Origin of the sequence: Gluconacetobacter entanii (assembly GCF_013155425.1) — a bacterium.
Classification (GTDB): Bacteria; Pseudomonadota; Alphaproteobacteria; order Acetobacterales; family Acetobacteraceae; genus Novacetimonas; species Novacetimonas entanii.
This window is the reverse complement of the sequence record NZ_JABJWD010000042.1, coordinates 1-57,671: the sequence shown is the minus strand read 5'-3', so window position 1 is coordinate 57,671 and position 57,671 is coordinate 1. Positions and strand designations below refer to the sequence as shown.

Annotated in this window: 49 protein-coding genes and 1 pseudogene (1 of these 50 running past the window's edge); 18 read left to right on the top strand and 32 right to left on the bottom strand. The window is 64.8% G+C overall.

From position 1 onward, the window contains the following. From HNH97_RS07735 to HNH97_RS07705, 7 genes are all read right to left on the bottom strand, one after another. Nucleotides 1–440: the 5' portion of a response regulator gene (locus tag HNH97_RS07735; protein ID WP_171790496.1), read on the bottom strand. Its footprint begins 337 nt before the window's first position; only the first 440 of its 777 coding nucleotides appear in the window; its start codon is at nt 438–440; the stop codon falls past the left edge of the window. Between the two features lie 317 nt (nt 441–757). Further along, entirely contained in the window at nt 758–1,972 is a 1,215-nt protein-coding gene (locus tag HNH97_RS07730; RefSeq protein WP_244949359.1) for a tetratricopeptide repeat protein, read from the bottom strand. A 267-nt stretch (nt 1,973–2,239) separates the two neighbouring features. Beyond that, entirely contained in the window at nt 2,240–3,007 is a 768-nt protein-coding gene (locus HNH97_RS07725; RefSeq protein ID WP_171790494.1) for a MotA/TolQ/ExbB proton channel family protein, read from the bottom strand. Between the two features lie 103 nt (nt 3,008–3,110). Beyond that, nucleotides 3,111–3,425, bottom strand: a complete 315-nt coding sequence (locus HNH97_RS07720; RefSeq protein WP_171790493.1) for a hypothetical protein — start codon at nt 3,423–3,425, stop codon at nt 3,111–3,113. A gap of 284 nt (nt 3,426–3,709) precedes the next feature. After that, a protein-coding gene (gene prfB / locus HNH97_RS07715) for a peptide chain release factor 2 (RefSeq protein ID WP_110913089.1) occupies nt 3,710–4,841 on the bottom strand; the annotation gives its coding sequence in 2 pieces (ribosomal slippage) (nt 3,710–4,771 and nt 4,773–4,841; 1,131 coding nt in all). 80 nt (nt 4,842–4,921) lie between these two features. Then, nucleotides 4,922–7,615: a penicillin-binding protein 1A gene (locus HNH97_RS07710; protein ID WP_171790492.1), complete on the bottom strand. Its 2,694-nt coding sequence runs from the start codon at nt 7,613–7,615 to the stop codon at nt 4,922–4,924. A 105-nt stretch (nt 7,616–7,720) separates the two neighbouring features. Beyond that, nucleotides 7,721–8,605, bottom strand: a complete 885-nt coding sequence (locus tag HNH97_RS07705) for an aldo/keto reductase (RefSeq protein WP_171790491.1) — start codon at nt 8,603–8,605, stop codon at nt 7,721–7,723. An 83-nt stretch (nt 8,606–8,688) separates the two neighbouring features. Here HNH97_RS07705 and HNH97_RS18160 point away from each other — a divergent pair, with 83 nt between their 5' ends. Next, nucleotides 8,689–8,823 carry a hypothetical protein gene (locus HNH97_RS18160; RefSeq protein ID WP_265176074.1) on the top strand — a complete coding sequence of 45 codons (135 nt, stop codon included), beginning with the start codon at nt 8,689–8,691 and terminating at the stop codon, nt 8,821–8,823. Between the two features lie 2 nt (nt 8,824–8,825). Here the strand turns inward: HNH97_RS18160 and hrcA are convergent, their stop codons facing one another. Then, a complete protein-coding gene (gene hrcA / locus HNH97_RS07700; protein ID WP_171790490.1) occupies nt 8,826–9,896 on the bottom strand; it encodes a heat-inducible transcriptional repressor HrcA in 1,071 nt (356 codons plus the stop codon). Between the two features lie 251 nt (nt 9,897–10,147). On the opposite strand from hrcA, the gene rph reads away from it, so the two are divergent. Both rph and rdgB read left to right on the top strand, forming a co-directional pair. After that, nucleotides 10,148–10,876, top strand: coding sequence for a ribonuclease PH (gene rph / locus HNH97_RS07695; RefSeq protein WP_171790489.1), 729 nt, complete (start codon nt 10,148–10,150; stop codon nt 10,874–10,876). Beyond that, nucleotides 10,873–11,490, top strand: coding sequence for an RdgB/HAM1 family non-canonical purine NTP pyrophosphatase (gene rdgB, locus HNH97_RS07690; protein ID WP_171790488.1), 618 nt, complete (start codon nt 10,873–10,875; stop codon nt 11,488–11,490). Before rph ends, rdgB begins: the two co-directional genes overlap by 4 nt. A 394-nt stretch (nt 11,491–11,884) precedes the next feature. Here the strand turns inward: rdgB and HNH97_RS07685 are convergent, their stop codons facing one another. The 4 genes from HNH97_RS07685 to truB all read right to left on the bottom strand — a co-directional run bounded on the left by HNH97_RS07685 (nt 11,885) and on the right by truB (nt 17,079). Then, a complete protein-coding gene (locus HNH97_RS07685; RefSeq protein ID WP_110913142.1) occupies nt 11,885–13,303 on the bottom strand; it encodes an NAD(P)H-dependent flavin oxidoreductase in 1,419 nt (472 codons plus the stop codon). A 118-nt stretch (nt 13,304–13,421) separates the two neighbouring features. Beyond that, nucleotides 13,422–15,554, bottom strand: coding sequence for a polyribonucleotide nucleotidyltransferase (gene pnp, locus HNH97_RS07680; protein ID WP_171790487.1), 2,133 nt, complete (start codon nt 15,552–15,554; stop codon nt 13,422–13,424). A gap of 300 nt (nt 15,555–15,854) precedes the next feature. Next, nucleotides 15,855–16,124, bottom strand: a complete 270-nt coding sequence (gene rpsO / locus HNH97_RS07675) for a 30S ribosomal protein S15 (RefSeq protein WP_003617029.1) — start codon at nt 16,122–16,124, stop codon at nt 15,855–15,857. A gap of 34 nt (nt 16,125–16,158) precedes the next feature. After that, nucleotides 16,159–17,079, bottom strand: a complete 921-nt coding sequence (gene truB, locus HNH97_RS07670) for a tRNA pseudouridine(55) synthase TruB (protein WP_171790486.1) — start codon at nt 17,077–17,079, stop codon at nt 16,159–16,161. 259 nt (nt 17,080–17,338) lie between these two features. On the opposite strand from truB, the gene HNH97_RS07665 reads away from it, so the two are divergent. Further along, nucleotides 17,339–18,307: an MlaD family protein gene (locus tag HNH97_RS07665; protein WP_110913082.1), complete on the top strand. Its 969-nt coding sequence runs from the start codon at nt 17,339–17,341 to the stop codon at nt 18,305–18,307. 239 nt (nt 18,308–18,546) lie between these two features. On the opposite strand, the gene rbfA is transcribed toward HNH97_RS07665, so the two are convergent. Genes rbfA through rimP form a run of 5 tightly spaced genes read right to left on the bottom strand, consistent with a single transcriptional unit; the run spans nt 18,547 to nt 24,529 of the window. Then, nucleotides 18,547–18,987 carry a 30S ribosome-binding factor RbfA gene (rbfA, locus tag HNH97_RS07660; RefSeq protein ID WP_110913081.1) on the bottom strand — a complete coding sequence of 147 codons (441 nt, stop codon included), beginning with the start codon at nt 18,985–18,987 and terminating at the stop codon, nt 18,547–18,549. Beyond that, the gene (gene infB / locus HNH97_RS07655) at nt 18,984–21,680 is read right to left on the bottom strand and encodes a translation initiation factor IF-2 (RefSeq protein WP_171790485.1); all 2,697 of its coding nucleotides are present in this window, start codon (nt 21,678–21,680) and stop codon (nt 18,984–18,986) included. Before infB ends, rbfA begins: the two co-directional genes overlap by 4 nt. Beyond that, on the bottom strand, nt 21,677–22,369 hold the full coding sequence (locus HNH97_RS07650) for an RNA-binding protein (protein ID WP_244949357.1): 693 nt from the start codon (nt 22,367–22,369) through the stop codon (nt 21,677–21,679). The genes infB and HNH97_RS07650 overlap by 4 nt, the downstream gene beginning before the upstream one ends. Continuing rightward, complete coding sequence (gene nusA, locus HNH97_RS07645) at nt 22,332–23,882, bottom strand: transcription termination factor NusA (protein ID WP_171790484.1); 1,551 nt, start codon at nt 23,880–23,882, stop codon at nt 22,332–22,334. The genes HNH97_RS07650 and nusA overlap by 38 nt, the downstream gene beginning before the upstream one ends. Nucleotides 23,883–23,902: 20 nt before the next feature. Continuing rightward, the gene (rimP, locus tag HNH97_RS07640; RefSeq protein WP_171790483.1) at nt 23,903–24,529 is read right to left on the bottom strand and encodes a ribosome maturation factor RimP; all 627 of its coding nucleotides are present in this window, start codon (nt 24,527–24,529) and stop codon (nt 23,903–23,905) included. Between the two features lie 229 nt (nt 24,530–24,758). Here rimP and HNH97_RS07635 point away from each other — a divergent pair, with 229 nt between their 5' ends. From HNH97_RS07635 to HNH97_RS07625, 3 genes are all read left to right on the top strand, one after another. Continuing rightward, nucleotides 24,759–25,397: a hypothetical protein gene (locus HNH97_RS07635; protein WP_171790482.1), complete on the top strand. Its 639-nt coding sequence runs from the start codon at nt 24,759–24,761 to the stop codon at nt 25,395–25,397. After that, on the top strand, nt 25,394–26,662 hold the full coding sequence (locus tag HNH97_RS07630; protein ID WP_171790481.1) for an AAA family ATPase: 1,269 nt from the start codon (nt 25,394–25,396) through the stop codon (nt 26,660–26,662). The genes HNH97_RS07635 and HNH97_RS07630 overlap by 4 nt, the downstream gene beginning before the upstream one ends. A 161-nt stretch (nt 26,663–26,823) precedes the next feature. Continuing rightward, entirely contained in the window at nt 26,824–27,762 is a 939-nt protein-coding gene (locus HNH97_RS07625) for a hypothetical protein (protein ID WP_171790480.1), read from the top strand. 247 nt (nt 27,763–28,009) lie between these two features. Here HNH97_RS07625 and HNH97_RS07620 read toward each other — a convergent pair whose 3' ends face one another. Together HNH97_RS07620 and acnA are read right to left on the bottom strand one after the other, a co-directional pair. Further along, nucleotides 28,010–28,903 carry a LysR family transcriptional regulator gene (locus HNH97_RS07620; RefSeq protein WP_110913075.1) on the bottom strand — a complete coding sequence of 298 codons (894 nt, stop codon included), beginning with the start codon at nt 28,901–28,903 and terminating at the stop codon, nt 28,010–28,012. Between the two features lie 267 nt (nt 28,904–29,170). Beyond that, nucleotides 29,171–31,864, bottom strand: a complete 2,694-nt coding sequence (gene acnA, locus HNH97_RS07615; protein ID WP_171790479.1) for an aconitate hydratase AcnA — start codon at nt 31,862–31,864, stop codon at nt 29,171–29,173. Between the two features lie 218 nt (nt 31,865–32,082). On the opposite strand from acnA, the gene ccmA reads away from it, so the two are divergent. Next, complete coding sequence (gene ccmA, locus HNH97_RS07610) at nt 32,083–32,781, top strand: heme ABC exporter ATP-binding protein CcmA (protein ID WP_456303977.1); 699 nt, start codon at nt 32,083–32,085, stop codon at nt 32,779–32,781. Continuing rightward, entirely contained in the window at nt 32,778–33,458 is a 681-nt protein-coding gene (ccmB, locus tag HNH97_RS07605) for a heme exporter protein CcmB (RefSeq protein ID WP_110095662.1), read from the top strand. Before ccmA ends, ccmB begins: the two co-directional genes overlap by 4 nt. Nucleotides 33,459–33,649: 191 nt before the next feature. Here ccmB and HNH97_RS07600 read toward each other — a convergent pair whose 3' ends face one another. Next, nucleotides 33,650–34,036, bottom strand: coding sequence for a copper resistance CopC family protein (locus HNH97_RS07600; RefSeq protein WP_110913073.1), 387 nt, complete (start codon nt 34,034–34,036; stop codon nt 33,650–33,652). A gap of 226 nt (nt 34,037–34,262) precedes the next feature. Beyond that, the gene (locus HNH97_RS07595) at nt 34,263–35,393 is read right to left on the bottom strand and encodes a type III PLP-dependent enzyme (RefSeq protein WP_110913072.1); all 1,131 of its coding nucleotides are present in this window, start codon (nt 35,391–35,393) and stop codon (nt 34,263–34,265) included. Between the two features lie 485 nt (nt 35,394–35,878). Between HNH97_RS07595 and HNH97_RS07590 the strand changes: the two genes are divergently transcribed. After that, nucleotides 35,879–36,847, top strand: coding sequence for a YihY/virulence factor BrkB family protein (locus HNH97_RS07590; RefSeq protein ID WP_171790504.1), 969 nt, complete (start codon nt 35,879–35,881; stop codon nt 36,845–36,847). On the opposite strand, the gene HNH97_RS07585 is transcribed toward HNH97_RS07590, so the two are convergent. Further along, nucleotides 36,810–37,376 carry a septal ring lytic transglycosylase RlpA family protein gene (locus tag HNH97_RS07585; protein WP_233044586.1) on the bottom strand — a complete coding sequence of 189 codons (567 nt, stop codon included), beginning with the start codon at nt 37,374–37,376 and terminating at the stop codon, nt 36,810–36,812. The two genes, HNH97_RS07590 and HNH97_RS07585, sit on opposite strands and share 38 nt — an antisense overlap. Before the next feature lie 269 nt (nt 37,377–37,645). On the opposite strand from HNH97_RS07585, the gene aroQ reads away from it, so the two are divergent. From aroQ to accC, 3 genes are read left to right on the top strand one after another with little or no spacing between them, the layout of a single operon-like run. Beyond that, entirely contained in the window at nt 37,646–38,101 is a 456-nt protein-coding gene (gene aroQ / locus HNH97_RS07580; RefSeq protein WP_003616996.1) for a type II 3-dehydroquinate dehydratase, read from the top strand. Continuing rightward, entirely contained in the window at nt 38,098–38,559 is a 462-nt protein-coding gene (accB, locus tag HNH97_RS07575; protein ID WP_110913801.1) for an acetyl-CoA carboxylase biotin carboxyl carrier protein, read from the top strand. The genes aroQ and accB overlap by 4 nt, the downstream gene beginning before the upstream one ends. After that, nucleotides 38,559–39,908: an acetyl-CoA carboxylase biotin carboxylase subunit gene (gene accC, locus HNH97_RS07570; protein ID WP_171790478.1), complete on the top strand. Its 1,350-nt coding sequence runs from the start codon at nt 38,559–38,561 to the stop codon at nt 39,906–39,908. Before accB ends, accC begins: the two co-directional genes overlap by 1 nt. Before the next feature lie 127 nt (nt 39,909–40,035). Here the strand turns inward: accC and HNH97_RS07565 are convergent, their stop codons facing one another. From HNH97_RS07565 to HNH97_RS18155, 4 genes are all read right to left on the bottom strand, one after another. After that, a complete protein-coding gene (locus tag HNH97_RS07565; RefSeq protein ID WP_171790477.1) occupies nt 40,036–42,270 on the bottom strand; it encodes an FUSC family protein in 2,235 nt (744 codons plus the stop codon). 157 nt (nt 42,271–42,427) lie between these two features. Next, the gene (locus HNH97_RS07560) at nt 42,428–42,958 is read right to left on the bottom strand and encodes an adenine phosphoribosyltransferase (RefSeq protein ID WP_110913804.1); all 531 of its coding nucleotides are present in this window, start codon (nt 42,956–42,958) and stop codon (nt 42,428–42,430) included. Between the two features lie 180 nt (nt 42,959–43,138). Then, nucleotides 43,139–44,452: a multidrug effflux MFS transporter gene (locus HNH97_RS07555; RefSeq protein WP_171790476.1), complete on the bottom strand. Its 1,314-nt coding sequence runs from the start codon at nt 44,450–44,452 to the stop codon at nt 43,139–43,141. A 191-nt stretch (nt 44,453–44,643) separates the two neighbouring features. Then, nucleotides 44,644–45,456 (bottom strand): TVP38/TMEM64 family protein, encoded by an 813-nt coding sequence (locus HNH97_RS18155; protein WP_171790475.1) that lies wholly within the window; start codon nt 45,454–45,456, stop codon nt 44,644–44,646. A gap of 87 nt (nt 45,457–45,543) precedes the next feature. Here HNH97_RS18155 and HNH97_RS07545 point away from each other — a divergent pair, with 87 nt between their 5' ends. Then, nucleotides 45,544–46,644, top strand: coding sequence for a COX15/CtaA family protein (locus HNH97_RS07545; protein WP_171790474.1), 1,101 nt, complete (start codon nt 45,544–45,546; stop codon nt 46,642–46,644). 182 nt (nt 46,645–46,826) lie between these two features. Here the strand turns inward: HNH97_RS07545 and treF are convergent, their stop codons facing one another. Further along, nucleotides 46,827–49,178 (bottom strand): alpha,alpha-trehalase TreF, encoded by a 2,352-nt coding sequence (gene treF / locus HNH97_RS07540; protein ID WP_171790502.1) that lies wholly within the window; start codon nt 49,176–49,178, stop codon nt 46,827–46,829. A gap of 795 nt (nt 49,179–49,973) precedes the next feature. Here treF and tldD point away from each other — a divergent pair. Further along, the gene (tldD, locus tag HNH97_RS07535) at nt 49,974–51,431 is read left to right on the top strand and encodes a metalloprotease TldD (RefSeq protein ID WP_171790473.1); all 1,458 of its coding nucleotides are present in this window, start codon (nt 49,974–49,976) and stop codon (nt 51,429–51,431) included. Nucleotides 51,432–51,556: 125 nt separating this feature from the next. Here tldD and HNH97_RS07530 read toward each other — a convergent pair whose 3' ends face one another. The 4 genes from HNH97_RS07530 to HNH97_RS07515 all read right to left on the bottom strand — a co-directional run bounded on the left by HNH97_RS07530 (nt 51,557) and on the right by HNH97_RS07515 (nt 55,314). Next, nucleotides 51,557–52,348, bottom strand: a complete 792-nt coding sequence (locus HNH97_RS07530; RefSeq protein ID WP_171790472.1) for a pyridoxine 5'-phosphate synthase — start codon at nt 52,346–52,348, stop codon at nt 51,557–51,559. Beyond that, nucleotides 52,345–53,316 (bottom strand): 4-hydroxythreonine-4-phosphate dehydrogenase PdxA, encoded by a 972-nt coding sequence (gene pdxA / locus HNH97_RS07525; RefSeq protein ID WP_171790501.1) that lies wholly within the window; start codon nt 53,314–53,316, stop codon nt 52,345–52,347. The genes HNH97_RS07530 and pdxA overlap by 4 nt, the downstream gene beginning before the upstream one ends. Nucleotides 53,317–53,343: 27 nt before the next feature. Then, nucleotides 53,344–54,753, bottom strand: coding sequence for a M20/M25/M40 family metallo-hydrolase (locus tag HNH97_RS07520; protein WP_171790471.1), 1,410 nt, complete (start codon nt 54,751–54,753; stop codon nt 53,344–53,346). A 270-nt stretch (nt 54,754–55,023) separates the two neighbouring features. Further along, entirely contained in the window at nt 55,024–55,314 is a 291-nt protein-coding gene (locus tag HNH97_RS07515) for a hypothetical protein (RefSeq protein WP_110913834.1), read from the bottom strand. Between the two features lie 188 nt (nt 55,315–55,502). Here HNH97_RS07515 and HNH97_RS07510 point away from each other — a divergent pair, with 188 nt between their 5' ends. The 3 genes from HNH97_RS07510 to HNH97_RS07500 are packed head-to-tail and all read left to right on the top strand — an operon-like array spanning nt 55,503 to nt 57,289. Beyond that, nucleotides 55,503–55,889 carry a LapA family protein gene (locus tag HNH97_RS07510; RefSeq protein WP_233044592.1) on the top strand — a complete coding sequence of 129 codons (387 nt, stop codon included), beginning with the start codon at nt 55,503–55,505 and terminating at the stop codon, nt 55,887–55,889. A gap of 6 nt (nt 55,890–55,895) precedes the next feature. Beyond that, entirely contained in the window at nt 55,896–56,651 is a 756-nt protein-coding gene (gene pyrF, locus HNH97_RS07505; protein ID WP_110913811.1) for an orotidine-5'-phosphate decarboxylase, read from the top strand. A 2-nt stretch (nt 56,652–56,653) separates the two neighbouring features. After that, nucleotides 56,654–57,289, top strand: a complete 636-nt coding sequence (locus tag HNH97_RS07500; RefSeq protein WP_171790470.1) for a phosphoribosylanthranilate isomerase — start codon at nt 56,654–56,656, stop codon at nt 57,287–57,289. A gap of 200 nt (nt 57,290–57,489) precedes the next feature. On the opposite strand, the pseudogene HNH97_RS07495 reads toward HNH97_RS07500, so the two are convergent. After that, nucleotides 57,490–57,671: pseudogene (locus tag HNH97_RS07495) on the bottom strand (hypothetical protein); the annotation flags it as partial.

The following is a 57,671-nucleotide window of genomic DNA, read 5'->3' as shown; positions in this document are numbered from 1 at the left end:
GTCGTGATGCCACCACCACGCCGCCGCAGGACCGCACGCACACGCGCCAGCAGTTCCTTCTGCCCGAACGGCTTGGGCACATAATCATCCGCGCCGAGTTCAAGCCCCAGCACACGGTCGAGTTCCTCCCCCCGGGCGGAGACCATGATGATCGGGACCTCGCTGACATCCGCGCCCCCGGCCGGAACCGTCCCCTCGCCCGAGCGCAGGGCGCGGCACAGGTCCAGCCCGTTCGTGCCGGGCAGCATGACATCAAGGATGATCAGGTCGGCAGGCTGCGCCACCAGGGCGTCCCACATTTCCGATGCATCCTGCACCCCGCGCACGCGATAGCCGTCGCCCTGCAACGCCCGCACGATCAGGGTACGCATGCCCGCGTCGTCCTCGACAACCACGATACGGGCGGGAAGATCAGGATCAACAGATGGATGTGTGGTCATGCCTGGCAGTATTTCCCTGAAATTCGAACAATGATCGCTGAATGTGCAGCTTTCACCTTATCCAACGTGCGGATGGGGCAAAAGGGTGCGTCATATGTCATAAAATGTCAGGAACCGCCGGCCCATGTCCGCAAACGACAACGGCGGGAGGAGGCTGTCATGCCCCCTCCCGCCGTATGCGAAGCCTGCCCGGAAAAATCATGAAAGTTCTGGGGGCCGCCTTTTCTTTAAAAGGCGGCGTTCCCTGAAGCCTTCTGGAAAAAGCTTCACCAAAAACTTTTATGCGTTTTATCAGGCGATTATTTCACAATCCGTCTTCAGGCCGGTGCGCCAAGCTTCACCACCCAGAACTGCGCGATGTCCTGCGCGCCATTGTCGCCACCCACGCTCTTCAGCGTCGTGATCGCGGCCGCCTTCTGCCCGGCGGCAGCCTGCGCCAGACCCAGATGCAGCTTGGCGATGTTGATGTCGGTCGGGCCCTTGGCGATGCCCGCGTTCATCAGTTGCAGGCCCTTGTCCGCCTGCCCGAACGTCACGTAGTTGTAGCCGGTCGTCAGCAGCGCATTGCCGTTGGGGGCCTGCTGGGCCTGCGTTTCCGCCGTGGCGATGTTCGCCTTGCGGTCCGCCACCGTCTGGACGATCATCTGCTTCAGCCGGTCTTCACGCGCCGCACCCGCGTCATGACCCAGGACGTTGGTGCTGTAGCCCTCGTTCATCACGTCAAGCGCGATCTGCGGCAGGCCCGCCTGCATCGCCAGTTCGGCAATGTCGATATATTCCGCCGGGGTCTTCACCAGGCCCGCCGCTAAGCGGACGCGATCGACATCCAGCCGCAGCGCCGGGGACATGTGCGGGTTGCTCAGCGCCGAATGCACCACCTGCGCCCAGTAATCGGGCTTGGGGTAATAGGTCGCAAGCGCCACATAGGTCTTCATCAGCGCCGCCTGGTCATGCGTCTGCGCCTGACACGCGGCAAGAAGCTGAAGCTGGTTTTCCGTCGGCTTGGTGCCGACCTTCATCTCCGCATCGATCTGCGCCTGCTGCGCGCGGGCGGCGTTGGCGTAATCCTTGCCCACGTAATAGGCCTGGATCAGGATCGTGTACATCTGCGGATTCTTGCCACCCGCCTTGATATATTTGTCGGCCACCTGTGCCGCGCGGGGATAATCCTTCGCGGTGTAGGCCATCGACGCCTCGGCCAGCGCCATCTGTTCCTTGGTGGCCGCAGGCGTGCGGTTCGAGGCGATCAGCTTGTCATAGGCGGAGATGGCCGCCGTGACATCGCCCGACTGCGCCGCGACGGCCGCGCGCATCTGCTCGATGGTATAGGATTCGTATTCGGTCTTGCCCGACACGGCATCGGCCGCGTTCACGGCGGCCATCGCCTCGGGGTATTTGTGGGCGGCAAGGGCCGTCTGCGCGGTCTGGAGGTTCTTGCCCACCTTCTCGCCCAGTACGTCGGCGGCCTGCGCGGGCTGGACCATCAGGAACACGGACAACGGCAGTGCCGTCACCGCACCGGCCAGCAGCATGGCACGCGCCCGGAACGACGATTTCAGATTAGTGGTTTTCAACGTGAGTGTCCTTTCCATGAATCGGTCATGACCCGTAATCGCGGACCGCGCCGCGCATGGCCAGAATGACAGCGCAATATTCACCGCTCTGCAAGGAAGAAGGGCCGCTCGGGCACACGCGCCCCCGGCCCAGAAACGGCACGGGCCGACGTCATGACCAACGTCGGCCCTGCCAGTACGGATACACGGCGCGCGGGCATGTTGCCGCCGCGCGCCAGTGATGCCTCAGCTATTGGGGTCGAGGTGACGGTAACCACCCAGCAGCACCGACTGCACGTCGGCGGCGAAGTTGCGCACCTCGTCCATCGCGCCCTTGTTACGACGCACCAGCAGGTTGTAGCCCAGAACCGCCGGCACCGCAGTGCCAAGGCCGATGGCCGTCATGATCAGCGATTCACCGACCGGGCCCGCGACCTTGTCGATCGAGGCGTTACCGGCAATGCCGATGGCCGTCAGCGCGTGATAGATGCCCCAGACCGTGCCGAACAGGCCGACGAACGGGGAGGTCGAACCCACGGTCCCGAGGAACGCAAGACCACCCTGCAGGCGCGTCTGCACCAGTTCGACCGAACGCAGGATCGACATCGTCGTCCAGGTATGCAGGTCGATCGCTTCCTGCATCGTGCCTTCGTGATGTTCGGCCGCGGTGATGCCGGTCTGCGCGATGTAGCGGAAGGGCGAGCTTTCGGGCATCGCGTCCGCACCGGCCTGGATGGTCGGCTTGCTCCAGAATTCGCTCTTCATGATCTTCGCATCCTTGAGGATGCGCGCCTGTTCCAGGAACTTGCTGATCATGATGTACCAGGTGCCGACCGACATGACGACCATGATCAGCAGGACGGTGCGGGCGATAAAGTCACCGTTCGACCACAGGGCGCCCAGACCATACGGGTTGGCCTCCGCCCCTCCTCCGCCTGCGGCGAAAGCCATGGCCGGTGCGGCCGTCATCAGCACTACGGCCGCGGTAAGAAGGATACGATGCTGTCGGGTCATTGTAATCAAGATCCTCTGACGGGAAAGAAACGGTGCGGGGTTCCAGCAATACAAGGAACCGGCAGACGACAGGGCCGGGACCGGCCCGCCATGGGGTAAGCGGTCATTTGTCATGACCCGGATGGTCATGCCCATGCAGCATCCGCGCGATATCGGGCGGCGCGATCGGTGGGGCGACCGGAATGGTGGAAAGGACGGGCCCATGTTGTGGCACGGTGGCGGCGGGCAGGAAGGCGGGCGCATCCCTGACGATCCGCAACGGGATCAACTGCGCCCGGGGCGGAGAGGGAAACATGTTCCACGATTTGGGATGCAGGCCATAGGCAAGGACGCCAACGGCAATGACATGCAGTGCCGCAACACCCGCAATTACCCGCCCGAATGGGGTCTGCCGACGTTGCAGTCTTACATAATCCATCCCGGAACCATCCCTTATCCCAAACCAGCGCCATGGCATCGCCACGCATGCCTGTCCGCCCGACGGGACAGGGCATGATGCATGATGGATGCCTGTTATGGGATTGGGCGGTTTCCGCCGTCGCATGTCAAGGCGGTTATGCACCGGAAACGGAACAATTTTCCCGCAAGCGCCTCATACCCGGCCTTAAAAGGCGGCACGGGCGCGCATCCATGCCCGCCTGTGACAGGCATGGATGCAAAAACACGATCCTGCGCGTGCGCCCGCGACGGGGCGCAGGCTGGTCACTGCGCCTGTGCGCTGGCCTCCGACCGGGTGGCCCCGACCTGTGCGGCAAGGGAGGCGGCCATGAAATCATCCAGGTCGCCATCGAGGACGGCCCCCGGATTCGTCTTTTCCACGTTGGTCCGCAGGTCCTTGACCAACTGGTAGGGGGCAAGGACGTAGGAACGGATCTGGTGGCCCCAGCCGATATCGGTCTTCGCCGCCTCGGTCTGTGCCGCCGCGGCTTCGCGCCGCTGCAGTTCCTGTTCGTACATCCGCGCCTTGAGCATCGCCATCGCGGTCGCGCGGTTGCGGTGCTGCGACCGGTCGGTCTGGCACGCCACCACGATCCCGGTGGGGATATGGGTGATGCGGATGGCCGATTCCGTCTTGTTGACGTGCTGCCCGCCCGCGCCGGATGCGCGGAAGGTATCGACACGCAGGTCGGCCTCGTTGATGTCGATCTCGATGGAATCGTCGATCACGGGATAGACCCACACCGACGCGAACGAGGTCTGCCGCCGCGCCGCCGCGTCGAAGGGGGAGATGCGCACAAGCCGGTGGACCCCGGCCTCCGTCTTCAGCCAGCCATAGGCGTTGGGGCCGCTGATGAGGATGGTGGCGGATTTCAGCCCGGCCTGCTCCCCTTCGGAGCTTTCCATCATCGTCACCTTGTAGCCATGCTGCTCCGCCCAGCGGGTGTACATGCGCAGGAGCATTTCAGCCCAGTCCTGCGCCTCCGTCCCGCCGGCGCCGGCATTGACCTCGAGGTAGCAGTCATTGCCGTCCGCCTCGCCCGAGAGCAGGCTTTCGGTCTCGCGCCGCTTCGCCTCGTCGGCCAGCGCGCGCAGGGCCTGCACCCCTTCGGCGACGACATCGCCGTCGCCTTCCATCTCCGCCAGTTCGACGAGTTCGAGCGTATCGCGCACATCGCCTTCCAGCTTCTGCACGCCCTCGATCTGGTTCGCCAGCAGGGTGCGCTCACGCATCAGCTTCTGCGCGGCTTCGGCGTCATTCCACAGGTCGGGGTCTTCGACGCGGTTGTTCAGTTCCGCGAGGCGTTCGATTGCGACATCCCAGTCAAAGATGCCTCCTCAGCAGCGCCACCGACTGCTTGATCTGGTCATTCAGGGCCTCGGTCTCGGCAGACATCGGGGCTTACTCCTAAGCTCATCGTGATAAGGACACGCGGGTCCGGCCGCCCGCGTACGGGCATGCCGTCCTGTCAGGCGTCAATACAGGCCACCCATGCCGATGTCACCCCCGGACGGCGGTGGTGGCGCGGAAGTCCCGGGCGATACCGCCCCCGGCACGCCATTGCCCACCGGGCCATGGCCGGGCATCGTCGCCATGTCGCTTTCGGAATCGGGCATGTTCTCCGCCCCCGTGTCGGCCGCCGTCAGGGTGCCGATCGCGCCCGCGCCCATGTCAACGCTGATGCCCGGCTGCTGGTCGGGCTTGAAGGCGTCGATCGCCATGCCCATGCCGGTATTGTACTGCGCAAGGCGCATGTCCGGCGGCGCGCGGAAATCAAGCCGCGGCCGGTCGGCAAGTGCCGCCTTCATCACCTGGTTCCAGATCGGCCCGGCGATCACGCCACCGGTTTCGTTGCGGCCAAGGCTCTGCGGCGTGTCAAAGCCGATCCACACCACCGTCACAAGGTCGGGGGAGAAGCCCGCGAACCACGCATCGTTGAAATCCTGGCTGGTGCCGGTCTTGCCCGCCACGGGACGGTCGATACCCACGCCCGCGCGCACGCCGGTGCCACGACGGATCACGTCACGCAGCATGGTCACCACCTGGTACGCGCTGTCGGCGGAGACGACCTGCGGGCGCGTATCCACCAGCACCGGGCCGGTGTCGGACGGCGTGGCGGCGGCATCGGCGGCAGGCGCGGCATCCGGGGCCGAAGCCGGAGCCGGGGTCGGGGTCGGCACGTCGGAACCGGTCGCCGCCGCCGGCGCCGCCGATGGCACGGGGCCAAGCTGCAGGCCCGGCGCGCGCCATATGACGTTGCCGTTGCGGTCCTTCACATCGTCGATCAGCGTCGGCGTCACCAGATGCCCACCCGCCGCCAGCGTGGCATAGGCCCCGGCCTCCCGCATCACGGTGGTTTCCACCGCGCCAAGGGCGGCAGGCAGGACGAGCGGCATGGAATGCACGAGGTCAAGCTTCTGCGCCATGTCGGCCACCGACTTCATGCCGATCTGTGCCGCAAGGCGGATGGTGACAAGGTTGCGCGACTCCCGCAGGGCGTCGTGCAGCATGGTCGGCCCCCAGAAATCCTTTTCATAATTGTTGGGATGCCATTCGCCATAGGACACCGGTGAATCATCGAATTTCTGCGACGGCGAGATCCCCTGCTCCATCGCGGCGAGGTAGACGAACGGCTTGAACGACGATCCCGGCTGGCGCGCGGCCTGTGTCACGCGGTTGAACTGCGACGCACGGAACGACCATCCCCCCACCATCGCCAGCACGCGGCCGGTACGCACGTCGATGGTCGTCAGCGCCCCCTCCACGCGCGGCACCTGCCGCAGGGCGACACCGGAACTGTCGGCCATCGGTTCGACCATCACGACATCGCCGGTCGCGATCCCCTTGCCCGCGCGCATCCACGAACGGTCCCGCGCCGGCAGTTCCCCGGTATGCGGGATGGCGGGCGACGTCCCCTCCAGCCAGCCAACCTGCCCCGTCGTGGCCGACAGCACGACCGCAAGACGCCACGTCGTCAGCATGGAGGGCGGCGCGCTGACCCGCGCCAGCGCATTGGCCCAGTCCCCCTGCGGGTCCACACCGTCCAGATGCGTCACCGGCCCGCGCCAGCCACCATGCGCACGGTCATAGCGCATAAGCCCCTCATGCAGGGCGACGGTGGCCACCTGCTGCAGGTGCGGGTCCATGCTGGTATGGACCGAAAGCCCGCCTTCCATGGTGGAATTGACGCCATATTTCTCGATCAACTGGCGGCGCACCTCCTCCGAAAACCATTCGGAACCGGGCACCGGGCCGGGACGTGTGAAGGAGGAGGGAATCAGGGGTTCCTGCTCCGCCGCGCGGGCGTCCTGCGGGGTGATGACGTGCAGTTCCGCCATGCGTTCAAGCACCCAGTTGCGCCGGCCGGTCGCGGCCTGCGGGAAGCGGACGGGGTTGTAGTTGGTGGGCGACTTGGGCAGCGCGCCAAGGAACGCGGCCTCGGCATTGTCCAACTGGTCCAGCGGCTTGTTGAAATAGGTCTGCGCCGCCGCCCCGATGCCGTACGCCCCGTTGCCGAGGTAGATTTCATTGAGGTAGATCTCGAGGATCTGCTGTTTGGAGAGCGTCTGCTCCAGCCGCATCGCCAGCAGCGCTTCCTTGGCCTTGCGCTCCATCGACACGGCGTTGGAGCCGAGCAGCATGATGCGCGCCACCTGCTGCGTGATGGTGGACGCCCCGATCGGCCGGTGCTTGGATCCATGCATCATCAGGTCCGTCAGGCCCGCGCGGATGATCGCCAGCGGGTCCACGCCGCCATGGCTGAAGAACTTCTGGTCCTCCGCCGCAAGGAAGGCGTTGCGCACACGTTCGGGAATCGCGCTGTAGGGAACGAAGATCCGCCGCTCCGCCGCCAGTTCCGCCATGATCTGGTCATCGCCGGAATAAAGGCGGCTCATCACCGGTGGCTGGTAGGTGCGCAGGCCGTCAACGGTCGGCAGCCCTTCGGACAGGCGGGCATATTCCTGCCACGCGACGACACCGCCGATCCCGCCGACAAGCAGCACGGCACCCAGCGCCCCGCCAGCCAGCCTGCGCACCAGGCGATAGCGCGGGCGCGGGCCACCGGTGGGTAGGCGTGGACGGCGGCCGCCCGCACGCCCGTCATCGCGCGTGGCGTCAGAAGTTCCATCCACCCGGCCATCGCGGCCCGATCCGTCAGCAAGCGTCATCCGGTATCCAATAGGGAATATAGGGACTGTGTGCCCCTGTCCTAGCACCGTCCGGCGTCCACGTCGCCCCCGATCCGCAGGACACGCATGACAGCCTGTTCAGGATCAGGCGCGCAGGCGGTCCCATTCCGCGCGGCCGTCACGATCGAGGGCGTCGAATTCCGCATCCGTCAGCGACAGGGTCGCGGCCTGCACATTGGCGCGGGCATGGTCGGGGCTGGAGGTTCCGGGGATGGGCAGCATGACCGGCGAACGCCGCAGCAGCCACGCCAGCGCCACCTGCCCCGTGGTCGCCCCCCGCGCCTGCGCCACGCGGGTCAGCACGTTGTCCCCACGCGCAAGCCCCCCGGCCGCCAGCGGCGCCCACGGGATGAAGCCGATATTTTCGCGCGTGCAGTAGTCCAGCACCTCCTCCGAATACCGGTTGACGAGGTTGAAGCGGTTCTGCACCGTCGCGACCGGGAAATACAGCCGTGCGCGTTCGATCATCTCCACCGTGACTTCCGACAGGCCGACATGGCGGATCAGTCCCTGCGCGCGCATCGCCGCGATCGCCTCGAACTGCCGTTCCGGCGTGGTGTCGGGGCCGACGCGATGCAACTGCCACAGGTCGATGCGCTCTACCCCGAGGCGACGCATGCTCATCAGCACGCATTGCTGGAGGTAGTCCGGGTTCCCCACCGGGCACCAGATGTCGGGACCATGGCGGGTGTGCCCGCCCTTGGTCGCGATCACCATACCCTTGTACGGCGACAGGGCCTCGTGGATCAGGTCCTCGCTGACGAAGGGGCCATAGGCATCGGCGGTATCGACGAAATTGACGCCGAGTTCGGGCAGCAGGCGCAACGTGGCAAGTGCGGCGTCACGGTCGGCGGGTTCCCCCCATATGCCCGGCCCGGTAATGCGCATCGCCCCGAAGCCGAGACGCGCGACCTCGAGTTCGCCGCCAATCCTGAAGGTCCCGCCGGGACGTGATGCAGATACGGTCATGGCCTTGCTCCTTACCTGTGCTGTACGACAGCCTATCGCCTGATGACGGACGGGCGCACGACAGGTTGCACGGAACCTGCCCTGTGGCCCACGCAGGACACGGCGGATCGGGCAAAAGAGTTCAGAAGTTTTTGGGTGCCGCCTTTTTCCAAAAAGGCGGCGTCTTCGAAGCTTTTTGGAAAAAAGCTTCACCAAAAACTTCTATTATTGATCAGTGATTTTACCCCAGCATGCGCCCGATCACGCGCGCGGTGTAATCCACCACGGGAATGATGCGCCCGTAATTGATCCGCGTCGGGCCAATGACGCCGATCGCACCGACGATGCGGTTGGAATCGGTGCGCGCGGGCGCCATCACCACCGACATCCCCGCCATCCCGAACAGGCCGCTTTCCGCACCGATGAAGATACGCACCCCTTCGGATTCGCACGCAAGGTCGAGCAGGCGCAGCATCGTCTCCTGCGTTTCCAGCCGGTCGAACAGCATCTGGATGGTCGAAAGCCGCTCAATCTCCGTCACGTCCGACAAAAGCCGCCCCTGCCCCCGGATGAACAGCGTGCCGCCGCGTTCCTCCGCATCGCTCCATGTGGCGAGGCCGCTGGCCACCACCTCCGTCGTCAACTGGTCGAGTTCGGTGCGGTTGGCCGCGATGTCGCCGCTCACCTTCTCACGCAGGATGTCGAGCGTGCGGCCCGACAGGTGTGCATTGAGGTAGTTCCCAGCCTCCACCAGCGCCGAGGGCGGAAGGCCGGGCGGGATCTCGATCACGCGGTTTTCCACCTGCCCGTCGGAGCCGACAAGGATGACCAGCGCACGCCCCGGCCCGAGGGCGACGAATTCGATATGCTTGATCGTGCCATCGCTCTTGGGCGCCAGCACCAGTCCCGCGGCCGAGGACAGGCCCGAAAGCATCAGCGACGCCTCCCCCAGCATATCCTGCAACGAACGCCCCCGCACCTCCAGCGCGCTGGTGATCGTCTCGCGCTCCTCCTCGCTCAGGCTGCCGAACTGCAGCAGGCCATCGACAAACAGCCGCACGCCCTTTTCCGTCGGCAGGCGCCCGGCCGAGGTATGGGGCGAAAACAGCAGTCCGGCCTCCGTCAGGTCGGCCATGATGTTGCGGATCGTCGCGGGCGACAGCGACAGCGGCAGGCGCTGCGACAGGGTGCGCGACCCCACCGGGTCGCCGGTTTCTACATACTGTTCGACGATTTCGCGCAGGATGGCGGCGGATCGCGCATCCAGCCCCGGCGGCAGGGCAGGACGCGAAGACAGTGCCCCGATATCCATGTCGTTCTCCCTCCTCCCCTTCACATCCATGAGTATCCGGATGGACCGCCATATGGCGGCCTTCCCCGATGGACGTGGCGTGGCCATGGCCCTGGAACAAGGATAGGGACAACGTCGTGTTGCGACAATCACATGATACGGGCCACCCCCACAATTCCACCGTCCCATGACACACCCGCCGGGGACGGGACTGGAAAGAGCGGGGGTTGCGCGCTATGCCGCGAGGCAGGTTTTCATCGGGAGTTTCCTTCATGCGCCCATCCGGCCGCGCCATCGACGCCCTTCGCCCTGTTTCCATCCAGACCGGATTTGCCCGCCATGCCGAAGGGTCCGCGCTGATCCGCATGGGCGGGACAGAGGTGCTGTGCGCCGCCAGTGTCGAATCCCGCGTCCCCCCTTTCCTGCGTGGCAAGGGACAGGGCTGGGTCACCGCAGAATACGGCATGCTGCCGCGTGCGACCCACAACCGTGGCCCGCGTGAGGCGGCAAAGGGGAAACAGGGTGGCCGGACGCACGAAATCCAGCGCCTGATCGCGCGCGCGCTGCGTGCGGGCATCGACCTCAGGGCATTGGGGGAAATCTCCATCACGGTGGATTGCGACGTGCTCAACGCCGATGGGGGCACGCGCTGCGCCGCCATCACCGGCGCATGGGTGGCGCTGCGCCTCGCGCTGGAAAAACTGGTGCGGACGAATGTGATCCCTGCCCTGCCGGTCACGGCACAGGTGGCGGCCGTGTCCTGCGGCCTGACACAGGCGGGCGCGGTGCTGGACCTGGATTACGCCGAAGACAGCAACGCTGCGGCAGACGCCAATTTCGTGCTGACCGAAACCGGCGGCATCATTGAAATCCAGGGCACGGCGGAACAGGCCCCCTTCTCGCAGGAGCAGTTCAATGAACTGATGCGCCTGGCGCAGGCGGGCACGGCGCGCCTGTTCGAAATCCAGCGCGACGCCGTGGCGCAGGCGGTGGCGGCATGAGCGGCGAACAGACACGCAGGCTGCAGCGGGGGGATACCCTCGTCCTTGCCAGCCACAATGCCGGAAAGCTGGCCGAATTTTCCTCCCTGCTGTCGGGTTATGGCATCAGGGTCGTCTCCGCCGGGACGCTGGGCCTGCCGGAGCCGGAGGAAACCGCCACCACCTTCGCCGGCAATGCCGAAATCAAGGCGCTGGCGGCGGCAAAGGCTGCGGGCCTGCCCGCGCTGGCTGATGATTCGGGGTTCTGCGTCAGTGCGCTCAATGGTGATCCGGGTGTCCTTTCGGCCCGCTGGGCCGGGCCGGACAAGGATTTTCCCGCCGTCATGCGCCGCATCCATGACCTGATGGGGGACAATCCGGACCGGGGGGCATGGTTCATCTCCGTCCTGTGCCTGGCATGGCCCGACGGGCAGACCGCAACCTTCGAAGGCCGCATCGACGGGCAGGTCGTCTGGCCGCCGCGCGGGGACCACGGCCATGGCTATGACCCGATCTTCGCCCCCAACGGCAGCACGCTGACCTTCGCGCAGATGACGGAGGAGCAGAAGAACGCCATCAGCCACCGGGGCCTCGCCTTCCGCCTTTTCCGTGACGGATGCCTGCAACCCGCATGACGCCCGCGCGTCATCGCATAAAAAACCTTGGGTCGTGACGGAAAATTCCGAAATCAACCCACTGTTAAATAAAGGAAGTTTCTGGGTGCTGCCCTTTTTGGAAAAGGGCGGCGTTCTTTTTGCAGGCTGCTTTCTCAGGGCGCTGCCCTGAAACCCGCCAAAGGGCATTGCCCTTTGGAAACCGTGACTTGGAGGCTGCTTGGGAAAGCGGGTTCTATAATACCCTGAAATTATAAAAGTTTTTGGTGAAGCTTTTTTCAAAAAGCTTCAAAAGGCGATGCCCGAAAACTTTCCGTTATTTTCCATCCGGATGACCACAAAAAACCCCGCCACGATCCCGTGGCGGGGTTTTGCAATTTCGGCCCATGCCCCGCAACAGCGCGGCACAGTCCCATCAGCGTCCGGTCATGATCCGTTCGACAAGCTGTGCCACGGTCGGCACGAACCCGTTGGCATAGAAGGGATCGGTCGCGAAGCGCCACGCATTGGTGCCACCGAACATCAGGTTGTGTTCCATGACATCACCCGCATCGGGACCATGGGCATGCGCCACCGTCTGCAACGTCTTCTGGATGCAGTAGGAACGCGGGTCGGCCTTGTGCCCGTTGGAATAGGACGGGCCGCGCTGGCTCCAGTTGGAGAAGCGGCATTCCGACAGGCACCCCATGCACGCCGCCTGGTCCGACAGGATCTCGCGCGCCTTTTCCGGCGTCACGAACACCAGCGTGTTGTCCGGGGTGCGCAACCCTTCGGTATAGCCTTCACGCTGCCACAGGGCAGCGCGTTCGCTGTCGGGATGGGTCACATAGACGACGCGCCCACGCGCACCCACGCTGAAGGGGGTCGCATGTTCGCCCACCGCCTCGGTCGAAAAGGCGATCTGGCGTTCGGAACGCGCCCGCAGTTCGCGCAGGAAGTCATTATTGACCGCCGAGGAATAGAACCCGGTGGGCGAGAAGCGGTTGAGGAACACATCGCCCTTCTTCAGCGTCATCAGGCGCTGTTTCCACACCTCGGGGATGGGGCTTTCGCGCGTCAGCAGCGGACGCGTGCCGAACTGGAACGCCACCGGCCCGAGTTCGGGATTGTCGATCCAGTCCTGCCATTCCTCCAGCCACCAGACGCCACCCGCCATGATGATGGGCGTTTCATCAAGGCCAAAGGCGCGCATCTGCTTGCGCAGCGCCAGCACGCGCGGCAGCGGGTCTTCGGGGGCAAGGGGATTTTCCGTGTTCGACAGGCCGTTATGACCGCCCGCGCGCCACGGATCCTCGTACACCACGCCACCGAGCAGTTCGCCGCTCTTGTGATATGACCGCCGCCACAGCGCATTGAACGCGCGTGCCGACGACACGATGGGGTAATAGTACACCCCGTGTTCGGTGGCGATGTCCGACAGGCGGTAGGGCATGCCCGCCCCGCATGTCAGGCCGTTGATCAGGCCCTTCGTGCCTTCGAGCACACCGCGGATCACACGTTCGGCACCCCCCATTTCCCACAGGATGTTGGCATGGATGCGTCCCCTGCCGCCTGCGATCTCATGGGCGATGCGCACCTGGTCGATGCCGCCACGGATGGCGTAATCAATCAGTTCCTCATGCTTTTCCAGACGGGTCCGCCCCCGGTAGGTCTGGGGGACGATGTTCCCGTCCGCATCGTACGAATCGGCATTCACGATCGATACCGTTCCCGCGCCGCCCGCCGCGGCCCAATGCCCGGACGAGGCCCCGGTGGAGATCGAAACCCCTTTTCCGCCCTCGACCAGGGGCAGGATATCCACCCCACCCATCCGGATCGTGTTGATCGCCTTCATCGTCATTCCATCGTCATCTGTAAAACCGGTCCACACCGGCCATGTCGCCGGGACGGTGGGTACGGGGGGCATTTCCCCGTACCCGGCCCCTCATGTCGGTCGTGTCCGCGATCCGTGTTCAGCGCGCGCCGCGACCGGCCTTCGCGCCAACCGCATCACCGATATCGGCACCGGTTTCCTGATCGACAACCCGCATGGACAACTTAACCTTGCCACGGTCGTCGAACCCGAGGACCTTCACCTTCACTTCATCGCCCTGCTTGACGACATCGGTGGTCTTGGCAACGCGGCCCTGCGCCAGTTCGGAGATGTGGACAAGCCCGTCACGCGGGCCAAGGAAGTTCACGAACGCGCCGAAATCGGCCGTCTTGACCACCTTGCCGTTGTAGATCTTGCCAACCTCCGGCTCCGCCACGATGCCACGGATGCGCTCGATCGCCTTTTCCGCCTGCTCGTCGGACGAGGCCGCGATCATGATCGTGCCATCGTCGTTGATGTCGATCTTCGCACCCGAATATTCCACGATCTCGCGGATGACCTTGCCACCCTGGCCGATCACGTCGCGGATCTTTTCCTTCGGCACGGAAATCGTGGTGATCTTCGGCGCGGAAGCGGACACGTCCGAACGGCCTTCGGTCAGCGCCTTGGCCATCTCGCCAAGGATGTGCATGCGGCCGCCGCGCGCCTGGTCCAGCGCGATTTCCATGATCTCGGGCGTGATGGACGTGATCTTGATGTCCATCTGCAGGGCGGTGATGCCCTTTTCCGTGCCCGCGACCTTGAAGTCCATGTCGCCGAGATGGTCTTCGTCACCAAGGATATCGGACAGGACCGCGAACTCTTCCTCTTCCTTGATCAGGCCCATGGCGATGCCCGCGACCGGACGCTTCAGCGGGACGCCCGCATCCATCAGCGCCAGCGACGTGCCGCACACCGTGGCCATGGAGGAGGAACCGTTGCTTTCCGTGATCTCGGAGACGACACGCATCGTATACGGGAACGTATCCTTGCCCGGCAGCAGCGGATGCACCGCGCGCCACGCCAGCTTGCCATGGCCGATCTCACGACGGCCGGGCGAACCCATGCGGCCACATTCCCCGACCGAGAACGGGGGGAAGTTGTAGTGCAGCATGAAGTTGGTGCGGTATTCGCCCTCAAGCGCGTCGATCACCTGCTCGTCCTGCCCGGTGCCAAGCGTGGCGATGACCAGGGCCTGCGTCTCCCCACGGGTGAACAGGGCGGAACCATGCGCGCGCGGCAGGATGCCGACTTCGGAGACGATCGGGCGGATCGTCTTGAGGTCGCGTCCGTCGATGCGGTGCCCCGTCTCCAGCACGGCGGAGCGCACGACGTTGGCCTCAAGCTCCTTGAGCAGCGGCTTCGCGGCCTCGGCCTCTGCCGGGTCGAGCTTGGCGAGGATCGCGTCCTTCGCTGCGGCGACCTTCTTGTAACGCGCCTGCTTGACGCGCTCCTGGTACGCTTCGGCGATCGCCTTGCGGCCCAGCTTGTCGATCTTCTTGCGCAGCTTGATCTCTTCGGCGGTCGGCTCAACCAGGTCCCACGGCGCCTTGGCCGCATGTTCGGCGAGGTCGATGATCGCGTCGATCACTTCCTGGAACGCCTCGTGCCCGAACGTCACCGCGCCGAGCATGATCTTCTCGCTCAGTTCGACGGCCTCGGACTCGACCATCAGCACGCCTTCTTCCGTGCCCGCGACGACGAGGTCAAGCTCGCTTTCCTTCATCTGCCCGATGGTCGGGTTCAGGACGTACTTGCCGTCGATATAGCCGACGCGGCACGCGCCGACCGGGCCGAAGAACGGAACGCCCGACAGCGTCAGCGCAGCCGAGCAGCCAATCAGGGCGACGACCGCCGGGTCGTTTTCCATATCATGGCTCAGCACCGTGGCGACGACCTGCACCTCGTTGCGGAAGTTGTCGGGGAACAGCGGGCGGATCGGGCGGTCGATCAGGCGCGAATTGAGGACTTCGGCCTCGGACGGGCGGCCTTCGCGCTTGAAGAAGCCACCGGGGATCTTGCCCGCGGCATAGGCCTTTTCCTGGTAGTTGACCGTCAGCGGGAAGAAATCCTGCCCCGGCTTGACGCTCTTTGCGCCAACGGCGGTGCACAGCACGACCGTGTCGCCATAGGTGACGACGACCGCGCCGTCGGCCTGACGGGCGATCTTGCCCGTTTCAAGGATGAGGGGACGGCCGCCCCACTCGATTTCAGTACGGAAATAGTCAAACATGCAGACAGTTCCTGTCCGTTGGCTACCGCAAACGGAACAGAGCGGACCGAACATTGGGATATCGATGGCAGCGCCTCGGACGGCATGGAGCGATGACGGACCGACCGCCAATACACCATGTGGCCTGAAACGCTGCGACCCTGTCCGGGTGTCTCCGCCGTCATGTCGGCAGCGTGTTTGCGGCATTCACGATTGAATGCCACGAAATGCGGGGTCGCGCGGGGTTACAGGGCGTTACCGTCCCACCGCCGCGCGACCCACGGCGGGCGCATTATGAATGCGATCCCGCCATGCCGCAAATCAGCGACGCAGGCCCAGACGCTTGATCAGCGTTTCATAGCGGGTCTGGCTCTTGCGCTTGACGTAATCAAGCAGGCGACGGCGGCGGCCGACAAGCATCAGCAGGCCACGACGCGAATGGAAGTCCTTCGCGTGGGTCTTCAGGTGCTCGGTCAGGTTGACGATCCGTTCCGTCAGCAGCGCAACCTGCACTTCCGGCGAACCGGTGTCCTTGGCTGCGGTCTGGTATTCATCAATCAGCGCCGTACGGCGTTCCGGGGTAATCGACATCGGGTTGCTCCGTGTATCTTCAAAGAGGTTCTGGCTACAGCATGCGCACGGGCCGCAGCCATCCCTCAGCAGGACGGCACAGGCCCACGACACGCGCCCCGTCCATCGCACGCACGACCCCGCTGCGGGGATCGACGGCATCCGGAATCCGGCCCATCAGGTCAAGCAGGCTGAGCGCCTGCCCGTGCGACAGGGAATCCGCTTCTTCGGGGGTCAGGGCCAGCGCCGGGATGTCGTCCAGCGCGGTCGCGACCGGAAGCAGCAGATCCGGCGAGGCAGGCGCGTTGTCGGCGCTGGCGACGATTTTGTCCAGCATAATCGCATCGGACTCACCAAAAGGCCCCACCTGCAACCGCCGCAGCGCCGCGACATGGCCCACCGTCCCGCAGGCCCGCGCGATATCACGCGCAAGCGAGCGCATGTACACCCCCTTGCCGGATTCCACCTCAAAGATCGCGGTATCCGCGTCGGGACGCGCGATCAGTTCGAAACGGTCGATACGCGCCGGACGCGGCGGCAGTTCGGGCGGGCGTCCCTCCCGCGCCATGTCATAGGACCGCTTCCCCCCGACCTTGAGCGCGGAAAAGACCGGCGGCACCTGCATGATGTCCCCGCGAAACGCCGCCAGTGCCGCCTCGAACGCCGCATTGTCGGGCCGCACGTCCGATGTTTCGGTCACCGTGCCATCGGCGTCATCACTATCGCGTGCCTCGCCGATGCGCAGGGTGAAGTGGTACCGCTTGGTCCCGTCCATCACATAGGGGACGGTTTTCGTGGCCGCGCCGAACGCGATCGGCAGAAGCCCCGTCGCCAGCGGGTCAAGCGTGCCGCCATGCCCGGCCTTGCACGCATCGAACAGGTATCGGACACGGCCGACCACCTGCGTTGACGTCATGCCTGACGGCTTGTCCACAATCAGCCAGCCATCGATCGGGCGTCCACGCCTGCGTCGCATCAGCACAAGAACCTTTTTGCCAAAGAACCAAGGCCCGTGCGTGTAAACGACGCGCCGGGGCGGGGCAATGGCCTAATTCTTGTGCCATGGGGATGGCCGTTGCGCCCGCGTATGATAAAACGCCCCGGCGGGAACATGCCAGCCATCCGGCGGCCCCGCTTTCGCGACAGGCATTCTGGTGTCATCCTTGATGACCGGTCGCGTAAGGCGGATTGGACTGAAACCTCTTTAATATTGCGTCGTAGGGAGACCTGAACACATGGCAGAACGGCAGACCACGGTCGGCGCTTTCGTGTTGGGTGGTGCGCTGCTGGGGGTCGCGGCAGTCGTCCTGTTCGGCAAATTCCACCCGTTTTCCGCCACCAACAACGCCGTCGTGATCTTCGACGGGGCCATCAACGGGCTGGGAATTGGTGCCCCCGTCACGCTGGAAGGCGTGCAGGTCGGCACGGTGGAAAAGATCGGGATCAAGTTCGATCCCGCCTCCCACAAGGCGTATATCCCCGTCACGGTCCAGTTGCGCGCAGACCGCACCAAATCCACCGAACACAGCCAGGGCCTGACCGCCGAAGGACTGCCGGACCTGATCCGCCACGGCCTGCGCGCGGAACTGCATATGCAGAGCTTCGTGACCGGGCAGGAGGAAATCGACCTGTCCTTTGACCCCGCGACGCCCGCGCAACTGCATCCGGGCATTTCGGACCTGACGGAAATCCCGGTGCGCGAATCGGAAATGCAGAAGCTGACCGATACGCTGACGACGCTGCCGCTGAAGACGATCGCGACCAACGCCGATGAAATGCTGGTCAGCATCCGCAGCCTGGCCGACCGGCTGGACAAGGACCTGCCCCCGCTGGTCACCAGCGTGAAGGAAACATCCGACCGCAGCCGCGTGACCGTCGATACCGCGACCGACACGATCCGCGACCTCGACAAGCGGCTTGACGTGACGCTGGCCTCGATCGACCGGCTGGCCAACAGCGGCACACAGCAGCTGGATTCGCGCGGGGCGGAACTGCATGACCTGCTGCTCAATTCCAACAATACCGTGACCGAAGCGCGCCAGACCCTTGCCGGGTTGCATGACATCACGGCGCCGAGTTCGGCGGATCGCGCCAACCTCGATTCCTCGCTGCGTGACCTTGCGGCTGCGGCCTCGGCCCTGCGCGGTTTCGCCACCGATGTGGAACGCAATCCCCAGCTTCTGCTGATGGGCCGCCGCAACTGATTGCGGCCCTGCTTCATTGATGTGGAGCAGGCTGGCTTTCTGCCTGTTTTCCCCGATGAGGGGTAATCGCAAAAGGTAGAATCCGGGCGCTGCCCGGACCCGGCAGGGATCGCGATCCCTGCACCCTGATTCCTAAAGAAGTTTTTGGTGAAGCTTTTTTCAAAAAGCTTCAAAAAGAATGCCGCCCCCTAGACCAGAGAGCGGCATTTCACCCAAAGGACGATCCTGAAAACGCGCCCTCAGTCTTCCAGATCGCGCGCCACGGACGGATCCCGCAGCAGGTCATCCACATGCATCGCATAATCCAGTGCCGTATCGGGCTGGAAATGCAGTTCCGGCACACCACGCAGGCGCACCATGTGCGACAGGCGCGAACGCAGGAAGGATGAAACCCGCTTGAGCGCCGGCAGAAGGGCCTCGATATCGCTGCGGCCCAGACGTGCGACAAAGACGGTCGCATGTTTGAGGTCGGGCGAAATCCGCACTTCGGTTACGGTAATACGGGCATCGACCAGTTCCGGGTCACGGAATTCGACACGCGCGAAAATATCCGCCAGCACGCGGCGGATCTCCTCGGCCACGCGCAACTGGCGCTGCGAGGGTCCAGACACACCATGACCGGCAAGCTTCCCTGCCGGTCCGGTGGTCTTTACCTTGTCCCGTGAAGAATGGCGGCTCATGCCGGGACCAGTTCCATTTCAAAGCACTCGACCACGTCGCCTTCACGCAGGTCGTTGTAGCCGGCAAAGGACAGGCCGCATTCGTAACCGCGCGCCACTTCCTTCACATCGTCCTTGAAGCGCTTGAGCTGGCTCAGCTCACCCTCATGGATAACGACGTTGTCACGCAGCAGGCGCACGCCACAGCCACGCTTGACCACGCCTTCGGTGACATAGCAGCCGGCGACCTTGCCCACGCGGGTAATGTCGAACACCTGACGGATCTCGGCATAGCCCAGGAACTTCTCGCGGTGCTTGGGCGCGATCTTGCCACGCACCAACTGCTCCACATCGTCGGCCACCTGATAGATGATCGAGTAGTAGCGGATATCCACGCCCTCGCGCTGCGCAAGCTCACGGGCCTGGGCCGTGGCACGCACGTTGAAGGCGATGATGACCGCACCCGACGCCTTGGCAAGCTGCACGTCGCTTTCGGTGATCTGGCCAACACCCGCGTTAAGGACGCGGATCTTGACTTCCTCATGCTCCAGCTTCTGCACCGTGATCTGCAGGGCTTCGGCAGATCCCTGCACGTCGGCCTTGATAAGGACCGCGACTTCCTTCTGCGCACCGGCCTGGATCCGGGCCAGCATCTGGTCAAGGGTGCCACGCGCGGCCGTCTGGCCTGCTGCGGTGCGTTCCTTGATCACGCGCTGACGGAACTCCGAAATCTCACGGGCGCGGTTTTCATTGTCAACGACAACGAACTGCTCACCCGCGCCGGGAACCCCGGCAATGCCCAGCACCTCGACCGGCATGGACGGGCCTGCGGCCTGCACCTGACGGTTGCGATCGTCGATCATCGCACGCACCCGGCCCCATTCGGCGCCAGCCACCACGATGTCACCACGGCGCAGCGTGCCCTTCTGGACCAGGACGGTGGCCACGGGGCCACGTCCACGATCCAGACGGCTTTCGATGACCGCACCTTCGGCCATGCGATCGGGATTCGCCTTGAGGTCGAGCATTTCGGCCTGCAGCAGGATCGCTTCTTCCAGCTTGTCGAGGCCCGTGCGCTTGAGGGCGGAGACCTCGATATCCTGCGTGTCGCCACCCATGCTTTCGACGACGATCTCGTGCGACAGCAGTTCCTGACGGACACGGTCGGGGTTCGCACCCGGCTTGTCGCACTTGTTGATCGCGACGATGATCGGGGCATCCGCCGCCTTGGCATGCTTGATGGCCTCGATCGTCTGCGGCATGACACCGTCATCCGCCGCCACGACCAGCACGACGACATCCGTCACCGACGCGCCACGGGCACGCATGGCCGTAAAGGCCTCATGACCCGGGGTGTCGATGAAGGTGATCTTCGCACCCGACGCCAGCGTGACCTGATACGCACCGATATGCTGCGTGATGCCGCCCGCTTCGCCATTGGCGACATCGGTCGTGCGCAGCGCATCAAGAAGCGAGGTCTTGCCGTGATCGACATGGCCCATGACCGTGACGACCGGCGGACGCGGCCGCAGGTCCTCAGGCTTGTCCTCGATACCCTCGATGCCCAGTTCCACGTCGCTGTCGGCGACGCGACGGACACGATGGCCGAATTCCTGCACGATCAGTTCGGCGGTATCCGCATCCAGCGACTGCGTGACGGTCGCCATGACGCCCATCTTCATCAGCGCCTTGATGACCTCACCCTGACGGGCGGCCATGCGGTTGGCGAGTTCCTGCACCGTGATCGTCTCGGGCAGCACGACATCACGCACCACGCGGACCTGATCCGAACGCAGGCGTTCCAGTTCCGCCTGACGGCGTTCACGCTCACGCTGGCGACGGACCGATGCGAGCGAACGCGTCTTGTCATCATCACCCTCGATCGCGGCCTGCACGTCAATGCGGCCCGAACGGCGGCTGTCATTCTTCTTCGACCCGCCCGAAGGACGGCGTCCCGGCGCAACATTGCCACCGGGGCGACGGCTGGGACGACGTTCTTCCTCGCCCCCGTCGGCCCGGCCGGAGCGCAGGCGCAGGGTTTCCGCGGGTGCCGCAGCCGAATTGGCACGCGACGGCGCGGGCCGCGACGGCGTGACCGGCTTGGACGGCATGATCGCGCGTTCAGCCAGCGGACGCAGACGTTCCATCGGCGGCGCAAGCGTCACCTCGCCGGGGATCGGCGTGGCCGACACGACGGGACCCGGGGGTTCCGGCGTCGGCGCTGCGGCAGGGCCCTTGGACTGCGGGGCGCTTGCGGCACGGGCCTGCTTTTCCTCACGCTCGCGCGCTTCGGCCTCGGCCTTGGCGCGTGCGCTTTCCTCGGCCTCGCGGCGGGCGTCCTCTTCCTTGCGCCGTGCTTCCTCGGCAGCCGACAGGATCGTGATCTTTTCCTGTTCGCGCCGTTCCTTCTCGCGCTGGATCGCGGCCTTGCGCTGCTCTTCGAGCACGCGCTGGCGCGTGGCCAGTTCGGCCGCCGTCAGCGCCCGTCCGGCACCGGCGCGGCCACCGGAACGGCCACCCGACGGACCGGATCCGCTGCCTGGAGTCCCGGCGCCGCGCTTCTTGCGCACCTCCACCTGGACCACCTTTGAACGACCATGGCTGAAGCTCTGCCTGACGGAACCGGCATCGACCGTCCGTCCGACCTCCCTCCGGCCCGCCGGCCGCAGGGACAAGCGTCCCTTACCCTGATCCTGATCGTTGCCTTCGCTCATGTACCCGCCTGTTCACACCGTCCGACGGACTTATCCGCCGAATTCGGTTCCATCCTGCCGGACAGTCCCGCAAAACGTTCATTCTCGACACGGAAACGGCGCGCCAGTTCGCCATGCAGCATCGCTGCATGAACGACATGGTCACGGCCGAATGCCGCACCCAGTGCCGATGCCGTAGGAACAACCGCAACCGGAAGATCCCGTGCACCGGACAAAACTCTCATCCTCTCGTCCGGGCTCCCGTCCGCCGCCTGGATAACCAGCGCGGCGCGACCGCCCACGACCCATTCCCGCACCTTGGCAAAGCCACAGACAACCTGTCCGGCCCGCCGTGCGAGTCCCAGGACATCCATCATCCTGCGTTCAAGCCCGTCCATTACCAGATGGGCCAGATCAGGCGGAATGACAACCTGTCCGCGCGCGGCACGTGCAAACACGCCACGTGTCTGTGCTGTTTCTAGCACATCCCGCCGTGCGCTCAACCAAATTCCCCGTCCGGGCAGACGCGCGGAAAGATCGGGGGTCACGATCCGGTCAGGTGAAATAACAAACCGGACCATCGTTTCACGTGGCAGGCGCTCCCGCGTGACCGCGCAACGGCGCAGCGGCCCGCGTTCTTCCTGCGTCTCGTGATCGTCTATGGGATATTCCTCAGACGTCGGAATTCTCCTGCTGTTCAGGGGCCTCATCCGCCCCCGACTCGTCATCCTCGAACCAGTGCGCGCGCGCGGCCATGATGATCTCGTTGGCCGCTTCCTCATCAATGGCATCGGCGCCAAGGATATCGACCAGTTCGTCACCCGCCAGGTCCGCAAGGTCATCAAGCGTCTTGACGCCCTTCTCACCCAGCGTCACGAGCATCTGCACCGTGAATACACCAAGGTTGGCGATATCGTCCGACACGCCAAGCGCGCGGCGCTTTTCGTCCATTTCCTCTTCGCGGCGGGCGAGGAAGCCTTCGGCGCGTCGCACCAGTTCGCTGGCGACATCCTCGTCAAAGCCCTCGATTCCCGCCAGTTCGTCCGCATCGGCGAAGGCCAGTTCCTCGATGGAATGGAACCCTTCGGTCACCAGCAGGCCGGCGATCACGTCGTCAACGTCAAGCGCCTCGACAAACAGGTTGCTGCGGCGGCGGAACTCTTCCTGGCGACGCTCCGATTCCTCGGCCTCGGTCAGGATGTCGATGTCCCAGCGCGTCAACTGGCTGGCAAGGCGCACGTTCTGGCCGCGACGGCCGATGGCAAGGCTCAACTGCTCGTCGGGGACGACCACCTCGACCCTGCCGGCTTCCTCGTCCATCACCACCTTGCTCACTTCCGCCGGCGCCAGCGCGTTGACCACGAAGGTCGCGGCCTGCGGGCTCCACGGGATGATGTCGATCTTCTCGCCCTGCAGTTCCTGCACCACCGCCTGCACGCGCGATCCGCGCATGCCGACGCACGCGCCGACCGGGTCGATGGAGGCATCGCGGGAGATCACCGCCATCTTGGCGCGCGAACCCGGATCACGGGCCACGGCCTTGATCTCGATGATGCCGTCATAGATTTCGGGCACTTCCTGCGCGAACAGCTTGGCAAGGAACGCCGGGTGCGTGCGCGACAGGAAGATCTGCGGCCCGCGCGGCTCATCACGCACGTCATAGATATAGGCGCGCACGCGATCCGAATTGCGGAAGCTTTCGCGCGGGATCAGTTCGTCGCGGCGCAGCAGCGCCTCGGAACTGCCGATCTCCACCATCAGGTTGCCGTATTCGGTCCGCTTGACGGTGCCGTTGACGATCTCGCCCACGCGGTCCTTGAAATCGTTGTACTGGCGCTTGCGCTCATATTCGCGCACGCGCTGGACGATCACCTGCTTGGCCGTCTGGGCGGCGATGCGGCCGAAATCGATGGGCGGCAGCGGGTCGATCAGATGTTCGCCCAACTGGATTTCCGGGCGGAACTTGCGCGCGATGTGAAGCGGGATCTGGGTCTCCTCGTTCTCCACTTCCTCCACCGCCTCGGTCCAGCGCGACAGGCGCACGTCACCGGTCTTGCGGTCGATGGTGGCGCGAATGTCCTTTTCGTGGCCGTACTTGGCGCGGCCGGCCTTCTGGATGGCCTGCTCCATCGCCTCGAGCACTTCTTCGCGGTCGATCGACTTCTCACGCGCGACGGCATCCGCCACCAGCAACAGTTCAGGACGGGAAACGGACGTATCCATCAGGGTCTCCAGAGCGTCTTTCAGTGGGCCTTGCGCGACGGCTTGCCGCCGCGCCGACCGCGAGTCTGTTCCAACATCCCGTCCGGCGACTCGGCCGTCGGGTCCTCATCAGTCTGCGGCGCGTCACCGTCGGGACGCGCCATGCGGGCGCTCGCCTCGATCAGCGCATCGGTCAGCACCAGCCGCGCCTTGCGCATCTCCTCGAAAGGCAACGCCACCTCGACCCCGTCGTCAAGGCGCATCAACCCGTGCCCGTCGCGCGCGCCGAGCACGATGCCCGAAAACCGCTTGCGGCCATCGACGGGCATGTTCATCTCCGCCTTCGCAAGGTGGCCAGCATAACGGTCCCAGTCCTTGGGTCGCGTCAGCGGGCGGTCGATCCCGGCGGACGAGACCTCCAGCGTCCATTCACCCGGCAGCGGGTCCTCCACGTCGAGGATTGCGCCGACCGCGTGACTGATCTGCTCACAATCCTCAATGGTGATCTGCGAACCATCGGCGCGATCGGCCATGATCTGCACGGTCGGGGATTCCCGCCCCAGCACCGCGACGCGGACAAGCTCGAACCCCATGTCCACCAGCGCGGGGCCGATCATGTCGGCGATGCGGGCGTCGAGGCCGGTCAGGAAAGGCAGGTCTGCGTCCAATGCAAAAAAGGCGGCCCTGCGGCCACCCCCCAAATAATCGTAAATTGAAGGAATTGCCGCAATACTTAGGCCATGATCCGCCAGTTCGCAAGTTCTATATAGTGCACGCCGACAGTACGGGACGGGCAAATGCATATGTGAACGCTTTTTTAAGCCGCCGGTCACACTACGCGCCGCTTAAACGCTTGCCTCCCCCTTCCGGCCCCATCATTATAATAACATGACGCCGATGTCCGCCCCACCGACGGAACCATCCCGCCAGCCACAACGCCAGGGCGGCAGCCGCCGCATGGTTGTGGCGGGGCTGCTGGCGGCTGTCGTGGCGGGGGGCCTTGGCGTCCACAGCCTTGGCGGCGCGTCGGATGCCACCAGTGGCGCAGGCGGCGCTGCCGGGGCACCCACCGCACTGGCGGGACAGGGCGGCAGCAGTGCCGGCGGGGGATTGCGCGCGGCGGTGGACCATACCCGCACGCATGCGGACCTTCTGGGTGAAATGCCCATGATCGCGCCGGACCGCGCAACCGACATGCTGCAGTTCACGTCATTCGACATCAACCAGAAGAATGCGATCCTCGCGGCGCTCAAGCGCCATGAGATCGTGCTGGCGGAAATGCCGCTGTATGACATGGGCACGGGCAGTTCGGTCGTCAGCGTGGAATCCATGGGCCTGACCCAGATCGTGCACCTGACGGGGCAGCCACGTACGGTTGTCCTGCCGATCCGCATCGCGGGCGAGGTCACGATCCGTCCCGTCAGCGACCCGGGCGCCACCGGACTGCATGCGGGGGCGATCTTTGTCCCCGGGCCGACGTCGCTGCCGGTGCTGTACAAGGATGGACAACTTGTTATCGGGGTCGTCGTTCAATGAAGGCGCTGTATCCGGCTTTTGAACGCATGCTGCCGGTCATCATGGTCATATTCCTGATACTGGGCAGCATACAGGCCGCTGCGGCCTTGCATCTTTCGCTCGCCAGCATACGGCATTTCATGGAATGGTGTGCGCCGGCCTATCCGGTCGCAGCCGTGGGTAGCGCATTTTTGACGCTGGCCGGACTCTGGTTCGAAAACCGTGCAGAGAGACTGGCCAGAAAGGGACTCCGACGCAGACGGGGATGGATGATGGACGTACTGGCCAGACTGACCAATCGTAGTGCGCTGGAAGAAATGCTGGCGCGCGAGCAGAAAGAAACCATCATAGATGCCGAGGAACTGGCCGCGAGCCTGCGTGCGCGCGTCATCGGCCAGGACCAGGTGTGCGAGGACATCGCCGCCCAGCTACGCCGCAGGCTGGCGCTTCATGTCCGTGGCAAGCCCGTGGGCATCTTCCTGCTGGCCGGGCCGCCGGGCACGGGCAAGACCTACCTTGCCAAGCAGCTTGCGCGACAGCTTGACCGGCCCCTGCTGAACTTCGACATGACGCAGATGAGTTCGCCGCACGCCGCGACGCAGCTTTTCGGTTCGCCCAAGGGGTATGTCGGGTCCGACACGTACGGCAAGCTGACCGGGGGGCTGAAAGAAAAGCCCGACGCGGTGGTGCTGCTCGACGAGATCGAGAAGGCACATCCCGATGTCTTCAAGAAGTTCCTGACGGCATGGAACGACGGCCATGTGACCGAGGCCTCCACGGGGCAGCACATCTCCACCGTGCGCTGCATCTTCATCCTGACCTCCAACATCGCCACCGATGAACTGTCGGAGATCGCCGACCGCCTGAGTGACGAGCCCGACAAGATGCGCGCCGAATCCGTCGAGGCCCTGCGCCAGGCGGGCTTCGCGCCGGAAGTGCTGAACCGTCTGGACCGGATCTTCGTGTTCCGTGCGCTTGAGGGGCTGGATATCGCCCGCGTCTCCGCGCTGGAGATCGAGGCGATGATCGACAGCTATGGCCTGAAGGTGGAAACCGGCGGCATCGACCCGTCGCTGCTGTTCCAGGTCATGCGCCGTCAGGACCGCATGGGCCCCGCCGCCAGCGCGCGCGACCTTGCCCGTTCCATCGAGGACATGATCAGCGACTCGCTCATCACCGCGCAGCAGCAGGGTGCTAAGCTGGTACGTATCGTGTCGAACGAGGATGGTGTCGTGGCGGAAATCGCCAATGACAGCGAAGCCCAGAAGGCGCGCATCATCAAGTAATCCGCACCCGGTCCCATTGACGGGGCCGGGATCCCCCGTGATCGTGGCGTCATCAGTCGCCCTGTGGCTGCCCGGATGCGCGGCGTAAGGCGAAATGGTCTTTTCTGTCATCCGGTCCTGCGTTCCCGGCCGGATGTCGCGTCAGGATATGAAATCCCGGAATGTCTGCTTTTTCCCGTCTCTGGCATCGTGCCCCGGTATGGCGTCTGTGCCTGTATTCCATTTTCATCTTTTCGATCCTGATGCTGGTCTTTCCACCTGCGTATCTGGGGCGCCTGTGGCCCGGTGTGCAGAACATCACCCAGCGCATCCATCATGCGTTGGGCATGAATGACGCCCCGCCCCCCAGCGACAATGCCGGCGGGGGTGATGATGGCGTCGTAACCATGATGCCGATCACCGATCGTCTGACCAAGGCGATCCCGTTCGCGGGACGCATCCTGCCGCTGCCGGCAGGGGTGTGGCATCCGGTCATGAATGTCATCACCGGCCCGCATGGCGAGATTCTGGAAAATGTCCTTGTCCGGGTTCACGATCATGTCGTCACCGGCCTGATCGGGGCCGAGGCCAGCACGCAGGCCCTGCCGGAGACCGCCGCGCTGTCGATGGATTCCAGTTGCCATGACGACCGCAACCTTGCCGCCCATGTCATGCCGGCAAAACCGCCGGGTGTGGAATGCTGGTTCACGGCGGCGGTCTATCCCACCTCCATCACGCGCACGGCCATCATTGCCAACCGCCTGAAGGAACTGGGCTTCACCCTGCCGAATGTCCTTTACAAGGCAAGCTGGACCCTCGCCTCCCCTTCACCTGACCATACGGTGAATATGGAAACGGTGACGATCTTCCTCAATCCGGTCGCCACCGACAAGACCGCCTCCCTGCAAAGCCCGGATGACTGGGCCAAGGAAACGCTGTCGCAGCATCCCGCCGCGCTGAATTTCGTGCAGAAAGGCAATAGCTGGATGGAAACGTGGGCGCATATCCTGCATGACGGCTTCAACAGCGACATGATGGCCTCCAGCGAGGAACAGCGCGCACGCGCATCGCAGGATCCGGCGGCACCGACTGACAAGAATGCCAGCAGTTCGCTTGATTGAGGAAATATAAAAGTTTTTGGATGTCGCCCTGTCTTTGAAAAGGCGACATTCTTTGAAGCTTTTTGAAAAAGCTTCACCAAAAACTTCTGAATGCTTTGGGTGCTGGGCCTCGATCCCACACCCCAATGCCCTGAAAAGTCATGGTTTCCAAAGGGCAATGCCCTTTGGCGGGTTTCAGGGCAGAGCCCTGACCATCCCCACCAGCACGAACCCTTTTGACAGGTTCCACGCGCGCCCTACGGACAACTTACCCCTGCCGCAGCACGTCCGAAATATCGATCAGGAAATCCAGCACCGTGCGGGTACGCAGCGGCAGGGTGCGCGGTCCGGTATGCACCGCATAGAACGGCATTTCCGGCACCGTCCATTCGGGGAACAGGTGGATCAACCGCCCGCTGGCGATATCTTCCTCCACCTGAAAGGACGGCAGCATGCCGATGCCCAGGCCGGAACGCACCGCCTGCAATACGGCCTCGCTGCTGTTGGCGCGGAAGGGGCCACTGGCGGCGACGACGTTCTCCTCCCCCTTGCACTCGAAATGCCAGTCATGGCGCGATCCGCCATAGCTGTAGGCAATACAGGGATGGTTCAGCAGGTCGCGCGGATGCGCCGGCGTGCCACGCCGGGCCAGATAGTCGCTGGAAGCCACGACATACCGACGCACGGACCCGAGTCGCCGCGCAATCAGGGAACCTTCGGCAATGGACCCCACCCTGACCGCAAGGTCGAGTCCCTCCTCCACCAGGTCACCAAACCCGTCGCGCATGACGAGTTCGACCGACAGGTCGGGATGTTCCTCCAGCAGCTTGCCCAGCTTGCCCGTCAGATACAGGCCGAAAGCCGTCGTAACACCCAGCCGGACCAGTCCTGACACCGACGCCCGGCGACGTCCCAGCGCGGTTTCCGCCGTCTCCAGGATCTCCAGCACTTCATAGGCGTGAGGAAGCAGGCTGCGCCCGTCCTCCGTCATCATCAGGCTGCGGGTTGTGCGCGCGAACAGGGTGGCGCCGTAATGGGCCTCCAGCAGTGCGATATGGCGCGAAATCGTCGGCTGGCTGGCCCCGGTTTCACGTGAAACGGCGGAGAACGAGCCAGTTGCAGCCACGCGAACGAAGCTGTGCAAGGCAGAGAGCAGATCCATGAGGCCCCGGTACGTGCAGCATGTTATTACATCATATATAGTTTTAAACGATGCCGTATTTATACACAATATAGCGTAAAAGCACCGCCGACATGTGTTTCTTGCAAGGTTCCGTATAACGGGGACGGAGGCATGGGCGAATCCGGCGGTTTTTCGCCATCGGCAGGACGGGCCGCCATCATCGGGACATAAAAAAACGGCGGCCCGTGATACGGACCGCCGTCTTTCTTACCTATGCTGGCGAAACCACCAGCCGGCCTGTATGGATCAGGCGGCCTTGGTCATGCCACGCAGAACGGTCTGGAGAATGCCGCCATTGCGGAAATACTCGACCTCGTCCAGCGTATCGACACGGCACAGCAGGGGAACTTCCTGCTTGGAGCCATCGGCACGGGTGATGGTCATCGTCATCGTCATGCGCGGGGTGATGTTGTCCAGCCCCTTGATTTCGATGATTTCATCGCCCTTCAGGCCCAGCGTCTTGCGCGTCGTGCCGTCCTTGAACAGCAGCGGCAGCACGCCCATGCCCACCAGGTTGGAACGGTGGATGCGCTCGAAGCTTTCGGCGATCACCGCACGCACGCCCAGCAGCAGGGTGCCCTTCGCCGCCCAGTCGCGCGACGACCCCATGCCGTATTCCTTGCCGCCAAAGACGACCAGCGGCGTGCCTTCCTTCTTGTACTCCATCGCCACGTCGTAGATGGCGCCTTCCTTGCCGTCGGGATAATGCTTGGAGAAGCCACCCTCGGTCCCCGGAACCATCTCGTTCTTGATGCGGATGTTGGCGAACGTGCCACGCACCATCACGCGGTCATTGCCACGACGCGAACCGTAGGAGTTGAAGTCCTTCTTCGCGACGCCATGGGCTTCAAGATACTTGCCCGCGGGGGAGCTTTCCTTGATCGCGCCGGCGGGCGAGATGTGGTCGGTCGTGATGTTGTCACCCAGCAGCGCAAGGATGCGCGCACCGATGATGTCGCCACGCGGCTTGGGCTCGGGCGTGATGTCCTGGAAGTACGGCGGATCCTGCACGTAGGTGGAGGACGGATCCCATGCATAGGTTTCCGAACCCGTCGCGACCTTCAGGTTCTGCCACTCCTTGGTGCCCTGGCTGACGTGCTTGTAGCGCTTGATGAACTCGTCACGCGTGATGGCCGAACCCATCAGGGCGGCGATCTCGTGGTTGGTGGGCCAGATGTCCTTCAGGTACACCGGCTTGCCATCCTTGGACGTGCCCAGCGACGCCGTCGTCAGGTCCTCGCGGATGGTGCCCAGCAGGGAGTAGGCGACCACCAGCGGCGGGCTGGCGAGGTAGTTGGCGCGCACGTTCGGGGAAATACGCCCCTCGAAGTTGCGGTTGCCCGACAGGACGGACACGGCCACGAGCTTGTTGTTCTCGATGGCATCGACAATGTGGTCCTCAAGCGGGCCGGAATTGCCGATACAGGTGGTGCAGCCATACCCGACGGTGTTGAAGCCCATCGCGTCAAGCTCTTCCTGCAGGCCCGCACGCGTCAGGTAGTCGGTGACGACCTGCGAACCCGGCGCCAGCGACGTCTTCACCCACGGCTTGGGCTTCAGGCCCAGCGCGCGCGCCTTTTTCGCCACCAGGCCCGCAGCGATCAGGACCGCCGGGTTGGAGGTGTTGGTGCACGACGTGATCGCCGCGATCACGATATCGCCGTGACCCAGTTCATAGTTGGTGCCCGCGACAGGCGCCTTCTTGTTCTTGTCGGCTTCGGGCACGCCCAGGCTGCCGGTCAGTTCCGTCTCGAACGCCTTGTCGGCACCCTTGAGGACCACGCGGTCCTGCGGACGCTTCGGACCCGCGATCGACGGCACGATGGTCGCAAGGTCGAGTTCCAGCGTGTCGGTGAAGACGGGATGTTCCGAATGCGGGTGACGGAACATGCCCTGCGCCTTGAGGTATTCTTCCGTCAGCTTGATGCGGTGTTCCTCACGACCGGTCTGGCGCAGGTAATCCAGCGTCAGGTCATCGACGGGGAAGAAGCCGCAGGTCGCGCCGTATTCCGGGGCCATGTTGGCGATGGTCGCGCGGTCGGCCACCGGCAGGTGGTCAAGGGCGGGGCCAAAAAACTCGACGAACTTGCCGACGACGCCCTTCTTGCGCAGCATCTGCGTCACCGTCAGCACCAGGTCGGTGGCGGTCACGCCTTCGGGCAGCTTGCCGGTCATCTTGAACCCGATGACATCGGGGATCAGCATGGCGATCGGCTGGCCCAGCATCGCGGCCTCGGCCTCGATCCCGCCAACACCCCAGCCCAGCACGCCCATGCCGTTGACCATGGTCGTGTGGCTGTCGGTGCCGAACAGGGTGTCGGGATAGGCATAGTCCTTGCCACCGACATGCGCCGTCCACACCGCCTGCGCGATGTATTCCAGGTTCACCTGATGGCAGATACCCGTGCCCGGCGGCACGACCGAGAAGTTCTCGAACGCTTCCTGGCCCCAGCGCAGGAAGGCGTAACGTTCGCCGTTACGTTCGAACTCGATCGTGACGTTATCCTGCAGCGCTTCGGGCGAACCCGCGACATCCACCATGACCGAATGGTCGATCACGAGGTTGACGGGCACCAGCGGGTTGACCTTCTGCGGGTCACCCTTGAGCTTGAGGATGCCGTCGCGCATCGCGGCAAGGTCAACCACGGCGGGGACGCCGGTGAAGTCCTGCATCAGGATGCGCGCGGGCTTGAACGGCACTTCCTTGGTGGAACTGCCCTTGGGCAGCCAGCCGGCGATCGCCTTGGCGTCGTCAACCGTATAGGAATGTCCGTCCTCGAACCGCAGGACGTTTTCCAGCAGCACCTTCAGGCTGACCGGCAGTCGTGCGACGTCGCCGATTGTCTTCTCGGCTTCGGGGATGGAAAAATAATGGTAGGTCTTGCCGTCCACATTAAGTGTGCGGCCCGTTTTCAGTGAGTCGTGCCCAACCGTCTTCATTGGCTTTGTTTCCTCCGAGGCATCAGCCGTTAGCCATCCACCGAAGCCCTCCCGCCACGTGAACAGACAGGCGTGGCGTGACCTTTCAGTGGATAACCGGCTTGATCTCCCAACGGTGGTAGAACATACCCGGACGCGGGGCTGACACAAGCTAGCCCCGGTAACAAGAACGCGGGATCGGGTTTCGGCACGCCCTGTCCCACCCCGGTCACAATCATGTGGAGGACCCGGCCATCACTGCCTTTGCCCCCAGGAACACGCCCCTGCTGAAAGTGGAAAATATCTCGGTTTTTCGCGGGGAACGCCTTGTTCTGGACCAGGTTGGCCTGGCGCTCGACGCGGGTGACGCGCTGCTGCTGACCGGTCCGAACGGTGCTGGAAAGTCCACATTGCTGCGTGTGCTGGCCGGGCTGCGCAAACCGGAAGGCGGCCATGTGCTGTGGTCAGGCGTCGATGCGCTGGCGGACCGTTCGCGCCATGCCGAACGGGTGGCGTACCTGGGCCATCAGGATGCGCTCAAACCCGGGCTGACGCTGCGCGAAAACCTGACGCTGGCGGCGCGCGCTGGCGGCGGCGATCCGGATTCCTGCATGTCTGCACTCAATATTTCCGGACTGGCGGACCTGCCTGCACGCATGCTCTCGGCTGGGCAGAAACGCCGCGCCGCACTGGCGCGCGTCCTGCTGGCCCGTGCGCCGCTCTGGCTGCTGGATGAACCGAGCCTCGGCCTCGACAGCAACACGATGGGACTGCTGGAAACGCTTTTCCGCACCCATCGCGAAGCTGGCGGAATCGTGATCGCAACCACGCACGTTCCCCTCCCCCTGCCGGATGCAAAATCGCTGGCGCTGCCGGGACTGAACGAATCCGACATCCCCCAGGCGATGGAGGATTTCCCCGAGGATGACCTGTTTTGAAGCTTCAGACCCCCACCCTGATCCTCGCCATCCTTGAACGCGACCTGCGCCTGGCCCTGCGCCACGGGGCGGATACGCTGGGTTCCGTGCTGTTCTTCATCCTTGCGGGCGCGCTGTTCCCGCTCGCACTCGGTCCCTCGCCGGAACTGCTGCGCCACATGGCGCCGGGAATCGTCTGGGTCTGCGCGCTTCTGGCCGCCCTCCTGCCGCTCGACCGCCTGTTCGGGTCGGAACTGGAGGACGGGTCGCTGGACCAGTTGATGATGACCGGCCTGCCGCCCGCGCTGATCGCACTGGCGAAGATGATGGCCCACTGGCTGACCACCGGCCTGCCGCTGCTGGCTGCCGCAGCACCCCTGGGCATCATGCTGGGCATGCCGTCGGACAGCCTGCCGATCCTGCTGATCGGACTGCTGCTGGGCACACTGATTCTCTCGCTGATCGGGGGGATGGCGGCCTCGGTCGTGCTGGGCGCGCGACGCGGCGGCGTGCTGCTGCCGCTGCTGGTGCTGCCGCTGACCACGCCCGCGCTGATTTTCGGCGCGGCGGCGCTGGATGCGGCACAGACGGGCCTGTCATGGGGGCCGGACCTTGAACTGCTCGCGGCGTTCCTGGCCGCAGCGATCCCGCTGTGCCCGCTGGCGGCGGGCGCCGGATTGCGCGCGGCCGTGGAATAACGCGGTCCGGCGTTTAACAGGCCAGTGGCGTCGCATGCCCGGGGGCTTTGCCCCCGAACCCCCACCAAAGGGTATTACCCTTTGGAAACCATGACTTCGTGAACGAATCAGGGTGCAGGGAGCGCGCTCCCTGCCGGGTCCGGGCAGCGCCCGGGTGTTTCATACAGCGACGACCTGACCCCAGCAGGTCGTTACTTCTGTGGGGCGGCGACCACCTCGAACGGCACGTCGCCATGGCTGACGCCGCTTCCCTTGCCGCCCGCGCGCCATTGCAGGACATACGCGCCCGGCGTGGACAGCGGCACATCGACCGAAATCACCTGCTGCTCGTCATCCTTGGGCGAGGCCAGCAGCAGTTGCGGCACCCCGCTTGGCCCGAGCAGGACGAGTCGCGTGTGGAACGGGTCAATGACCGAATCGAAATCCAGCCGGATCGTCACCGTTCCCGCCCCCACGCTCTGTCGCGCGGCGGGCGTTGCATGCACCAGCGACGGATTCGCCCATGCCGGTCGCGCCAGTCCAAAGCACAGCAATGCGGTGGCAAGGCAGGCGGGCAGGAAGGAAAATGAATTACGCATGGCGCGCCCCCGACGGAAGATGACAGACGGGTGATGTTCTATCGCGCCCCACAAAATAGAAAAGGGACGGCCACGGATATCCCGCGCCGCCCCTCCCGAAAGACAGGTTTTTAAAAGTTTTTGGTGAAGCTTTTTTCAAAAAGCTTCAAAAGACGCCGCCTTTTTGAAAAAAGGCCGCACCCAAAAACTTTTATTACTTTTCAGTATCTTAAGCAGAAAGATCCACTCAGATATAATGCTCGGTCAACGGCGCCAGGCCATTGAACCCGGTCGAGCAGTAGGTCGAGACATACGCCCCGGTGGAGAGCAGTTCGACCCGGTCGCCCGATTCCAGACCCAGCGGCAGGTTATAGGGCGTCTTTTCATACATGATGTCCGCCCCGTCGCAGGTCGGACCGGCAATCGCCACCGGCCCTGTCGCCATGCCGTCATGCGGCGTGCAGATGCCATAGCGAATCGCCTCGCCCTCCGTCTCCGCCAGACCGCCGAAGCGACCGATGTCGAGATAGACCCACCGCACGCCATCATCGATGCCGCGACGGCTGACCAGCACGACCTCGGACGAGACCACGCCCGCGTCACCAACGATGAAACGTCCCGGCTCCACGATCATTTCCGGCAGGTCATTGCCGAAATGCTCCGTCATCGCGTGGCTGATCGCCAGCGCGAAACGGTCGATGCCCGGCACGTCATCGCGGTAACGGATCGGGAACCCGCCACCAAGGTTGACCATGCGCAGTTCAAGCCCCGCGGCCTTCAGGTCGGTGAACAGCATGCCGACCCGCGCGATCGCGGCTTCATACGCGTTGGTTTCGGTCTGCTGGCTGCCGACATGGAAGGACAGGCCATACGGGTCCAGCCCCATGTCACGCGCCCGCAGCATCAGGTCGCGCGCATTGTCCAGCGTCGTGCCGAACTTGCGCGACAGTGGCCAGTCCGCGCCCTCGTTCTCCACGATCAGGCGGCAGTAGACCCGCGCGCCCGGCGCATGGCGCGCCAGCTTTTCGAGTTCCTCGGCGCAGTCGAAGGCGAACATGTCGATGCCCGCCTCATGCGCCCGCGCAATGGCCGACACCTTCTTGACGGTATTGCCGAACGAGATGTCCTGCGGCGCGGCACCGGCGCGCAGGCACATCTGGATTTCTTCCCACGAGGCGGCGTCGAAAGCAGAACCAAGGCCGACAAGCCGGTCGAGGATGGCCGGAGCCGGATTCGCCTTGACCGCGTAGTAGATGCGCGCAAGCGGCAACGCCTCGCGCAGGGCGCTATAGCGTTCCTCGACGCGATCGACGTCAACGACAAGGCATGGCGTCGCAGGGGACTGCTCGGCCAGATAACGGGCGATTTTGGGAGTCATCGCACCCAAATCCCTTCTGTTCTGCCGTCCGGATGCAAGTGGGAGTACTGAACAAACGGACAGATGTTGCGAAACGGTCTAACGGACCAGCGACCAGTGAGGAGCCCAAGCAGCAGGCTCCGATTGCCAGAACGCTTGACGTCGTTGCGTAACCTCAGAGGGCCAGTGGCACGTGCGTTGTTGCGTAGGGAGCGCATATGAGGACAATACGCCCATAACGCAATAGAAAAATTCGCCTCCTCGTGACCTTTTTCGTTTAAGGTGGGCGAAATCGACCAAAATATTGTCGTGATTCATTTTTCGTCCCCGGCAGGACGGGAGGCCGGGGACGCAGCATGTCGCCCGCCGGCCCCGGCCACCGGGACCCAAGTGACCAGAACCTGGACAACGCATTGATCTCTTCTTCCCCAGACCAGATCGAGGTGGCGGCCTCCGTCACCCCCGCGCCGCCCACCCCCGGACGCGCCACAAAGAACGGCACGGACATGAATGACGCCCTGCACCGTCACATCCTGCCCGTCATGAAACAGGTGGCCACCAACATCGCGTCGGACCAGATCACGCTGGCGGCCGCGGGATGCGCGTTCTACGCCACGCTGTCGCTGTTCCCGGCCATGAGCACGATGATCTCCATCTACGGGCTGCTGTTCGATCCCCAGACGGTGGAGCCACAGCTTGTCGTCCTGCGCAACCTGCTGCCGCCCGCGGCATACGACCTGATCGGCGAGAGGATCCACATCCTTGTCGCACAGTCCCATTCCTCGCTGACACTGAACCTGATCGTCTCGACCACCATCGCCATGTGGTCGGCTTCGGCGGCGACGCGTTCGCTGCTGCTGGCGATGAACGTGGCCTATAACACGCCTGAAACCCGCAGTTTCCTGCGCTTTCAGGCCATGGGCATGATCATGACGCTGTGTGCGATCTTTGGCGGCATCCTGACGCTGGCGCTGATGGTGGCGCTGCCGATCCTGCTGGATTACCTGCCGCAGAAGCTCTCGCTCGCCCCGCCGCCGGGGTCGGTCGAACTGCTGGTGCATATGGGCGGGCCGGCGCTGATGCTGCTGTTCGTGCTGTCGGGATGTTCGCTGCTCTACCGATTCGGCCCCAACCGGCAGAGCACGTCATGGCGCTGCATCCTGCCCGGTTCGGTGGCCGCGACCCTGCTGTGGCTGCTGACCTCGTTCGGGTTTTCCTATTACGTCAGCCATATCGCCGGATATGGCGCGACCTATGGACCCCTTGGCGCCTTTGTGGCGACGATGATGTGGTTCTACGTCTCGGCCTATGTCGTGCTGCTGGGCGCGGAACTCAACGCCGGGCTGGAAATCCAGATGTGCCTGCGTGACAACGGCCCGCAGATGGAGGGATGGTCCATCGCGCGCAAGTCCCACCACGCGCCAGGGACCGAGGCCACTACCCCTGCGAAGCAGCCCCCGGGGGAAGCGCCGTAATCTCGACCATCATCGTCCCGCGGTCGAGCAGGCCGATCATCCGCGCCGCCGCCGGCGACAGGTCGATGATCCTCCTGCCGCGATAGGGGCCGCGGTCATTGATCCTGACAATGACCGAACGCCCCGTGGAGGTCGAGCGAATCCGCACCAGTGTGCCCAGCGGCAACTGCCGGTGCGCCGCCGTCATCGCCATGGGGTCGAACACATCCCCCGATGCCGTGCGATGGCCGATTTCGCGATGGGTGCCATACCAGCTTGCCAGTCCGTGCTGCGACCATGTGGATGAAACGCTGTGCATCGGGGGCAGGCCAGGCAGGCGGCGCAGGGCATGGTGATGATGGTGCCGGGTGGCCGCACCCTGCCGGGCCACGGCGTGATGCACGCCATGTTTGGCATGCCGGGCATGGGCATCACGGGCGCCACACATCAGGCCAAGGCAGACCATCAGCAGACATGACAGGACCCATGCCGGAAAATCCGGTATCCGCCGCCGCTTTCGCGACTGTATATGAAGGGGTCCGACAGTCATGGCGGGAACCATTACATAATATACATGAACGCGACCAGCCCGATTCAGGTATGCGTCCATCCCGTATATTATGACTTCAAAAGTCAGCTTTATATTTATTGAGGGATTATTTCCTATCCCTCATGTCATTAACATAGGGAAACTGTCCGCCACATGCCGCGCGGGCACATCCGCCAGGCCCACGGGACGGCATGGGCGGCGTTCGATTCGCCATGGAATGCAGAACAGGCTTGGATCGCAGCGAAGGGCATGCTACGGCGCCTGTCATTATGGAGCGTCCCCTGATTGCCGTTCTCAACGGCCCGAACCTCAACATGCTTGGACTGCGGCAGCCGGAAGTGTACGGCGTCGCAACCCTTGATGATGTCGAACAGGTCTGCGTGCAGGCTGCGGAGCAGCTCGACGTGGCGATCGATTTCCGCCAGACCAACGGCGAAGGGGAACTCGTTTCGTGGATTCAGGAATGCCGGGGCCGCGCACGTGGCATCATCATCAACCCGGCGGCCTATTCCCATACCTCCATCGCGGTCCTTGACGCCCTGCTGGCGGTCGATCTGCCGGTGATCGAGGTCCATATTTCCAACATCCATCGCCGTGAGGCGTTCCGCCATACCTCCTACGTCTCCCGCGCCGCCATCGGCGTCATCTGCGGGCTTGGCGTGCGGGGGTACGCGCTGGCGCTTCATGCGATGACCGACATGATTCTGGACGAGGACGATCAATGAGCCGACTGCTCGTGGATGCGGATGCCATTCGGGCATTGGCCGAAATTCTGACCGAAACTGGCCTGACCGAAATCGAGATCGCGGAAAAGGACAGCCGCGTCCGTGTCGTGCGCGCGGCGCCGGCCGCGACCCATGCCGTCGCCCCGCCGCCGCCGGTCGCAGCGCCCGCCCCGGTCGCGGCCCCGGTGCCCGTCGCGGCCCCGCCCGCCGACCTGTCGAAGCATCCGGGCGCGGTCACCAGCCCGATGGTCGGCGTGGCCTACCTGACGCCCGACCCGTCGGCCCCGCCCTTCGTGACCGAAGGCCAGCAGGTCGTCGCGGGCCAGACCCTGATGCTGATCGAGGCGATGAAGACCTTCAACCAGATCAAGGCCCCGCGCGCGGGCACCCTGACCAAGATCCTCGTCCCCTCGGGCGAGCCTGTTGAATACGGCGAAGTCCTGGCCATCATAGAGTAATGTTTTCCAAGATCCTGATCGCCAATCGCGGCGAGATCGCCCTGCGCATCCTGCGGGCCTGCCGCGAACTGGGCATCCCCACCGTTGCCGTGCATTCGACGGCCGATTCGGACGCGATGCATGTCCGCCTCGCGGATGAGGCCGTGTGCATCGGCCCGCCCGCCAGCCGTGATTCGTACCTCAACGTCGCGGCCATCCTGTCGGCGGCCACCATCACCGGGGCGGACGCGATCCATCCCGGCTATGGCTTCCTGTCGGAAAATGCGGATTTCGCCGAAACGGTGGAGGCCCACGGCCTGACCTTCATCGGCCCGACGGCCGACCATATCCGCATGATGGGTGACAAGATCACCGCCAAGACCACCATGCGCGCGCTTGGCGTGCCGCTGGTGCCGGGGTCCGACGGGGCGCTGGAAAACCTGGAGCAGGCGCGCGAAGTCGCCGACAGGGTTGGCTATCCCGTGCTGATCAAGGCGGCGGCGGGCGGCGGCGGACGCGGCATGAAGGTTGCCGCCACCGCCGACGACCTTGAGGAAGCATGGAGCGTCGCCCGCACCGAGGCCCGCGCCGCGTTCGGCAATGACGAGGTGTATCTGGAAAAATACCTCGACCGGCCGCGCCACATCGAATTGCAGATCATGGCGGACACGCACGGCAATGTCGTGCATTTCGGGGAACGCGACTGTTCCCTGCAGCGTCGCCACCAGAAGCTCCTCGAAGAAGCCGGGTCGCCCGCGCTCGATGCGAAGCAGCGCGACGAAATCGGCGAGATCGCGACCTCGGCGCTGAAAAAGCTGGGCTATCGCAACGCCGGCACGCTGGAGTTCCTGTATCAGGACGGGCAGTTCTGCTTCATCGAGATGAACACCCGCCTGCAGGTGGAACATCCGGTGACGGAAATGGTCTGCGACGTGGACCTCGTGCGTGAACAGATCCGCATCGCGGCGGGTGAACCGCTGGGATACGACCAGAAGGACATCCACTTCTCCGGCCATGCGATCGAATGTCGCATCAATGCCGAAGATCCGCAGACCTTCATGCCCACCCCCGGCACCATCAGCGTCTTCCACCCGCCCGGTGGCCTGGGCGTGCGCGTGGACAGCGCGCTGTATGCTGGATACCGCGTCCCGCCCTATTACGACAGCATGATCGCCAAGCTGATCGTGCGCGCGCCGACCCGTCTGGAGGCCATCCAGCGCATGCGCCGCGCCCTTGATGAGTTCGTGATCGAGGGGGTGAAGACGGTGATCCCGCTGCACCTGAAGATCCTTGACGATCCGCAGTTCCGGTCGGGTGACTACACCATCCACTGGCTGGAAAAATTCGTCGCCGCCCAGAACGCGGAATAACACGGCCAGACAGGACAGAGGGCCAGCGGGATGAGAAATCCCCTGGCCCTTTTTTTGTGTCCAGAACCAAAATTCCGGGTGCCGCCTTCCGATCGAAAGAGGCGGCGTGCTTTGAAACTTTTAAATGTCAGTTCAGGACCGGGTCCAGATACGGGCTGGAGGCGTCAAAGAATTTCTGGTTGTTGTCGAGTTCGTACGAAATCACATACAGGCAGACCAGCGCCACGTTCATCTCCAGCCGGACCCCAAGGTTCCTTTCCTCCTGCGTCATGCTCTGGATATGGGCGATCGCCAGCTTCGTGGCCCGCGCGGTGCGGCCATAATGCCCGCCGTAACGCCCACTGAACTGTGCCATGCGGGCCATCATCTCGCCCAGTACCTGCTGCGCGCCCGGTGGCAGGAGGTTACGTTCCTGAACCCCGCGCAGGCGGATGATGTTCAGCCCGATCGTCATGGCCGACAGGATGCCCTGCAGGTAGGAATCGATGATCACGTCGGGCGTGTTTTCCGCATTCGTCAGCAGCCGCACGAAACGGTCCACATTGCGTTCCACCACATACAGCGTCGTCGGCAGCGTGCGTGCGTGCGCGACGTGGCGCAGGCCCCGCAGGATGCTGGTACGCATCTGCCAGCGCATGTCGTTGGTATCGAACGGGAGCACCAGCCGGAAGACCCACATCGCGTACCACAGGCCAAGGATCAGCGGCATCGCCGTGTTGAAGAACGAGACCTCGTCCAGTCGCGACTGGTTCCCCGGCCCCAGCAGGATCGGCATGAACAGGTTGTATGACACCGCCCCCAGGATCAGCACCGGATAGGCAAAGGCCAGCCCGCCCATCAGCATCGGGATCATCAGGCACATCGCCATGACTTCATAGGTGGAGGGCGTGGGCAGCACCCACAGGACCAGCACACCGGCCATCACGCTGGCCCAGATCGCACCGCCCAGGAACGCCTTGGTCGCAAGTGCGGGCTTCTCCAGCGTCGCGAACAGGCTGCACACGATGGAGACGAACATGATGAAGGTCAGGCCGGACGACCATGCCGTCGCAATCCAGATCAGGCCGGCCCCGAAAATGGTGACCGAGGCGCGCAGGCTGTTGGTAAAGGCCTGCTGCCAGTCGCGGAACGTCTTGATCCGGTAATGGAAATGGTCATGGCGCAGCGGATGGCGGCTGGCGTCGAACTGGATGATGGCCTGTTCAAGCTCATCGAGCATCTCGCCAAGCCCGTAATGCAGCATCCGCTGCTGCTCCAGGATGTGCGCAACGGCGGGCGAGGCCGGGTCGCGGGTGTCGCTGCCCATTTCATCTTCGAGGGAATCGGCGACACTCTGGCGGCATTCCGCCTGCAATGTGGCAAGTTCGGCAAGGACGGGATGGATGTCATCCGTCATTTCCAACTGCCCGACCATATCGCGCAGGAACGCCTGCACCTTGGCCGATGTGGCGTTGAAGGCCGCGCCGGGAATGTTGCCGGGGATATGCATCAGCGCCGCAAGGTCCAGGCCGCGCGACAGCAGCATCGCCACCCGGGCAAGGGCCGCGCGTGCGTGATCGCCCTCATGCCCGCGCTGGGCGCCCATTTCCACCTCGGCGAACTCGATCTGGTCACTCAGGCTCGTGATATTGGCAAAGACCTGCCGCGACCTGCGCAGGACATCATGCTCCCCCGCCAGCAGGGAGGCCAGCGTCTGACCCGCCCCGTCGATGGCCGTCAGGAAATTGGCGGTCAACCGGTCCTGCGCCCGCTTGCCCAGCCGGTACTGGAACAGGGAGGAGACGGTGCTTTCCAGCACGATGCCCAGCACGATATAGGTCGCGCGCGACATCGCGGTCATGAAGATATGCTGCGGGTCGGCAATCCCGTCGAGCGAGATGATGGCGTAGGTAAACCCGCTGGCCCGCATGCCGTGGATGCGGTAATTCGTCATCGTCGCGGGGCCGGGCAGCAGCGTGCCGATAAAGCAGAACATCCCGATCCCGCCCGCAAGCAGCAGGATGAACATCAGCGGCGCCTGCGGGAACGCCGCGACCAGCAGCACGGCGCAGATCGTGCCCACCACCATGCCGAACAGATGCCATCGCGCCTTGGCCACGCTCTTGCCGCGCGACCCTTGCGCGACCATCCACACCGTCAGCGCCGCCCATTGCGGGCTGCCGAGTTCCCACCACAGCGCAATCCCCAGCGCGATCAGCGAGGTGATGGTCGTGCGCAGGGCATAGCCGAAGGTAAACAGCCCCGGCGCGAACAGCCAGCGCATGTGATCCTGCCGGATCGTGGCCCCGGGGGGCCACAGACGCCGCAGGAAGGCGACGATCCGGGTCTGGAACTGGATCAGGGAGAGCTCAAGACTATTCATCCCGGCATCCGCGCTCCCTGAGATATGAAAAACGGCTATGCAGTTTCAGGTACACTTTACACGTGTTGCCGCAACACCGACATGTGATGTCCGGTATATCAGCGTTCATGAAACTGTATATTGCAAGACGGCCCCGCCGGCAAAGCAGCGATACCGATCAGTCGTCGTAAGCCACCAGCGTCCTGACCGGCACATCAAGGCGGTCACGCCCCCCAAGCCCCGTCAGTTCGATCAGCGTGGCGGCCCCCACGACCTCCGCACCGACCTTGCGCAGCAGCGCGATGGAGGCGGCAAGCGTGCCCCCGGTCGCCAGCAGGTCGTCCATCACGACCACGCGCTGTCCCGGCGTGATCGCATCGGCCTGGATATGCAGCGAATCCTTGCCGTATTCGAGGTCATAGTCATAGGAAATCGTCTCGCCCGGCAGCTTGCCCGGCTTGCGCAGCATCACAAGGCCACAGCCAAGGCGGCTGGCCAGCGGGGCCGCCGTCAGGAAGCCGCGCGATTCAATGGCCGCCAGCACATCGACCGACCACGGCGCGACCGCCGCCGTCAGACGCCCCATCGCGATCTGCCAGGCATCCGCATTCCGCATCAGCGTCGAGATATCGTAGAACAGGATACCCGGCTTCGGAAAATCGGGAATGCCCCGGATGTACTGCTTCAGATCAATGGTGGGAGTCGTCATGGCCTGTCTATATTCCCGCAAACCTGTTCCGGGCCGCGACGTCCGACGGACATCCCGGTCCCGTAAATTACGCCCGTGGTCACGGGCGCGCGATGCACGTCGCCTGTAGCGGCCGGGTCGCCGGACGGCAACCCCGTCATGGCCGCTTTTGTCGCAGACCGCCCGTGCGTGCGCCAGACATTATGGCCTGGCCCTGCCTGCCGTCGTGGCCTCCGCCGTGGGGGCATCGGCCGGGCGGCGCGGACGCAGCACCACCATCAGCAGCATGACCACAGCCCCCCCCATCATCACCGCCGCCATGGGGATGGGGGAGTTCGACGGCAGCATGCCGACGATCGCCCCCGCCAGCGCGCCCAGCACGTACTGCAGCGTCCCGACAAAGGCCGAGGCACTGCCCGCCAGGCGCGGATGGTCCGCAAGTGCGCCCACCGTCGCGTTCGGCCCGATGATCCCGGTCGTGCCGAGCGAGAACATCATCGTCCCCACCAGCGCGATCATCAGCCCGATGGAGGGATGGCCCCCCGCCTTCGTCGTTTCCGAAATCAGGCTGGCGACCAGCGTCATGCCGATCGTGCCGACAAGCGCGATGATGACCGACACACCAAGGATGCGCGCCGCGTCGATCCGCCCCACCAGCATGCCGTTCAACTGCGACGCGCCGATCATGCACACGGCGAACACGCCGAACATCATGCCGAAATGCGCGGGCGACAGGCCGAACTGGTGGATGAACACCGACGGCGCGGCCGACAGGTAGGTAAAGGACATGAAGCACGAGAAACCGGCGATCATCGCATTGGTGAAGAACCCGCGGTCACGCACCAGCAGCAGATAGCGGCTGCACAATGTCACCGGCGACAGTTCGCTGCGATTTTCAGGCTTCAGCGTTTCAGGCAGGACGCGCCAGATCAGCAGCATGCACACCACGCCATAGACCGCCGCCGCCCAGAAGATCGACCGCCATGTCGTGAACGACAGCACCATGCCCCCCAGCGTGGGCGCAAGGATCGGCACGACCCCCATCACCAGCACAAGGCGCGACATCATGCGTGCGGATTCATTGCCATGCGACATGTCGCGCACGCACGCGCTGGGGATGATCAGGCTGGCCGAAGCGCCCAGCGACGCGACAAGGCGAAAGGCCGAGAAGGTATAGATGTCCGTCGCCACCGCGCACCCGACGGAGGCCAGCGTATAGACGAACGTCCCCAGCAGCATCGGGATGCGCCGGCCGAACCGGTCGGAGACGGGACCCATCGTGATCTGCCCGATCGCAAGGCCCACGAACCAGATCGCCAGCGTCATCTGCGCGGAACCGGTGCGCGCATGCAGCGACTTTTCCAGTTCGGGGAAGGCAGGCAGGTAGATATCCGTCGAAACGGGCCCGACCGCCGTCAGGACCCCCAGCAGGATGGCAATCCATCCCATGGACCGTCCGGCTGTCTTGCCAACGGATGCATCGGACGACTGCGCCGCGAGTGCGGAAGAGCCCATGACGGCACTCCAGAAATCAAGGGAAGCAAGGATTGCGAAAGTATCTAGCCGAGGACACCGGAAATTTTCATCCTCTATTCCGGCATTCCAGCGTTTCGCTCACCGAAGGTATCGCGCGTGCATGCGCGTCGCGTCAACCATCCGTGAAGACAGAAAAACACGACGATACCTAAAACATTTTTTCAAAGTGTTCATGTGGTACGATCGGCACGCGCGATCCTGCTGGCACGCAGCAGCCACACCCCGCCAAGGCCCGAAATCACGAACAGCACGACAGCCAACGCAACCTGCCACTGATGGTTCACTTCCGTCCCGCCACCGACCAGGACGAACACCACCGTCTGCGGCAGGCTGCCCAGCAGCGTGGCGGCGATGAACCCTGCCGCCCGCGCGCCCGCAAGGCCCGCCGCGATGCTGAGCATCATGGCCGATCCCACCGGCAGCAGGCGCAGCACCAGCACGCAGCTAAATGTCCGCTCACGCAGGGGGCGGCCCAGACGCGCGCACATGTCGCGCACACGCGGCGGCAGGCGTGCGCCCCCCCCCATGCGCCCCATCGCCCGCGCGACCAGGAAATCCGCCATTCCCCCCGCAACCGTGGCGCAGGTGGCCAGCGCCATGCCCGCCGCCGTGCCATAGGCCATGCCCGCCGCAAGGCACACCGCCTGGCGTGGCAGGCCCAGCGCGCAGAACGCCGTCCCCGCCAGCACGAACCACACCCGCCCCCATATCCCGTCACGCAGCATGGCGACATTGCCCGGCCCCATCTCCAGCCCCGTGCGCAGTCCCGGCATGGCGCGCACCGCGACCACCACCGCCACCGCCAGGGCGACCATCAGCGCGGGACGCAGCAGCACGCCCAGGCCCGCACGCGGCGCGGCGGCGGAAGACGGGGCACCGGAAGGGGCATGGGCCACGGAGGGCGGGGGGCGGCATGATCGCGTCACGCGGGGAAAGACATCCTCTGTTGCGATATATGTGGCGCGGGCACGCACGCCAGTCATGCCGTGGACGTGCGGCAGACACGAAAACCTTACCAGCGCCCTAGCATTGCCTTGCGGCGGCGTGCAAGGCCAGTCTAAATCCGGCCTATGTCCGCACATCCTTCCTCTGGCCTCGCCAAGGGCCGCGACTCCGTTTTCCCGGCCAGCGCGCATGACCGCCGCCGGGTCTCGAACTGGCTGTTCGCCATCTGCTTCATGCTGCTCGGCATGATCGCGCTCGGCGGGTATACCCGCCTGACGGGGTCGGGCCTGTCCATCATGGACTGGCGGCCGATCACCGGCATGATCCCGCCGCTGTCGCATGCGGAATGGGAACGGCAGTTCGAACTGTACAAGACCATCCCCCAGTACAAGATCCTGCATGACGGATTCGGCCTCGCCGGGTTCCAGCAGATCTTCTGGGCGGAATGGATCCACCGCTTCTGGGGGCGGTTGATGGGGATGGTCCTGCTGATCCCCCTGATCTGGTTCGCCGTCACCGGCGTCCTGTCGCGCCGCCTGATCGCGCGCCTGCTGCTGTTCTTCGTGCTGGGCGGACTGCAGGGTGCGATCGGGTGGTTCATGGTGGCCTCGGGCTTCAATCCCGACAGCACCGCCGTGGCGCCCGTGCGCCTCGTGCTGCATCTGTGCTGCGCCTTTGCGCTGTATATCGCCATCCTGTGGACCGCGCTTTCGACCCGTGCGCCGGAACCGGTGTTCATCCCCGCAACACCGGAGGTCGTGCGTATCCACCGCCTGGCGTGGGCCATCTGCTGCATCATCGGCATTACCGTCATCGCGGGCGGGTTCACCGCCGGGACGCATGCGGGCTTTTCTTACAACACCTTCCCGCTGATGGACGGGCACCTGATCCCGGCGGGATATGCGCGACTGCATCCCTTCTGGCTCAACTGGTTCCAGAACATCCCCGCCATCCAGTTCGACCACCGCCTGCTGGCGACCGCCACGGCGACGCTGATCGGTGTGACGATCTTCCTTGGCCTGCGCACGCCAAAACTGGGCCGGCCCGCACAGGACGCGCTGATGCTGATGGGGTGGGTCGTGCTGCTGCAATATGCGCTGGGCGTGACCACGCTGCTGCTGGTGGTGCCGGTCTGGGCCGCCACGGTGCACCAGACCTGCGCCGCGCTGCTGCTGACCACCGCGATCATGGTGCTGCACCGCCTGCGCGGGGTTGGCCGGGTCTGACGCCTGGTGGTGGGGTAACCGGCTGATAAAAGAATAAAAGTTCTGGGTGCCGCCTTTTTTTGAAAGGCGGCGTTCTTTTATGACCGGCTGCCGCCTGACACTTTGCCCGATGAACCGGGATGCAGGGGCCTGTGGTCCCTGCCGGGTCCGGGCAGGACCCGCGATCCTGCCCCCTGACGCGCTTAATGCGCGACAGGCTGCGATGCGGCGGAATTATCCTTTGGCACATCGGTGATATGCGGCGGCAGGGTTGGCGTGGCCTCGTCCTGCTGCGCCTTCGGCTGCGCGGCAGGGGCAGCACTCCCCGGCGGCACGGCCGAAGCCCCCGCTGGCGGCTGCGCAGCCGGAGCCGAGGGGGCAGCCGTGGAGGTCGCAGGCGCAACCGCGTCCTGCGCCCCGGCCGCATGATCGGCGGCAGGTGCCGCAGGTGCGGTGGCGGGGGGCTGCGCCGTTGCCTGTGCCGGTGCGCCAGAGGACGTATCGGCGGGCGCGGCGGCCGGTTTCGATGCGGCCTCCGCAGGGGCGGCCGTTGCCGGAGTCGCCGTTGCCGGGGCGGGCGTCGGGGGTGCGGACGGCTGGACCGGCGGTGCGCTCGACGGCGGGGTGGGCGCGCTTTCGCCGACGCTCGACACCTGCGGCAGGGACGGCGTCGGCGCGACCGGGCGCGGTGTCAGGGTCGTGGTCGGCAGGTTGTAGCTGTTGATCGTGGCCTTGTCGCTCTGCACGCCATAGGCGTTCATGGGCGGCAGGGCATGGGCCACCGGACGGTCCGGCAGGTCGGCGGCCGGGTTATGATCCAGCACCACGCGGGTATTCTGCGGGTAACGGTCCATCAGGCCCAGCAGCGTGCCATTGGTCCAGCCAAAGCCGATCTGCATCGGGTATTCGCCACCACCCTTGCCCCCCTTGGGGCTGATATAGGGGTTGGAGACGTCATATTTTTCCAGCAGCACGCCCGATTTTTCGTACGTGCCGATCACGCGCCCCATCCAGCGCGCGGCAATGTCGCTGGCCAGTTCGTCGTACCCGTACTGGTTCAGGCCCTTGACCGCCATCCACTGCAGCGGGGCCCAGCCATTGGGGGCGTCCCACTGCTGCCCGCTGTTGGTGCGTTCGGTGGCGATCAGGCCCCCGACCTTCAGCAGGTTCTTGCGGATCGTCTCCGCCACGGCCTTGGCCTGTTCGGGGGTCGACATCTGCAGGAACAGCGGCATGGCCGTCGCCCCCGACAGGATGGAGGTCGATTCGCCCTTCTTCCAGTCATAGTCGATATAGGCGGCGCGACGTTCATCCCACAGGATGCGCTGCATGGCGGCGACCCGTTCGTCCGCGATCTTCGCATACCGTGCGGATGCTTCCTTGTCCCCCTTCAGGGCATAGGCATGCGACAGCGTCTGCGCCAGATGCGGGATCAGGCAGTTCAGCTCCACCGTCAGCAGTTCCGTCGTGTGGATGGTTGACAGCGTATGCCCGTCCGCCAGCCAGCGCGAGGAGAAGTCCCATCCCGTTTCCGACCCGGCGCGCAGGTCACGATAGACCTCCTCCGGCTTGCGCGCCGACTGCGACGCCGCCGTGGCGAGGTCTTCGGGATAGCTTTCGTCGCGCGGCGAATCGCGATCGTCCCAATGGCGGTTCATCACCGTCCCGTCGGGCAGGCGCACGACATGGCGGTACGCCCCGCCCGGTGCGACCGAATCCGCGCCATCCATCCAGTAGTCATATTCCGCCTGCAGTTCCGGCAGGAACGTGGTGTAGGCGATCTGCCCGTCATGCATCGCCAGCAGATCGACCATCAGGGAGAAGAACGGCGCCTGCGAACGGCTGAGGTAATAGGTGCGGCTGCCGTTGGGGATATGGCCATAGCGGTCGATCATCGATGCCATGTCACGCACCATGTCGCGCATCAGGTCGATCTTCCCGTCTTCATACAGGCCGATCATGGTGAAGTAGCTGTCCCAGTAATACAGTTCGCTGAAACGGCCACCGGGCACGACATAGGTATAGGGCAGCGGTAGCTGGGAGGAGTACTGCACCTGCGTATCGGGCGGACGCTGCAGCACGTCCCACATGCCCATGATGTAGTCGCGCACGTTTTCATTGGGGCTGCGCTGGTAGGTGACGGTCTTGCGTTCCGGCAGGGTGAAATGCTGGCTGACGAAATCCTTCAGCACGAAATCCGGGCGCACCTTCGCCGCCCTGTACTGCGCCAGCAGGTCCTCGGGCGACTCGTCGGGGATGGCATCCACCGCCGTCTTGGCGTCGGTATAGATATGCGCGCGGGCAATATCCTCGAACAGGCCGTCAAGCACGACCGACGGCGGCCGCAGGTCCTGCGTGATGGTCACCGGCGCCGCCGCCTCCGTCAGCAGGGCATTGGCGGGGGGAACCATGTGCGAGCCGGCAAGTTCCTCCCTGTGCCCGTCCTGTGGCGTGGGGGCAAGGATGCCTGCGGGCGTATCGACATGGACCGCGGGCGACGTCGCCTTCGTGCCATCGGCGGCGGTGGCGGACGGTGCGGACGTCGGAACGGCCATGCCCTCGCCCCCCAGTCCCTGCGGCGTCGGCGCGGCATAGGAATCGTCATCCGGCGTTGTCGCGGCAGGTGGGGCCGCAGGCGCGGAGGCCGCCGGGGACACGGCGGGCGTCGATGCGGGCGCGGGGGTGACAGGCGTGGAAGATGCGGCGGGAGCAGCGGGAGACGGCGTGGCAGGCGGCGGTGCGGCGGCGGCTGGCGCGGGTGCCGTGACCGGGGGCGTGCCGGAAGCCGGAGCAGACGCCGCCGGAGCGGACACCGGGGGCATCATCGGACCTGCCGCTACTGTCCCTTCCGCATGGGGCTGCGCGGGGACGGCGGGGACGGAAGCGGCAGGGAGAGATGCTGCGACGGAAGCCTGCGAAGGGATTGGTGCGTCCTGACGGACTTCCTGCGAAAGGGCTGGACTCACTGATGACACGAGCGCGACCAGCGCGGCGCCGGCGCAGCACGCGGCCGGACGCGACAGGGCCGAACCGGCCATGAGGGAAACATTCACGAGACGTCTGAACTCCACGCTGTTGGGACCGCATATACCCCACACCATGCCCTGCATGCGAAGGGAACGAAAAGAAAAACCGCCTACATGGAGGGAAGTTCATTTTTTATTGTGTCCAGTTTATGTCCAGTTCATGTTGCGCCCCTTTTCCGCCGCATCCGCGATGTACGGTTTCGTCCCGACGGCAATGGCATTATGATTCGGGGGCATGGCCATGCACGCCCCGCCCTTCCCGCGTCGCACGACGCCCTGCCACCGGGGCGTGGCCACGTTCCCGTTACCCGCGGAGTATTCCCGATGTCGCCTGACCCCACCCCGTCCCCCCTGGCCACCACGGACAGCCTGTTTTTCGAACGCGCCGACGCACGCCTTGGCCGGACGGAGGCCGAACGCCTTGTCCAGCAGGCGCTGTCGGGCATGGATGACGGCGAACTGTTCCTGGAATACCGCGAAAGCGAGATGATCTCCCTCGACGAGGGGGTGATCCGTTCGGCAACCTTCGACACCTCCTCCGGCTTTGGCCTGCGTGCGGTGATCGACCAGGAAACCGGATTCGCCCATTCGGACGAAATCAGCGAAAGCGCCATCCGCCGCGCCGGTGAAACCGTGGCGCAGATCCGCGCGGGACGCAGCGGCACGCTGGCGGTGGGGCCGCAGGCGACGAACCACCGGCTTTACCCCACCCTCAACCCGCTGGGGGAGACGGACTTCGCCTCACGCGCGGCGTTGCTGTCGGAACTCGACGCCTATGCCCGTGCCCGCGACCCGCGCGTGGTACAGGTCATGGCATCGCTGTCGGCGCAGTGGCAGGCGGTGCAGATCATCCGTCCCGACGGGCAGCGCGTGGCCGACATCCGCCCGCTGGTGCGCATGAATGTCTCGGTCGTGGTGGAAAAGGACGGCCGCCGCGAAAGTGGCGGGCACGGGCTTGGCGGGCGGTATGCCTATACCCGCCTGCTGGATGCCGCCGTGTGGAAACCCGCCGTGGACGAGGCGTTGCGCATGGCGCTCGTCAACCTTGACGCCGCCCCGGCACCCGCCGGGGAAATGGAGGTCGTGCTGGGCGCAGGCTGGCCCGGCATCCTGCTGCATGAGGCCGTGGGCCATGGGCTGGAGGGGGATTTCAACCGCAAGGGCACCTCCGCCTTCGCCGGCCTGATGGGCCAGCGCGTGGCCGCCCCCGGCGTGACGGTGGTCGATGACGGCACCCTGCCCGAACGTCGCGGCAGCCTGACGGTCGATGATGAGGGCACGCCCACGGGCCGCACCGTCATGATCGAGGACGGGATCCTGACCGGCTACCTCCAGGACCGGCTGAACGCGCGCCTGATGGGGGTGCGGCCCACCGGGAACGGACGGCGCGAATCCTATGCCCATGCGCCCCTGCCGCGCATGACCAACACCATCATGCTGGGCGGTGACGCCACGACGGAGGACATGATCCGCACGACGAAGCGCGGGCTGTACGCCGTCAATTTCGGCGGCGGGCAGGTGGACATCACCTCCGGCAAGTTCGTCTTCGCCGCGTCGGAGGCCTACCTGATCGAGGACGGGAAGGTCACCACACCGGTCCGTGGCGCGACCCTGATCGGCAATGGCGCGGATGCGATGACCAAGGTCACCATGATCGGGCAGGAACCCGCCCTTGACCCCGGGATCGGCACCTGTGGCAAGTCCGGGCAGGGCGTACCGGTGGGCGTGGGACAGCCGACGCTGAAGATGACCGGCCTGACGATCGGCGGCACGGGCGGCTGACACCTGCGCCGGGTCGTCCGGAAGTCATGGTTTCCAAAGGGCAATGCCCTTTGGCGGGTTTCAGGGCAGAGCCCTGAGGATAAAGCGCCTTTTGAAGCTTTTTAAAAAAGCTTCACCAAAAACTTCTATCCGTCATCTTCCATGGGCGAGGCCGCCCCGTCCTGCTCCGCCCTGTTACGGGCATGGGCCATCAGGCCCTTCATGTGGCGGATGACGACGGGCAGGCCATCGAAAATCGCCTGCCCGATCAGGAAATGACCGATATTGAGTTCAACGATTTCCGGCCGCGCGGCAATCGGTGCGACATTGTCGTAACTCAGCCCATGGCCCGCATGCACCTCCAGCCCCATGGACGCGGCCAGCGTCGCCCCACGTGCGATCCGCGCCAGTTCACGCACCTGCGCATCCTCGCCCACGGCCCCGGCATAGGCCCCGGTATGCAGTTCCACCACCGCCGCGCCAACGCGCGTGGCCGCCGCGATCTGTTCCGCATCAGGGTCGATGAACAGCGACACACGTATCCCCGCATCCCGCAGGCGCGCGACATGCGCGGACAGCGCCGTCTCAGTCCCCGCGACATCAAGGCCGCCCTCTGTCGTGACTTCCTCGCGCCGTTCGGGGACGAGGCAGCATGCATGCGGGCGCAGGCTGGTGGCGATCCCGACCATCTCTGGCGTTGCGGCCATTTCCATGTTCAGCGGGATCGCCAGTTCCGCGCGCAGGCGTGACAGGTCACGGTCGCGGATATGCCGCCGGTCCTCCCGCAGATGGGCGGTAATGCCGTCCGCACCCGCCGCCTGCGCCAGCAGGGCCGCGCGCACGGGGTCCGGGTCGGTCCCGCCGCGCGCATTCCGCACGGTGGCGACATGGTCGATATTCACACCCAGACGCTGCGGGTGACGCGGGAAAGATGTCATGACCTGTTCCTGTGTACTGCCATTTCGGCGGCCATGCGCATCGCCGCCACCAGACTCGACGGGTCGGCGGTGCCATGGCCCGCGATATCAAAGGCCGTGCCGTGATCGGGGGACGTGCGGATGACCGGCAGGCCGAGCGTCACATTCACCCCCTGCGCCATGTCCAGTGTCTTGAGCGGGATCAGTCCCTGGTCATGGTACATGCACATCGCCACATCATAACGCGCGCGCGCCGTGGGCGTGAACATCGTATCGGGCGGCCACGGGCCGGTGATGTCCATGCCCTCCGCCCGCAGGGCCTCGATCGCGGGGATGATGATGTCGCGTTCTTCCGTGCCCATCGTGCCGCCCTCGCCCGCATGCGGGTTGAGGCCCGCAACCGCAATGCGTGGTGCATCAATGCCGAAATCCCGGCGCAGCGCGGCATGCGTGGTGCGCGTCGCACGGATGATGCCCGATGTATCCAGTTCCGCAATCGCCCGGCGCAGCGCGACATGGACCGTCACCGGCACCACCCGCAGGTACGGGCAGGCCAGCATCATGACCTCGCGCCCCGGCGCATCACACAGTTCACCCAGATATTCGGTATGGCCCGGATGGGGAAAACCCGCCCGGCGCAGCACGACCTTGCTGATGGGATTGGTGACGACGCCCGCGACCTCCCCCGACAGTGCCATGCGCACGGCGCGCGCGATGCTGCCGGTGATGGCGCCGGCATTGGCGCTGTCGGGATGGCCCGGCGTCACCGGGGCGGCAAGCGACAGCGGCAGGACGGGGATGGCGTCGGCAAATGCAGCGCGTGCCGCCGCCACATCAGGCACCACGCGCACCTGCCCCCCCGCGCGGGTCAGGATATCGGGATCACCGATCACGACGAAGGCCGGACCCTGCCGGTGCAGCGCGCGCCACGCGCCCACCGTGATTTCCGGGCCGATCCCCGCCGGGTCGCCCATCGTCAGGGCCAGCATGTCGGACATCGGCCGCACCTCCCGTCGTCAGCCCTGCGCGCCCGCCGCGATGGCGTGCAGGATGCGCACCCACGACCGGATGCCCTTGTGGAAGGAGACGAGGTCATATTTCTCGTCCGGGGAATGGGCGCGGTCATCATCCTGCGCGAACCCGATCAACAGCGCGGACATGCCAAGGATGTTGCGCATGTCGGCGGCGACGGGAATGGACCCGCCACATCCGATGGTGACGGCAGGCACGCCCCATTCCGCCCCCAGCGCCGCAAGGGCCGGACGCAGGCCGGTGGCGTCATCGGCCACGACACACGCGCCCGATCCGCCATGGGGGGCGAATTCCACCGTGCAGTCCTGTGGCAGGGCGGCGCGCACATGGCTGCAGAAGCTTTCGCGCACCCGCACCGGGTCCTGCCCCGCGACAAGGCGGAACGACACCTTGGCCGACGCCATGGCGGGCAGGACCGTCTTGAACCCCTCCCCCGTATAGCCGCCGGAAATGCCGTTGATCTCGAAACTCGGGCGGCACCATGTCTGCTCTATGGCGGTGTAGCCCTTCTCTCCCGCAGGCTGCGACAGGCCGACCGCACCGAGGAAGGTTGCGTCATCGGGCGCAATCTCGCGCCAGCGCGCGCGCAGTTCGGGGGAGGGTTCGCGCACGCCCTCGTAAAATCCCGGCAGCGTGACGCGACCGCTTTCATGATCCCGCACGGAGGCGAGGATCGTGCACAGCAGTTCGATCGGGTTGCGCGCGGCATTGCCGTAAATGCCCGAATGCAGGTCGCGCGTGGCGCATTTCAGGGTCACCTCCTCCCCCACCATGCCGCGCAGGGCGGTGGTGACGGCAGGCGTCGCGCCCAGCATGCCGGTATCGCAGATCAGGCCGATATCGGCGGCGAGTTCGTCGCGATGTTCCATCAGGAACGGCACGAGGTTAGGGCCGCCGCTTTCCTCCTCCCCCTCGATGACGAGGGAGATGCGCACCGGCATCGTACCCCGTGTCGCGCGGATGGCGCGCAGGGCCTCGATGAAGGTCATGACCTGTCCCTTGTCGTCGGACGCGCCGCGCGCGACGATCTGGCGCGCGCCGTCATCGCGTGTCACCATGACGGGTTCGAACGGGTCGCTGTGCCACAGGTTCAGCGGATCGACAGGCTGCACGTCGTAATGGCCATAGAACAGGACATGCGGGCCTTCGGGCGGGGTACGGTCATGGGCGACGACCACCGGATGGCCCGGCGTTTCACACACGCGGGCGGAAAAACCGATTTCCTCAAGCTCACGGCACAGCCACTGCGCCGCCGCACGGCAGTCGCCGGCATGTTCGGGCCGGGTTGAGACACTGGGAATACGCAGCAGGCCGAACAGGCGCGACAGGCTTTCCTCAAGCGCGCGATCGACATGATCGAGCACAGGCGTCAGGTCAGTGGAAAGGTCGGTCATCGGTCCTGGGATCCTTGCTGCTTTGGTCTGGTGCTGCGGTACCGCAACGCGCGCGACTGTGCGAATGATGCCATGAAAATGCAATCCCGCCGGATGACTGCCTGAAATGCCGTTCCCGACAGGGTGTACAGATATGAAAAGTTTTTGGTGAAGCTTTTTCCAAAAAGCTTCAGAGAACGCCGCCTTTTTGAAAAAAGCCGGCACCCAAAAACTTTTATTCATTTTATCAGCGGGTTATTTCAAAACCCACACTACCTTGCAGGCAAAGGATCAGAAGAACTGCCCCCGCAGGAAGCCCAGCGCGGGCAGCGGACGCCATGCGCGTGGCAGGTCGGTGCGCCGCACGGGGCGGATGTCATAGACGGGCACAGGCTGCCCCGACTGCCGCAGGAACGCGCGATAGGCCGCGACCTGCTGCATGCGCCATTCGCAATCCGCAAGCGCCGCCTGCCGCGTGGCATAGATGCTGGCGATACGCGTGCGCCGCCCCAATGTTGCGACCACGCCCCACATCCCGTCATCCCGACGGGCGGTGGCGCCAAAGGCAATGACTTTTCCCATCCCGCCCCTTTCCACCGCGCCCTCTTGCCGTGCGTGCGCAAGCCGCGCCATTCCGGCAATCCGGACATCCACGACATCATGTTGCATCGGCCGGATCAAGCTTTCATGCTGTCACAAACATTGTGACCACACCGCCCCGACAGGGTTTTCCTTGCAGGGGAAAATCCTTGACGCTAGGGAAGCGCATCATGATCCGTCTGTTCATCACGCTGCCGTTCGTGCTCGGGCTTATTATCCTGGCCGCCTGTAACCAGGGCTCAGCCCCCATGACATGGCTGGAGTGGCAGTGGAACTCCTCCCCCGGCGTGCTGGCGCTGCTGACGGGGGCGGTGTTCTATGCGCTGGGATATGTCTGCGCCTGGATCGGGACGCTGGGCCAGATCCGTCGCGCCCGAAAGGCGGAGCAGCAGGTCCGCACGCTGGAGGCCGAGGCCGCGACCCTGCGCGCCAGCGTGGCGGCCAATTCCGCAATGCCGGCGGCGGCAGCCACGCCCGCTCCGGCAGCGGCGCCCCCCACACCGCCACTGGCGGCACCTGTCATCCCATCCCCGACCCCCACTGAAAACAGGACCTGATCGCCCATGCCCGCAGGCCCCGCGCATTCCGCCCGCACACGTCCCACGCGCCTGATCGTCTCGCTCGACACCAAGGATCGCGCACAGGCCATCGCATGGCGCGACGCGGCCGTGAATGCATCGAAGCGTCCGGAGATCATGCGGCCGCCGATGGTGAAGCTGGGGCTGGAGTTCACCTATGCGCAGGGACTTGAAGCCGTAAGCGAGGTCGCGGGCGACCTGCCGCTGTTCCTTGACCTGAAGCTGCATGACATCCCCAACACCGTAGCCTCCGCCATCGGCAGCCTGGCGCGGGTGCGTCCGGCGATGCTGACGATCCACGCATCGGGGGGACGCGCCATGATCGCCGCCGCACGCAGGGCCGTGGACGACGCCTTTCCCGAAGGCGCGCGCCCGCTGCTGCTGGCGGTGACGGTGCTGACGAGCCTCGACGCCGAGGCGCTGCATGAAACCGGTGTCGAATCGAGCGTGGCGGACCAGGTGGTGCGACTGGGCCGTCTGGCGGTTTCGGCCGGGGCGGATGGACTGGTCTGCTCCCCCCATGAAATCGGCCTGCTGCGCGCGGCACTGGGCGAGGAACCGGTACTGGTGGTGCCGGGCATCCGTCCCGCCGGAAGTGCGGCGGGCGACCAGAAACGCATCATGACCCCGGCGCAGGCCCATGCGGCGGGCGCGGATTATATCGTGGTGGGGCGTCCCATCACCCGCGCGCCCGATCCGGCGGCGGCGGCGGCGGCCATCATGGCGGAACTGTTGGCCTGAACATGGCCATCGGGGTCAAGATCTGCGGCATTACCGAGGCCGGTGCACTGGACACGGCCATCAAGGCCGGTGCGCGATGGGTCGGGTTCGTATTCTTCGGCCCCTCCCCCCGCAATATCACGCCAGATGTCGCAGCCACACTGGCGGCACGGGTGCCTGCTGGCGGTCCCGGACGGATCGGCCTGTTCGTAAAGCCCACGGATGCGGAGATTGAACGCGTGCTCGACACCGTCACGCTCGACGGGTTGCAGGTCTATGCCCCCGAGGCACGCGCCATGGAAATCCGCGCGCGTTTCGGCCTGCCGGTCTGGCGCGCGGTCGGGATCGCGACACATGCCGACCTGCCGGACAGCACCGGCCTTGACGGGCTTGTCATTGAATCGCGCCCACCGGCAGGCAGCACACGACCCGGCGGCAATGCCCGCTGCCTCGACTGGGGCCTGACCGAGGGGTGGCGCGCGCCCGTGCCGTGGATGCTGGCCGGGGGTCTGAATCCCGTCAATGTGGCCGACGCCATCCGGCGCAGTGGCGCGCGGGCGGTTGATGTGTCATCGGGCGTGGAAAGCGCGCCGGGCGTCAAATCGCCCGACCTGATCCGTGCCTTCATGACGGCGGCAACGAACGCCCTTCCGGCTTAGGGACTGCCTTCGCCCAGGGCGCTGCCCTGAAACCCGCCAAAGGGCATTGCCCTTTGGAAACCATGACCTGCCCCCGCGACGTCGTTCAGATCATTCAAACGTTTGTCGGTGAAGCTTTTGATCCAGAAAGCTTCGGAAGACGCCGCCTTTACTGGATCAAGGGCGGCGCCCGGAAACGTTCAGTCCCTGACGCCAACACCTCAGGGATAGGGGTAACCATAGACCGGCGGAGGGGGTGGCGGCGGCGGATAGGCGTAATAGGGATAGGGCGCGGGATATCTGTACACGGGATAGGGATACCCATAATAGCGATAGGGAGAGAGCGCGCCGCCCACGATGGCCCCGGCCACCATTCCCGCGCCGAAACCACCCCAACCCCAGC

Bases quoted from the DNA above. Each gene is read 5' to 3' on its own strand.
- HNH97_RS07730 (WP_244949359.1), bottom strand. From the start codon at position 1,972: ATGCTGCTGGCCGGTGCGGTGACGGCACTGCCGTTGTCCGTGTTCCTG.
- HNH97_RS07725 (WP_171790494.1), bottom strand. From the start codon at position 3,007: ATGACCCGACAGCATCGTATCCTTCTTACCGCGGCCGTAGTGCTGATG.
- HNH97_RS07720 (WP_171790493.1), bottom strand. From the start codon at position 3,425: ATGGATTATGTAAGACTGCAACGTCGGCAGACCCCATTCGGGCGGGTA.
- HNH97_RS07710 (WP_171790492.1), bottom strand. From the start codon at position 7,615: ATGACGCTTGCTGACGGATCGGGCCGCGATGGCCGGGTGGATGGAACT.
- HNH97_RS07705 (WP_171790491.1), bottom strand. From the start codon at position 8,605: ATGACCGTATCTGCATCACGTCCCGGCGGGACCTTCAGGATTGGCGGC.
- hrcA (WP_171790490.1), bottom strand. From the start codon at position 9,896: ATGGATATCGGGGCACTGTCTTCGCGTCCTGCCCTGCCGCCGGGGCTG.
- rph (WP_171790489.1), top strand. From the start codon at position 10,148: ATGCGCCCATCCGGCCGCGCCATCGACGCCCTTCGCCCTGTTTCCATC.
- rdgB (WP_171790488.1), top strand. From the start codon at position 10,873: ATGAGCGGCGAACAGACACGCAGGCTGCAGCGGGGGGATACCCTCGTC.
- HNH97_RS07685 (WP_110913142.1), bottom strand. From the start codon at position 13,303: ATGAAGGCGATCAACACGATCCGGATGGGTGGGGTGGATATCCTGCCC.
- pnp (WP_171790487.1), bottom strand. From the start codon at position 15,554: ATGTTTGACTATTTCCGTACTGAAATCGAGTGGGGCGGCCGTCCCCTC.
- rpsO (WP_003617029.1), bottom strand. From the start codon at position 16,124: ATGTCGATTACCCCGGAACGCCGTACGGCGCTGATTGATGAATACCAG.
- truB (WP_171790486.1), bottom strand. From the start codon at position 17,079: ATGCGACGCAGGCGTGGACGCCCGATCGATGGCTGGCTGATTGTGGAC.
- HNH97_RS07665 (WP_110913082.1), top strand. From the start codon at position 17,339: ATGGCAGAACGGCAGACCACGGTCGGCGCTTTCGTGTTGGGTGGTGCG.
- rbfA (WP_110913081.1), bottom strand. From the start codon at position 18,987: ATGAGCCGCCATTCTTCACGGGACAAGGTAAAGACCACCGGACCGGCA.
- infB (WP_171790485.1), bottom strand. From the start codon at position 21,680: ATGAGCGAAGGCAACGATCAGGATCAGGGTAAGGGACGCTTGTCCCTG.
- HNH97_RS07650 (WP_244949357.1), bottom strand. From the start codon at position 22,369: ATGAGGCCCCTGAACAGCAGGAGAATTCCGACGTCTGAGGAATATCCC.
- nusA (WP_171790484.1), bottom strand. From the start codon at position 23,882: ATGGATACGTCCGTTTCCCGTCCTGAACTGTTGCTGGTGGCGGATGCC.
- HNH97_RS07635 (WP_171790482.1), top strand. From the start codon at position 24,759: ATGTCCGCCCCACCGACGGAACCATCCCGCCAGCCACAACGCCAGGGC.
- HNH97_RS07630 (WP_171790481.1), top strand. From the start codon at position 25,394: ATGAAGGCGCTGTATCCGGCTTTTGAACGCATGCTGCCGGTCATCATG.
- HNH97_RS07625 (WP_171790480.1), top strand. From the start codon at position 26,824: ATGTCTGCTTTTTCCCGTCTCTGGCATCGTGCCCCGGTATGGCGTCTG.
- HNH97_RS07620 (WP_110913075.1), bottom strand. From the start codon at position 28,903: ATGGATCTGCTCTCTGCCTTGCACAGCTTCGTTCGCGTGGCTGCAACT.
- acnA (WP_171790479.1), bottom strand. From the start codon at position 31,864: ATGAAGACGGTTGGGCACGACTCACTGAAAACGGGCCGCACACTTAAT.
- HNH97_RS07600 (WP_110913073.1), bottom strand. From the start codon at position 34,036: ATGCGTAATTCATTTTCCTTCCTGCCCGCCTGCCTTGCCACCGCATTG.
- HNH97_RS07595 (WP_110913072.1), bottom strand. From the start codon at position 35,393: ATGACTCCCAAAATCGCCCGTTATCTGGCCGAGCAGTCCCCTGCGACG.
- HNH97_RS07590 (WP_171790504.1), top strand. From the start codon at position 35,879: ATGAATGACGCCCTGCACCGTCACATCCTGCCCGTCATGAAACAGGTG.
- HNH97_RS07585 (WP_233044586.1), bottom strand. From the start codon at position 37,376: ATGACTGTCGGACCCCTTCATATACAGTCGCGAAAGCGGCGGCGGATA.
- aroQ (WP_003616996.1), top strand. From the start codon at position 37,646: ATGGAGCGTCCCCTGATTGCCGTTCTCAACGGCCCGAACCTCAACATG.
- accB (WP_110913801.1), top strand. From the start codon at position 38,098: ATGAGCCGACTGCTCGTGGATGCGGATGCCATTCGGGCATTGGCCGAA.
- accC (WP_171790478.1), top strand. From the start codon at position 38,559: ATGTTTTCCAAGATCCTGATCGCCAATCGCGGCGAGATCGCCCTGCGC.
- HNH97_RS07565 (WP_171790477.1), bottom strand. From the start codon at position 42,270: ATGAATAGTCTTGAGCTCTCCCTGATCCAGTTCCAGACCCGGATCGTC.
- HNH97_RS07560 (WP_110913804.1), bottom strand. From the start codon at position 42,958: ATGACGACTCCCACCATTGATCTGAAGCAGTACATCCGGGGCATTCCC.
- HNH97_RS07555 (WP_171790476.1), bottom strand. From the start codon at position 44,452: ATGGGCTCTTCCGCACTCGCGGCGCAGTCGTCCGATGCATCCGTTGGC.
- HNH97_RS18155 (WP_171790475.1), bottom strand. From the start codon at position 45,456: ATGACTGGCGTGCGTGCCCGCGCCACATATATCGCAACAGAGGATGTC.
- HNH97_RS07545 (WP_171790474.1), top strand. From the start codon at position 45,544: ATGTCCGCACATCCTTCCTCTGGCCTCGCCAAGGGCCGCGACTCCGTT.
- treF (WP_171790502.1), bottom strand. From the start codon at position 49,178: ATGGCCGTTCCGACGTCCGCACCGTCCGCCACCGCCGCCGATGGCACG.
- tldD (WP_171790473.1), top strand. From the start codon at position 49,974: ATGTCGCCTGACCCCACCCCGTCCCCCCTGGCCACCACGGACAGCCTG.
- HNH97_RS07530 (WP_171790472.1), bottom strand. From the start codon at position 52,348: ATGACATCTTTCCCGCGTCACCCGCAGCGTCTGGGTGTGAATATCGAC.
- pdxA (WP_171790501.1), bottom strand. From the start codon at position 53,316: ATGCTGGCCCTGACGATGGGCGACCCGGCGGGGATCGGCCCGGAAATC.
- HNH97_RS07520 (WP_171790471.1), bottom strand. From the start codon at position 54,753: ATGACCGACCTTTCCACTGACCTGACGCCTGTGCTCGATCATGTCGAT.
- HNH97_RS07515 (WP_110913834.1), bottom strand. From the start codon at position 55,314: ATGGGAAAAGTCATTGCCTTTGGCGCCACCGCCCGTCGGGATGACGGG.
- HNH97_RS07510 (WP_233044592.1), top strand. From the start codon at position 55,503: ATGATCCGTCTGTTCATCACGCTGCCGTTCGTGCTCGGGCTTATTATC.
- pyrF (WP_110913811.1), top strand. From the start codon at position 55,896: ATGCCCGCAGGCCCCGCGCATTCCGCCCGCACACGTCCCACGCGCCTG.
- HNH97_RS07500 (WP_171790470.1), top strand. From the start codon at position 56,654: ATGGCCATCGGGGTCAAGATCTGCGGCATTACCGAGGCCGGTGCACTG.